At 38.1% G+C, this 57,671-nt stretch carries 55 protein-coding genes, 1 pseudogene and 1 riboswitch (2 of these 57 only partly in view); of the genes and pseudogenes, 15 read left to right on the top strand and 41 right to left on the bottom strand.

Annotated elements, in window-relative coordinates:
- The 14 genes from MHH44_RS08340 to MHH44_RS08275 all read right to left on the bottom strand — a co-directional run.
- Positions 1-443, bottom strand: partial view of a cobyrinate a,c-diamide synthase gene (locus MHH44_RS08340; protein WP_340798274.1) — the 5' portion only. The gene continues 916 nt to the left of window position 1, outside the view; the window shows 443 of its 1,359 coding nt (coding positions 1-443); the start codon lies at positions 441-443; the stop codon falls past the left edge of the window.
- Positions 440-1,579, bottom strand: a complete 1,140-nt coding sequence (locus tag MHH44_RS08335; protein WP_014824146.1) for a cobalt-precorrin 5A hydrolase — start codon at positions 1,577-1,579, stop codon at positions 440-442. Before MHH44_RS08335 ends, MHH44_RS08340 begins: the two co-directional genes overlap by 4 nt.
- On the bottom strand, positions 1,572-2,354 hold the full coding sequence (gene cobM, locus MHH44_RS08330; RefSeq protein ID WP_065217085.1) for a precorrin-4 C(11)-methyltransferase: 783 nt from the start codon (positions 2,352-2,354) through the stop codon (positions 1,572-1,574). Before cobM ends, MHH44_RS08335 begins: the two co-directional genes overlap by 8 nt.
- Positions 2,354-3,058: a precorrin-2 C(20)-methyltransferase gene (gene cobI, locus MHH44_RS08325; protein WP_008406578.1), complete on the bottom strand. Its 705-nt coding sequence runs from the start codon at positions 3,056-3,058 to the stop codon at positions 2,354-2,356. Before cobI ends, cobM begins: the two co-directional genes overlap by 1 nt.
- Positions 3,055-4,251, bottom strand: coding sequence for a precorrin-6y C5,15-methyltransferase (decarboxylating) subunit CbiE (gene cbiE / locus MHH44_RS08320; RefSeq protein ID WP_340799496.1), 1,197 nt, complete (start codon positions 4,249-4,251; stop codon positions 3,055-3,057). Before cbiE ends, cobI begins: the two co-directional genes overlap by 4 nt.
- The gene (locus MHH44_RS08315) at positions 4,226-5,362 is read right to left on the bottom strand and encodes a cobalt-precorrin-5B (C(1))-methyltransferase (protein WP_340799495.1); all 1,137 of its coding nucleotides are present in this window, start codon (positions 5,360-5,362) and stop codon (positions 4,226-4,228) included. Before MHH44_RS08315 ends, cbiE begins: the two co-directional genes overlap by 26 nt.
- The gene (locus MHH44_RS08310; RefSeq protein WP_340798273.1) at positions 5,337-6,011 is read right to left on the bottom strand and encodes a precorrin-8X methylmutase; all 675 of its coding nucleotides are present in this window, start codon (positions 6,009-6,011) and stop codon (positions 5,337-5,339) included. Before MHH44_RS08310 ends, MHH44_RS08315 begins: the two co-directional genes overlap by 26 nt.
- A 2-nt stretch (positions 6,012-6,013) precedes the next feature.
- A complete protein-coding gene (gene cobK, locus MHH44_RS08305; RefSeq protein WP_340799494.1) occupies positions 6,014-6,772 on the bottom strand; it encodes a precorrin-6A reductase in 759 nt (252 codons plus the stop codon).
- 8 nt (positions 6,773-6,780) lie between these two features.
- Positions 6,781-8,442, bottom strand: coding sequence for a precorrin-3B C(17)-methyltransferase (cobJ, locus tag MHH44_RS08300; protein ID WP_340798272.1), 1,662 nt, complete (start codon positions 8,440-8,442; stop codon positions 6,781-6,783).
- Positions 8,443-8,670: 228 nt separating this feature from the next.
- Positions 8,671-8,857: riboswitch (cobalamin riboswitch) on the bottom strand.
- 167 nt (positions 8,858-9,024) lie between these two features.
- Positions 9,025-9,912, bottom strand: a complete 888-nt coding sequence (locus MHH44_RS08295; RefSeq protein ID WP_340798271.1) for a S16 family serine protease — start codon at positions 9,910-9,912, stop codon at positions 9,025-9,027.
- Between the two features lie 15 nt (positions 9,913-9,927).
- Positions 9,928-10,731: a DUF2785 domain-containing protein gene (locus MHH44_RS08290; protein WP_340798270.1), complete on the bottom strand. Its 804-nt coding sequence runs from the start codon at positions 10,729-10,731 to the stop codon at positions 9,928-9,930.
- A 3-nt stretch (positions 10,732-10,734) separates the two neighbouring features.
- Entirely contained in the window at positions 10,735-11,139 is a 405-nt protein-coding gene (locus MHH44_RS08285; RefSeq protein WP_014824155.1) for an acyl-CoA thioesterase, read from the bottom strand.
- 14 nt (positions 11,140-11,153) lie between these two features.
- Complete coding sequence (locus MHH44_RS08280; protein WP_340798269.1) at positions 11,154-11,957, bottom strand: GNAT family N-acetyltransferase; 804 nt, start codon at positions 11,955-11,957, stop codon at positions 11,154-11,156.
- Positions 11,958-11,969: 12 nt separating this feature from the next.
- Complete coding sequence (locus tag MHH44_RS08275; protein ID WP_340798268.1) at positions 11,970-12,737, bottom strand: class I SAM-dependent methyltransferase; 768 nt, start codon at positions 12,735-12,737, stop codon at positions 11,970-11,972.
- A gap of 265 nt (positions 12,738-13,002) precedes the next feature.
- Here MHH44_RS08275 and MHH44_RS08270 point away from each other — a divergent pair, with 265 nt between their 5' ends.
- Positions 13,003-13,215 (top strand): alpha/beta-type small acid-soluble spore protein, encoded by a 213-nt coding sequence (locus MHH44_RS08270; protein WP_008406565.1) that lies wholly within the window; start codon positions 13,003-13,005, stop codon positions 13,213-13,215.
- 191 nt (positions 13,216-13,406) lie between these two features.
- Positions 13,407-14,714 carry a serine hydrolase gene (locus tag MHH44_RS08265; protein ID WP_340798267.1) on the top strand — a complete coding sequence of 436 codons (1,308 nt, stop codon included), beginning with the start codon at positions 13,407-13,409 and terminating at the stop codon, positions 14,712-14,714.
- 496 nt (positions 14,715-15,210) lie between these two features.
- Here MHH44_RS08265 and MHH44_RS08260 read toward each other — a convergent pair whose 3' ends face one another.
- The 3 genes from MHH44_RS08260 to MHH44_RS08250 all read right to left on the bottom strand — a co-directional run bounded on the left by MHH44_RS08260 (position 15,211) and on the right by MHH44_RS08250 (position 16,579).
- Positions 15,211-15,420: a DUF3658 domain-containing protein gene (locus MHH44_RS08260; RefSeq protein WP_340799493.1), complete on the bottom strand. Its 210-nt coding sequence runs from the start codon at positions 15,418-15,420 to the stop codon at positions 15,211-15,213.
- Between the two features lie 35 nt (positions 15,421-15,455).
- Positions 15,456-16,199, bottom strand: a complete 744-nt coding sequence (locus MHH44_RS08255) for a DUF1835 domain-containing protein (RefSeq protein WP_340798266.1) — start codon at positions 16,197-16,199, stop codon at positions 15,456-15,458.
- Positions 16,200-16,378: 179 nt separating this feature from the next.
- Positions 16,379-16,579, bottom strand: coding sequence for a cold-shock protein (locus MHH44_RS08250; RefSeq protein WP_008406560.1), 201 nt, complete (start codon positions 16,577-16,579; stop codon positions 16,379-16,381).
- Positions 16,580-16,915: 336 nt separating this feature from the next.
- Between MHH44_RS08250 and MHH44_RS08245 the strand changes: the two genes are divergently transcribed.
- On the top strand, positions 16,916-17,479 hold the full coding sequence (locus MHH44_RS08245) for a DUF4256 domain-containing protein (RefSeq protein ID WP_339264289.1): 564 nt from the start codon (positions 16,916-16,918) through the stop codon (positions 17,477-17,479).
- 329 nt (positions 17,480-17,808) lie between these two features.
- Positions 17,809-18,672: a helix-turn-helix domain-containing protein gene (locus MHH44_RS08240; protein ID WP_014824159.1), complete on the top strand. Its 864-nt coding sequence runs from the start codon at positions 17,809-17,811 to the stop codon at positions 18,670-18,672.
- Positions 18,673-18,719: 47 nt separating this feature from the next.
- Here MHH44_RS08240 and MHH44_RS08235 read toward each other — a convergent pair whose 3' ends face one another.
- Positions 18,720-19,319, bottom strand: a complete 600-nt coding sequence (locus MHH44_RS08235) for a DedA family protein (RefSeq protein WP_041865894.1) — start codon at positions 19,317-19,319, stop codon at positions 18,720-18,722.
- Positions 19,320-19,685: 366 nt separating this feature from the next.
- Positions 19,686-20,030 (bottom strand): annotated as a pseudogene (locus MHH44_RS08230) (LysE family transporter); the annotation flags it as partial.
- A 438-nt stretch (positions 20,031-20,468) separates the two neighbouring features.
- Between MHH44_RS08230 and abc-f the strand changes: the two are divergent.
- The 3 genes from abc-f to MHH44_RS08215 all read left to right on the top strand — a co-directional run bounded on the left by abc-f (position 20,469) and on the right by MHH44_RS08215 (position 24,232).
- Entirely contained in the window at positions 20,469-21,917 is a 1,449-nt protein-coding gene (gene abc-f, locus MHH44_RS08225) for a ribosomal protection-like ABC-F family protein (protein WP_340798265.1), read from the top strand.
- 124 nt (positions 21,918-22,041) lie between these two features.
- Positions 22,042-23,088, top strand: a complete 1,047-nt coding sequence (locus MHH44_RS08220) for an LLM class flavin-dependent oxidoreductase (RefSeq protein WP_340798264.1) — start codon at positions 22,042-22,044, stop codon at positions 23,086-23,088.
- A 205-nt stretch (positions 23,089-23,293) separates the two neighbouring features.
- Positions 23,294-24,232 carry a bile acid:sodium symporter family protein gene (locus MHH44_RS08215; protein ID WP_340798263.1) on the top strand — a complete coding sequence of 313 codons (939 nt, stop codon included), beginning with the start codon at positions 23,294-23,296 and terminating at the stop codon, positions 24,230-24,232.
- Between the two features lie 76 nt (positions 24,233-24,308).
- Here MHH44_RS08215 and MHH44_RS08210 read toward each other — a convergent pair whose 3' ends face one another.
- The 3 genes from MHH44_RS08210 to MHH44_RS08200 form a co-directional block, all read right to left on the bottom strand.
- A complete protein-coding gene (locus MHH44_RS08210) occupies positions 24,309-24,818 on the bottom strand; it encodes a GNAT family N-acetyltransferase (RefSeq protein ID WP_340798262.1) in 510 nt (169 codons plus the stop codon).
- Positions 24,818-25,363 carry a GNAT family N-acetyltransferase gene (locus MHH44_RS08205; RefSeq protein ID WP_340798261.1) on the bottom strand — a complete coding sequence of 182 codons (546 nt, stop codon included), beginning with the start codon at positions 25,361-25,363 and terminating at the stop codon, positions 24,818-24,820. The genes MHH44_RS08210 and MHH44_RS08205 overlap by 1 nt, the downstream gene beginning before the upstream one ends.
- A gap of 287 nt (positions 25,364-25,650) precedes the next feature.
- Complete coding sequence (locus MHH44_RS08200; RefSeq protein WP_340798260.1) at positions 25,651-27,879, bottom strand: S-layer homology domain-containing protein; 2,229 nt, start codon at positions 27,877-27,879, stop codon at positions 25,651-25,653.
- Positions 27,880-28,191: 312 nt separating this feature from the next.
- Between MHH44_RS08200 and MHH44_RS08195 the strand changes: the two genes are divergently transcribed.
- Positions 28,192-29,546 (top strand): IS3 family transposase gene (locus tag MHH44_RS08195; protein ID WP_221712469.1). Its coding sequence is split into 2 segments (ribosomal slippage): positions 28,192-28,645 and positions 28,645-29,546, totalling 1,356 coding nucleotides; the frame shifts between segments, so codons are not numbered across the junction.
- A gap of 71 nt (positions 29,547-29,617) precedes the next feature.
- On the opposite strand, the gene MHH44_RS08190 is transcribed toward MHH44_RS08195, so the two are convergent.
- From MHH44_RS08190 to MHH44_RS08175, 4 genes are read right to left on the bottom strand one after another with little or no spacing between them, the layout of a single operon-like run.
- Positions 29,618-30,301, bottom strand: a complete 684-nt coding sequence (locus MHH44_RS08190) for an ABC transporter permease (RefSeq protein ID WP_340798259.1) — start codon at positions 30,299-30,301, stop codon at positions 29,618-29,620.
- Positions 30,298-31,197, bottom strand: coding sequence for an osmoprotectant ABC transporter substrate-binding protein (locus tag MHH44_RS08185; RefSeq protein WP_340798258.1), 900 nt, complete (start codon positions 31,195-31,197; stop codon positions 30,298-30,300). The genes MHH44_RS08190 and MHH44_RS08185 overlap by 4 nt, the downstream gene beginning before the upstream one ends.
- Entirely contained in the window at positions 31,194-31,841 is a 648-nt protein-coding gene (locus tag MHH44_RS08180; protein ID WP_065217112.1) for an ABC transporter permease, read from the bottom strand. Before MHH44_RS08180 ends, MHH44_RS08185 begins: the two co-directional genes overlap by 4 nt.
- Positions 31,838-32,977, bottom strand: coding sequence for a betaine/proline/choline family ABC transporter ATP-binding protein (locus MHH44_RS08175; RefSeq protein ID WP_008406525.1), 1,140 nt, complete (start codon positions 32,975-32,977; stop codon positions 31,838-31,840). The genes MHH44_RS08180 and MHH44_RS08175 overlap by 4 nt, the downstream gene beginning before the upstream one ends.
- Before the next feature lie 423 nt (positions 32,978-33,400).
- Between MHH44_RS08175 and MHH44_RS08170 the strand changes: the two genes are divergently transcribed.
- The 5 genes from MHH44_RS08170 to MHH44_RS08150 are packed head-to-tail and all read left to right on the top strand — an operon-like array spanning position 33,401 to position 38,206.
- Positions 33,401-34,174: an ABC transporter ATP-binding protein gene (locus MHH44_RS08170; RefSeq protein ID WP_008406524.1), complete on the top strand. Its 774-nt coding sequence runs from the start codon at positions 33,401-33,403 to the stop codon at positions 34,172-34,174.
- A gap of 15 nt (positions 34,175-34,189) precedes the next feature.
- Entirely contained in the window at positions 34,190-35,182 is a 993-nt protein-coding gene (locus tag MHH44_RS08165; RefSeq protein ID WP_340798257.1) for an aliphatic sulfonate ABC transporter substrate-binding protein, read from the top strand.
- A gap of 19 nt (positions 35,183-35,201) precedes the next feature.
- Positions 35,202-36,023, top strand: a complete 822-nt coding sequence (locus tag MHH44_RS08160) for an ABC transporter permease (RefSeq protein WP_008406522.1) — start codon at positions 35,202-35,204, stop codon at positions 36,021-36,023.
- Entirely contained in the window at positions 36,024-36,836 is an 813-nt protein-coding gene (locus MHH44_RS08155) for an ABC transporter permease (RefSeq protein ID WP_014824172.1), read from the top strand.
- Positions 36,837-36,850: 14 nt separating this feature from the next.
- Positions 36,851-38,206, top strand: a complete 1,356-nt coding sequence (locus MHH44_RS08150; RefSeq protein WP_340798256.1) for an LLM class flavin-dependent oxidoreductase — start codon at positions 36,851-36,853, stop codon at positions 38,204-38,206.
- 571 nt (positions 38,207-38,777) lie between these two features.
- Here the strand turns inward: MHH44_RS08150 and MHH44_RS08145 are convergent.
- From MHH44_RS08145 to MHH44_RS08135, 3 genes are all read right to left on the bottom strand, one after another.
- A complete protein-coding gene (locus tag MHH44_RS08145; RefSeq protein ID WP_340798255.1) occupies positions 38,778-40,205 on the bottom strand; it encodes an aldehyde dehydrogenase family protein in 1,428 nt (475 codons plus the stop codon).
- Positions 40,206-40,338: 133 nt separating this feature from the next.
- Entirely contained in the window at positions 40,339-42,177 is a 1,839-nt protein-coding gene (locus MHH44_RS08140; RefSeq protein ID WP_340798254.1) for a hypothetical protein, read from the bottom strand.
- Between the two features lie 166 nt (positions 42,178-42,343).
- Positions 42,344-43,321, bottom strand: a complete 978-nt coding sequence (locus MHH44_RS08135) for an NADPH:quinone reductase (protein ID WP_339264269.1) — start codon at positions 43,319-43,321, stop codon at positions 42,344-42,346.
- Positions 43,322-43,506: 185 nt separating this feature from the next.
- On the opposite strand from MHH44_RS08135, the gene MHH44_RS08130 reads away from it, so the two are divergent.
- Positions 43,507-45,321 carry a serine hydrolase domain-containing protein gene (locus MHH44_RS08130; protein ID WP_340798253.1) on the top strand — a complete coding sequence of 605 codons (1,815 nt, stop codon included), beginning with the start codon at positions 43,507-43,509 and terminating at the stop codon, positions 45,319-45,321.
- Between the two features lie 131 nt (positions 45,322-45,452).
- Here the strand turns inward: MHH44_RS08130 and MHH44_RS08125 are convergent, their stop codons facing one another.
- From MHH44_RS08125 to MHH44_RS08085, 9 genes are all read right to left on the bottom strand, one after another.
- Positions 45,453-46,235, bottom strand: coding sequence for an enoyl-CoA hydratase/isomerase family protein (locus MHH44_RS08125; RefSeq protein ID WP_340798252.1), 783 nt, complete (start codon positions 46,233-46,235; stop codon positions 45,453-45,455).
- Positions 46,236-46,317: 82 nt separating this feature from the next.
- Positions 46,318-47,871, bottom strand: a complete 1,554-nt coding sequence (locus tag MHH44_RS08120; protein WP_340798251.1) for a class I adenylate-forming enzyme family protein — start codon at positions 47,869-47,871, stop codon at positions 46,318-46,320.
- A 190-nt stretch (positions 47,872-48,061) separates the two neighbouring features.
- Positions 48,062-49,306, bottom strand: coding sequence for a DUF4153 domain-containing protein (locus tag MHH44_RS08115; protein ID WP_340798250.1), 1,245 nt, complete (start codon positions 49,304-49,306; stop codon positions 48,062-48,064).
- 32 nt (positions 49,307-49,338) lie between these two features.
- Positions 49,339-49,554: a helix-turn-helix domain-containing protein gene (locus MHH44_RS08110; RefSeq protein WP_339264265.1), complete on the bottom strand. Its 216-nt coding sequence runs from the start codon at positions 49,552-49,554 to the stop codon at positions 49,339-49,341.
- Positions 49,555-49,565: 11 nt separating this feature from the next.
- Complete coding sequence (locus tag MHH44_RS08105; RefSeq protein WP_340798249.1) at positions 49,566-50,048, bottom strand: DUF2975 domain-containing protein; 483 nt, start codon at positions 50,046-50,048, stop codon at positions 49,566-49,568.
- 221 nt (positions 50,049-50,269) lie between these two features.
- Positions 50,270-52,084, bottom strand: a complete 1,815-nt coding sequence (locus tag MHH44_RS08100) for a hypothetical protein (RefSeq protein ID WP_340798248.1) — start codon at positions 52,082-52,084, stop codon at positions 50,270-50,272.
- Positions 52,085-52,717: 633 nt separating this feature from the next.
- The gene (locus tag MHH44_RS08095; RefSeq protein WP_008408944.1) at positions 52,718-52,903 is read right to left on the bottom strand and encodes a hypothetical protein; all 186 of its coding nucleotides are present in this window, start codon (positions 52,901-52,903) and stop codon (positions 52,718-52,720) included.
- 14 nt (positions 52,904-52,917) lie between these two features.
- Positions 52,918-53,085: a YvrJ family protein gene (locus MHH44_RS08090; protein WP_008408942.1), complete on the bottom strand. Its 168-nt coding sequence runs from the start codon at positions 53,083-53,085 to the stop codon at positions 52,918-52,920.
- Positions 53,078-53,629 carry a sigma factor-like helix-turn-helix DNA-binding protein gene (locus MHH44_RS08085; RefSeq protein WP_340798247.1) on the bottom strand — a complete coding sequence of 184 codons (552 nt, stop codon included), beginning with the start codon at positions 53,627-53,629 and terminating at the stop codon, positions 53,078-53,080. Before MHH44_RS08085 ends, MHH44_RS08090 begins: the two co-directional genes overlap by 8 nt.
- Before the next feature lie 443 nt (positions 53,630-54,072).
- Between MHH44_RS08085 and MHH44_RS08080 the strand changes: the two genes are divergently transcribed.
- Entirely contained in the window at positions 54,073-54,939 is an 867-nt protein-coding gene (locus MHH44_RS08080; protein ID WP_065217123.1) for a transcriptional regulator, read from the top strand.
- Between the two features lie 134 nt (positions 54,940-55,073).
- Here MHH44_RS08080 and MHH44_RS08075 read toward each other — a convergent pair whose 3' ends face one another.
- The 3 genes from MHH44_RS08075 to MHH44_RS08065 all read right to left on the bottom strand — a co-directional run.
- Positions 55,074-56,060 (bottom strand): GGDEF domain-containing protein, encoded by a 987-nt coding sequence (locus tag MHH44_RS08075; RefSeq protein ID WP_340798246.1) that lies wholly within the window; start codon positions 56,058-56,060, stop codon positions 55,074-55,076.
- Between the two features lie 178 nt (positions 56,061-56,238).
- Positions 56,239-56,904 (bottom strand): metal-dependent hydrolase, encoded by a 666-nt coding sequence (locus tag MHH44_RS08070; RefSeq protein WP_340798245.1) that lies wholly within the window; start codon positions 56,902-56,904, stop codon positions 56,239-56,241.
- Positions 56,905-57,083: 179 nt separating this feature from the next.
- A protein-coding gene (locus MHH44_RS08065) for an MDR family MFS transporter (RefSeq protein ID WP_339264260.1) crosses the window boundary here: on the bottom strand, positions 57,084-57,671 show its 3' portion. Its footprint extends 585 nt past the window's final position; only the last 588 of its 1,173 coding nucleotides appear in the window; its start codon lies beyond the right edge, outside the window; its stop codon occupies positions 57,084-57,086.

Raw genomic sequence — 57,671 nt, 5'->3', positions numbered from 1 at the left:
ATAACCCCCACAATATTGGCGTTCTTGTCCAACTGCTGGAATCCTTTTACTATAGCAGCGACGCTTCGGGCCATACTTGCTGCGTTAACAATTAAAATTACCGGACTGTCTGTAATTTCACTAATATGTGCCGCCGATCCTTCATTCGATAATGGCGACTTCCCGTCATAAAATCCCATGACACCTTCAATAATAGACACATCTGAATCAATGCTGTTTCTCGCAACAATTGTGCGTACGACATCTTCCGTCATCATGAAACTGTCAATATTGCGTGAAGACCTTTTCGTTACCGCTGTATGATACGTCGGATCGATATAATCCGGACCGCATTTAAATCCTTGAACGGTTAAGCCGCGCTTCATCAGTGCACGCATAATGCCAATTGTAAATGTTGTTTTTCCTACGCCACTGCCTGTTCCGGCTAATACGAAACGATTCATTCGATTTCCTCCTCATCAAATGTAATCCGGGCAATGGAAATGGTTGCATTGCCGCTTTTCTTTTTTTCCAACAGCCAGTCTGTCGCATTGGCACACCGTAATGCAGCAGGTTCACTGACACCGTATGCCCCTGTAAATTTAAAAACAGTTTCCGATGGATTTTGCAGCGGCATTTCATTTAACTGTGCCGGTGTATACGTTATAAACTGCCAGTTGTTTCTAGCCGTTACTTGCAGGAAACCTTGTTCATCTTTTTTCAAATCGATTGTGGCGATTGCTTTGACGCTTTTTTTGCTCAGCTTTAGTTCTGCAAGCGTTTCATCAATTAGTTGTTCAATTTCTTCTGCAGATGTTCCGCGATTACAGCCCATTCCTAAAACAATTGATTTCGGTCGATAAATTACACCGTTTTCAAGTAATATTTCTTCCTCTTTTTCGATAATCCGATCAGTAATGAGCAATGTGGCATGGGGTTTTGCAGCGATTGCTTCCCCTGTTGTCCGGTAAATTTTCAAAGTATCAGGCATCGGTGTTTCATGCAGCCACCATTTTTTTTCACCGGTTTCCTGAACAATCGCAACCTGTTCCTCATTCACTACTGAAGCACTGACAGGCGTTAATTTCTCTTCACTGTCCCAAACCCATCCATACCGTGCACCAAATAAATCAACTGCGATTGTTTTTTGAACATCGGATGCTGTAGTTACAATCGGAGTCGCATCGATTGCTTGTGCAAACTCATTTGTCAGGGCATTCGCACCACCGATATGTCCGGATAAAACACTTACGACATATTGTCCTTTATCATCAACAACAAGAACACCCGGATCTTTCTTTTTATCTACTAAAATGGGGGCAATCATCCGAACGACTGCACCAAGGGAAATAATCAATATCATCGACTTATATGCTTTAAATAATGCGGGTAGCAGCAGGCGCACCGTCCCGTCAAATAATTGAATATTTTTTTCAGCCTCATCGCCCTGCTCAAATTTCTTCATATAATATACATCGACATACGGAAACTTCTCCGCATACTTTCGCGCATTCGCCACACCGTGCTTTGTAATGGCTACAAGTGCATAAGGTTTTGTCACACGAACTTCCGGTATTTCCCCTTCACGTAAATTAATCATCGACTTTCACACCTTTACGAAAACCATGTGTAAATGTAGCATCATACAATTTTGAACGGTAATCTTTTTCATGAATGTTCGGATCAAGTGCCCAGCCGGCTAAAATCATCGCATGTTTGCGAATGCCATTTGTCCGCATCGCTTCATCCAGTTCAGCAATTGTCGTGCGAACGATTTTTTGATCTGGCCATGAAGCCCGCTGAATAACGGCAACCGGTGTATCGTCCGACCAGCCTGCAGCCTGTAGTTCTTTTGTAATCTTTTTCGTTAATGTGGCACTTAAAAACATTGCAATTGTGCAATGATGGCTTGCCAATGCTTGCAGTTTTTCACGCTCAGGTACCGGTGTACGTCCTTCTGCTCGTGTTAAGATCAACGTTTGCGTTAAATCAGGAACCGTTAGTTCTGCCCCTACGGCTGCAGCGGCAGCAAATACGGAACTCACACCTGGAATAACGTCATAGCCAATATTATGTTTTTTCAACAATGCCACTTGTTCCATTGTTGCCCCGTACATGGCCGGGTCACCCGTATGTAAACGCACAACCATTTTCCCTGCATTGACACGTTCAACGATGCAATCAACCATCTCCTGTAAATGCATGCCTGCTGTACGAATTACTTCTGCATCCTCTCGGGCTTCGGCAACTAGAGTTTCACTAACTAACGAATCTGTATACATGACAACATCCGCCTGTTGAAGAAGTTTAAGGCCTTTTACGGTAATTAAATCCGGGTCGCCGGGGCCAGCACCTATAATCCAAATTTTCTTCATTATTTTCGCACCACCATACATGATAAATAATTGAGCTCAGCTCCACGCAATTCATTCGTTTTCCAAATAATTTCTTCATCTGAAGTTACTTTTGTCACAACAAACGTTTTTTCAAGTAAGTTCATTTCCTCAAGCAAATCCAGCATGACATCTAATACTTTCGCTACTTTAATAAACACTATCCCGTCATGGGTCTCAATAACACGACGCATCTCTGCCATATCCGAAGTCGCCGGAATCATTGCTACATGATCATCGCCGTCTGCCAATGGGATTCCTAAACGATTGGCAGTTCCATTAAATGAAGATATCCCTGCAATCGATTTCATTGGAACGTCGGGATGCATTTCCTTCATTAATTTCATCAAGTGTATATATGTACTAAAAAGCATCGGATCGCCTTCTGTTACAAATGCGACATCTCGGCCTTCTTTCAAATGTGCATAGATTTTCTCTGCGGATTTTGACCATGCTTCCTGCAACGTCTCCTCGTCCTTCGTCATCGGAAATACAAGCCCCAGCATTTCTTTTTCCGCTGGATTAACGTACACATCGATTATTCGTTGGGCATACGATTTACTGCCGCGCAATTTTTGTGGATACGCAATGACTGGGCATTCTTTCAACATTCTAAACGCTTTTACTGTAATAAGTTCCGGATCACCTGGTCCAACACCTAATCCGATTAATGTACCGATTGTCATAATTCCAACCCTTTCTGTGCTGTTACGATAAAAATTGGATTTAACGGTTCAAAACGCGTTAAATTTAAAATTGGCTTACTTTTTGAGATTTGTGCCTGCAGTACAGAAACATCACAATTGAACTTTTTAAAATGCCCCATAGCTTCTGCTAAGTTCTCAATTGTTGCGATGTTCATAACAATGCGGCCATTTGGCTTTAATCGATTCACACATAGTTGCAGCAACTGCTCCATATTACCGCCGTTGCCACCGATGAAAATGGCGTCCGGATCAGGAAATTCTTCTAATCTTTCCGGTGCTTTTCCTAAAACAGCTGTAAAATCGGTACGATGAATATGCTGGTTTTGAAGACAGTTTTCTAAATCGGCTTCATTTTTTTCTATCGCAAATACTTGACCTTCGCGCGCAATTTTGGACATCTCAATGGCAACTGAGCCTGTGCATGTCCCAATGTCCCATGCGATACTCGTTTCTTTTAATTGCAGCGCTTGTAAACAAAGAACTCGGATCTCCTTTTTTGTGATGAGCCCTTTATCAGGTTTCCGCTGAATAAACTTGTCATCATCAATACCGATTGACGTACGCTCAACAGCTTCACGTTGCTTTAAAATAACGACATTCAATGGTGAAAACTCGGCCTTCTCCATTTCATCCAAAGAAAGATGACGACATCGTTCTGCCTTACCTTCCAAGTTTTCTGCTACAAACGCATCGTATTCGGTCATGCCGAACGCATTTAAATAGCGGGCAAGTGCATTCGGTGAATTTTCTTCATCGGTCAATATCGCTATTTTTTTCCGGCCATCGATCTTTTGGGCAAGTCCTTTCATTGACCGGCCATGAACACTCGTTAAATAGGCATCCTGCCAGCTTTCCTGCATTCTTGTAAATGCTAATTGAACAGAGCTGGCATAAGGGTAAATTTCTAACGGGAGCTTCTTCGCCAAAACACCGCCTAGTCCATAAAATAGCGGGTCACCCGATACTAGAATAACGATGTTTCTTTTTTCTCTTTGCAGCTTTTCCACTAATTGTGGTAGTCCACCTTTTATAATGATCTTTTCGCCAGTGTAATCCGGGAAAAAGTCTAGATGACGCTCACCACCAACTAGTACTTCACTTGATTCAATCCAAGCGATATATTGAGGGAGTAAACTTGCTGGTCCGTTATCCCCGATACCAATCATTTTCATCCAATTGTTCAATATTCTCAGCCTTTCCTAGCATGTCCCCGTTCATTGCATACAGCGATGTGGAAACACGTAATTTCGCTTTCATATGATCCAGTGCAAAGTAACAGCAGTTTTTACAAAGCGCTTCAAAAAATTGGTCATTCCCCTGCATGATTTCTCCTACTTGTGATGCCGTATTCGCATGTAATATTTGCTCGATTATTTCTGGATCGGCTCCGGCTTTTTTCGCGATTTCAGCCAAAAATGGGAAACTGATCGGCGCACTTTTTGAATGCACCATCATGACACCCTGTGCTACCTTAGAAAATTTCCCCATCATTCCGACAAGCGATACTTGGGGAATCTCTTTACGGGCGATATGCTTTAACGTAAAACCGACGAAATCCCCCATCTCTATAAATGCTTCTTCCGGTAAATGCGGATATTGCTTCATCGCATATTTTTCACTGCGTCCGCCGGTTGTAATGACAAGATGGTCACAGCCTGCTTCTTTCGCAACACTGATCGCTTGCACGATACTCGCCATATAGGCCGAACTTGAAAAGGGTACGACTGTTCCGCGCGTACCTAATATGGAAATGCCGCCCAGTATTCCAAGCCTTGCATTTAATGTTTTCTTCGCGATTTCCTCACCGTCCGGAACGGAAATGATCACTTCGATTCCTTTGTCAATTTGGAAAAGTTGAATCGCCTCTTCGACGACACCATGAAGCATTTTTCTCGGAACAGGGTTAATTGCCGCCTCTCCGACAGGCACGGGCAGTCCTGCTTTTGTCACACGACCGACACCGATTCCACCGTCTAGATGGACACCGCTTTTTTCTACAAAACGAACAGTGCTTTGAATGCGTGCTTTATGTGTTGCATCCGGATCATCCCCGGCATCTTTAATCGTTTCACACATCACTTCATTGTCCTTTACTGCAAAAGATGCCACCGTAAATGTGGCATCCTTTCCAACAGGTAAATGAATCGTTACATGTTCAGGAACTTCTCCGGTCACAAGTGCGTACAAGGCAGCCTTTGTCATCGCAGTTGCACAAGCTCCAGTTGTATAGCCGTGACGCATTTCCGACGGATCTTTTTTATTTCGCTTCTTTTGCTCGTTCATCTGCCATGATTGAGATGGCATTTAATGCTGCGACGGTTACAGTACTGCCACCTTTTCTTCCTACATTCGTAATAAACGGAATTCCTTCTAAAATCGCTAATTCCGCTTTAGATTCTGCTGCCGAAACGAACCCAACAGGCATCCCAATAATTAAGTCCGGCTTTGCAAGACCTTCTTTAATCAGACGAATTAGTTCAAGTAATGCTGTTGGGGCATTCCCGATCGCATAAATTCCGCCTTCTTGTAGTTGCGTCGCCTTCTGCATCGAAATAATGGCACGAGTTGTTCCCAGTTTTTTTGCTTCGATTGATACATCTTTATCTGCAATATAACAATGTAAATCCCCACCATGTTTTTGGAATCGTTTACGCCCTGATCCACTTTCAATCATCTGAACATCGGCAACAACATGACGTCCAGCTAAAATTGACTGAATGCCCGCTTCAATCGCATCATCCGTAAAAATCATGCTGCGGCCCAGTTCGAAGTCTGCTGAAGCATGGATAACGCGGCGAACAACAAGCCATTGTTCGTCTGTAAAAGAATGTTCGCCCATTTCTTCTTTAATCATCGCAAAACTATAGTCATAAATTTTGTCCGGGTCTACTGTTAGTGGTACAAAGTCTGTATTAAAATTCATATTTGCCATTGTTATCTGCCTCCTAATTTTTCAAACACTTTCTCGAATGAAGTGCATAAGTTTTCATATTGTATTTTTGGTCTTTTAATTAAGATGACGGGAATACCAATTTCAAGAGCCGCATCCATCTTCTCGTCTACTGAACCGACTTTCCCGCTTTCCTTTGTAATAATAAGTGTTGTGCTGAATTGTTCGTAAAGCGCTTTATTCAGTTCTTTTGAAAACGGGCCTTGGATTGCGATAATATCGCGCTGCTTCACCCCAAGGTCATCGCATTTCTCCATATTCTCTTTATTTGGCAGCATCCGGCATACAAGACGAATATTTTCGTTATGTAATAATTGTTCCGTAAAAACGGCAAGCGTTTTACTGCCTGTCGTCAGCATAATTGTTCCTGAATGTGCGGATGCAGCAATTGCAGCTTCTGTATACGTTTCCACTTCCGTAACAAGCGGATGTACATAACTTTGCTGCGGACGTTCATATCGAATATAGGGAATACCCGTTAAATTTGCAGCGGCCATCGCTGTTTTGGAAGCCTCTTCCGCATATGGATGACTGGCATCGATAACCGTTGTTACCCGCCGTTTTTCAATTAGTTCCTTCATTTGCTGTTCTGTTAAACGACCGACATGGTACGGAACATTCGCTTCCTGTAGACTCGCTGCAGCAGATTCCGTAACGACAGTCGCCACCAATTCTTGTCCCGCTTGCATTAATTGAACAGCCAGCTCTCTTGCATCACTTGTTCCAGCTAAAAATAAAATCATCATTTCACCTAATCTCCACAAGGGGCCTCTTCCACTTTAATTTTGCATGACATATCAACATAATTGAAATTCAGGATTTTTTTTACACGTTTAAAATATTTGAAAAAACGTTCATTCGGATGTGCATTTTCTTTATAGTCCGCAACGATTTCTGTTAGTAAAGGAATCAATTTTTCGGGATCGATCCCTTCAAGGACAGGTTGTGCTGCATGTGCTGTTCGTCCAACTGGTTTGGAACCGATAAACAAATCAAACTTTTTCTTGCGGTAAACAATGCCGATATCATCAAAAACCGCGCGATAACATGCCATTCCGCAACCGTTAAAACCGACATGTAGTTCTTTCGGCATTTTAATGCCACCAAGTGTTTCCATAATCTCTTCAGCATATGGAATGGATTCGGCTTTTTCGCCGTAACAGAAATCACACGCCTTGACGATTACTACGTCGCCGACAGGTTGAACAAGTAAACCCGTTTTTTCTACCGTTTCTACGATTCTTTTAGGTGAATCAGTTGGTACCTTCAACACGAGACGGTGATCAGGCGTATACTCCATCGTACCCCGTTCTCCTACAACCTCTGCCAATGTAATCATTTGTGCAGGTGTAATCATTTTATTGGCAACACCTGGTGATACAGCAAACTCAAATATGGATTCCACTTCTTGCTGCACTAAAAACGGATTTTCTTCAACTTTTACTGCTGATGTTTCTTTATGTACGAGCGCTAATGCTTCATTTGCAAGCTGTAATGCGGTTGTTTTACTGGCTGCTGGTTCAACTATTTTTTTCTCTATAGCTTCAATTTTTTCATACCCGGTCTTTGCTTCACCCGTTTCCTGATCCAACGCCCAAGGTTCCGCTTCTTTTTTCAAACGTTGATGCGGTTTTAATAGTTGCTTTTCTTCTCTTAACGTATATTTACGCTGATAACCACGTGGTGTAATGATTTTATTATCGTAGTAAAATGTTGAGGAATTCCCCACGACGACCGTTGTCAGCATTCCGATATCATGTTCGAGCATTTCTTCTAGTGTTGTTAACACAATGTCCTGCGTATCCCGATAGGCAGCTTTTACTAATCCGACAGGTGTATCAGGTGAACGATACTTAAGCAATATTCGTTGCGCTTCCACAATTTGCCTTGTCCGTCTGCCGGATTTAGGATTGTAAAACGCAACGACAAAGTCTGCCATTGCCGCTGCCTCAATCCGTTTCTCGATGACCGTCCATGGTGTTAAATGGTCACTTAAACTAATTGTGCAGGAATCATGCATAACAGGAGCGCCAAGTAAACTTGCACAGGAGTTAATCGCTGATATACCCGGAACGACTTCTACTTCAATCCCTTCTTTTGCAGTCCATCCCTTTTCGATTAATACTTCATATACGAGGCCCGCCATTCCGTAAACACCTGCATCACCACTGGAAATAACAGCAACTATATGGCCGGCTTCAGCCTGTTTTACAGCTTCTTGCGCACGTGAAACTTCTTCAGTCATTCCCGTACTGACAATGGTTTTCGCCGTCACTAAGTGCTCAATCAGTTCAACATACGTTTTGTAGCCCATAATGTGATCACTTTGCTGTAGTGCATCGACTGCACGTTTTGTTATATGTTCCCGATCTCCAGGTCCGAACCCTACAACAAAGATCTTTCCTTTTTGCATGTAAACACCCTCCCTAGTAGAAAAATACATCTCGCACCAAATAGGACGTGATGATAATTTTTCTTATGTGGATTTCATCAAAAACTAGTATTGCTTATCCACTAAGAAATAAAAAAAGCCCGCACCTCTCGTTAGAAAGAGGTACGGGCATGTGAAATTAATACTAAAAAAGTATAGAAAAACACAAAAACAATTACTTGTTTCGCCTATACTTCTCCCTCCGAAAAGTAAGTATCGTTTAAATAAGCAGGTTTCCTGGCTTAAGCTTCCTTTTACTTTCACATCTTCCCATCTTTACGACAGTGATTCATTGTGATTTCATCAGCTATTACAGTAGCGGGGGCTGCATTAGTCTTTCACTAATTTCCCTTTTACCTTACAAAATTCTGTAAGCACTTATTTAAATTGCAAATTATTAAATTATTATAAAAATAACATAGTCTATTAAAAAATGATAGAACAATTATTATGATATCTGTTTTTTTCAGTGAAGATAAAGCATTGTTCCTTCATTATTTCGGTCCTTTGCACATTAATTTCCTATCCTAATTAACAAAGGTTGTTTATTTTCTGGTTTTCATTTTATTTATTTAATGACCCTGTTTCATTTAGTTTTTTTATATCAGTTACAGCATTTTCTATAGATGCCACAGCGATAATTTCTATATTAAGCTGCTCATCTTTTTTCACTTTCCTTGCCTCTTCTGCATTCTCATCAGGCAAAAAAATATAAGAAAAACCGCTTTGTTCGGCAATCAAAGTTTTCGCTTTTATTGAACCGATCTCCCTCACATTTCCTTTGCTATCAATCGCTCCTGTTACGGCAATCGGAATATTATTGTTAACGTCACCATTTTCGATAAGAGCGCTTAATACAGTGGCAAGTCCTGCACTATCACCTTCTATATCTTCTCTTTCTAAAAATTGATTAATAGCAAAAGCGTTTTCTGGTAAATAAGCAAGGACATTTTCCTTCATCGTCTCAAAATGTTTCTCCATAGGACGTACATAACTTAGTAATTCTTCGTTTTTCGAACGGTACCGGATTTTATTCGTGACAACTTCCGAATCCAAAACTTCTTTATAAGTTGAAGATTCCATAGTATGAATTAAGTAGTTCAAGTCCGTTATATATGGGATCTCAATTACTTCCACTGCCAGTACATTGATTCCTGAGTCTTCCACTATTTCAAAAGGCTCGTTATATGACATAAGAAAATAAGTATATTTTTCATAATCAATCAGTCGGCTTTCAAAGACAACTAATAGGGCTAGTATATAAAAAATCCCTAAAAAAGCTGCTTTCAACTTCTTCTGGTTCCGGTAAACAAAGAATCCGAAAATTGAAATACCCAGGCCCACTATAATAAAAATAATAAATTGATAACCGTTAATCTTATCAAAATAATATGCGAGTAAGCCTGTTATGTATAAAATGAATGGCAGTATCATTAAAAAAATACGTCTCAATTTTTCAACTCCTTACTAAACAAAAGTTGGATTTCCAAAAATAATCCAATCGGCTGTTTTTGTACATTTGGTTGATTTTAATAAATGTCTTAATAATGCTGCCTCAAATTTTTTCACATTCCATTCATACCGGTATTTCTTATGCCAATCCTCTACTTCTATGTAATGCAATCCTTTTAGCCACGTTAACAATTGCTCATCCGTCAGTCCCTTATCCAGTAATGCATCAATGACCGGTAACATGCGTACTTCTTCCTCATCGATTAAAGCATATTCAGTATGAAGACAGCTTTTTAAACTTTGTAATGCGCTACATAATAATTTGGAATCCTTCATCAACGGATGTCTAATTGCTTCTGTTAATAAATCACTTCCATGTGCAACCGCATGTGCCCAGCCCTTTGTATTGACGAATCCTCGGTAATCCTTCTCAAGAAATAAATAATGAATACTACGGTGAATAGCCTCAACAACAAGTTCTTCAGGCAAACTTCTATTTTCACGATCTTTCCCTAAAATAAGGGTGATAACGAGTGCCGAAAACGATCTTGTAAATACATCATCAGAAGGATTGCTCTGTGTAATATTTAAATAAAGGTGCTCATCATCCGAACATGTTTTTAATATTAAAACTAATTGTTCTTCAGTAAATTGCTCATTCAGAATTAATTCGCAAAATCCCCGATAAATTAAGTTATCTCGTAAATAGCCATCCGTATTTCCAATATTTTTTAGCATGAACTGGATTAATTCGTTAAAATCAATTGAATCCAGATTAATCGACTTTTTTACAATTCCTTCTAATTGTTCTTTCATCATATTTTATTGCTCCATTTCAAAAAGCTTCTTTAATGGATCAGGAATTTTCGCAACTCTTTTCTTTTCTAAATTGAAAAAGCATCCTGATTGTTTTCCGATGCAATGGATATGCTTTTCCGTTGTAATTTCCAGTTCCATTTCCCAACTAGATTGCCCGATTTTCACCATCCAGCACCGACCGACTGGCTGATCGAAAATTGTTAAAGGGGCTTTATATTCGATCTCTGTTTTCATCAAGATCGGGGATATTTGCACAGCCATCATCTCCGCTAATGGATAATGCTCATTTAAAAATGCCATACGTAAATCCTCAAACCAGCGTACATACACAATATTACTTACAATGCCCATCGCATCGATATCATAGGCGTTAATCTGAATCGGTTGTTCAGCCAATAATGTTTTCATAATATTTGTCTCCCTTAATTTCTCTCTTCATAACGAACCATTGACCAAAAGCCGATATCCTCAAATCCAATCCGTTTATAAATGCGTCCGGCAGCCGGATTATCATAAAACAGACAGATTGATTTTCCTTCAGCGAGCAGGTCACGGCAAAGTTTTAACATACAATGTGTCGCATATCCTTTTTTCCCGTATCCCGGTCTCGTTCCGACGCCTACAATCATCGCGGATTGAGAATTTTCCGCTGTTGTTGATGCTGAAGAGACCATCACACCCTGTTCGTCACGAATAATATAAGTACGCCCCGTTTTAAATTTTTCCGCGCGCTCTCTTCCTTCAACACTAAAGGTACCCGTTGAAAATTCCGGAATCGATCTGAGCATGTCAATATTTTCTTCGTATTCACTTGGCTGTAAATATGTCACATTTGAAAAATCCAAATCAGATGTGGGAACGGTCAATTCTGTACATTTTGCATAATACGTTTCGCTGTCCCGACGAATACCGCGGTCAATCCATTTCTTTAATGGAGCGACTAAATGCTGAAGCCCTGATAGTTCTATCCGACCTCGATTTTCGTTAATGATTTTGGCAAATCCCTCGGTATCATAATTTCCTTCACTATACGGGATATAGTTTTGATCATAGCGCAGTAAAATCGCTTTTAGCTGATCACCTTCAAATTGCCCCCATAAATCCTGGATATCCGATTCCATCCCATACGCTTCAATATCACCGATGATAAATAAATTTTCTGCCGGCTTTTTATGTACAAGTGCCAATGTAGTTTCAAGGTCTTCGTTTGTTAACTTTCGAATCATTATAGTTGCCTCCTATATATTACGTTTACGAGCTTTTACGATAAAGGTTGTTGGAAAGTGGCTTGCTTTATGTAGAGAATAATACTTTTCGGAATACGGAATTTCTTCACCTTTTGCATGGACCGGAATATCACTTTCAATAATTTTTACAAGTTCAAAGCCTGCTTTTAAAAGTGCATTTATAAATGTCGCCATTTTATATTTCGGTATTTGCATTGGCGCATCTTCCCCTTTAAATGTCGTTGTTTCGATATATCCTTCACGCTGGTAGGAATCCGTTAAACTAAACTGATGATCACGGCATTTGATTTGATTATAGAAAGGGTGTTCCCAGCTGAAAATAAATTCGCCTCCTTCTTTTAAGTAGCTGTAAACTAACTTAAACGTTGCCGGAAGATCACTTGACCAGCCAATCGCATAAATGGAATACACTAAATCAAAATAATTTTTCGGCAGACCGATTTCTTCTTCCATTGGAGCCGTAAATAAGCTTGCCTCAATGCCGTATAACGTTTTCTGTGCCAGGTCCATTTGGGCACTCGAAAAATCAACACCCCAAAGCTCATTTGCTCCATTGTTATTCATATATAAAAGAGAATGCCCGCTCCCAAATCCAACTTCCAGCACTGTTTTCCCGGCCACATTTCCGAGTAAATTCAGTTCCTCCTCTGTTTGCGCTAAAGGTCCATAGCTTGGCAACGCATCTCCTCCAGCAAAATGCTTCGCTACAATATCCCAGCTTTTTTTATTGTTTTCGATAATTGTATTCAAAAAAGTCATTCCTTTCTGTAACGATGATGGATCTATACTGTATGTCCCAATTAAACCACTTTATTCCATATGTTACAATCCGATAATTTTTCTAATTTGTTTTAGTTGCGGTGCGAGCTATCCTGTGTGATTTAGTGTTTATCGATGATAATTGGTTATTATAAAAACACCATATTATAAAAACGTTACCAATTGAACTGTAAATTACCTATTTCTGATGTGGTATGAAACTTTCTTACCTGTGCATTCTATTGTCATAAGGAGGCGATAACAGATGGCAAACAACAACAGCTCAAACAAATTACGTGTACCTGGTGCACAACAAGCAGTTGACCAAATGAAGTACGAAATTGCACAAGAGTTTGGTGTTCAATTAGGACCAGACGCATCAGCACGTGCTAACGGCTCTGTAGGTGGCGAAATTACGAAACGCCTAGTACAAATGGCAGAGCAACAATTACGCGGCAATTCAAACAACCAACAATAATTAACGAGAAGGAAGCGCTACAAATTTGTAGCGTTTTCTTTTCATTTTGGCTTTTCAAGGAGATTACATACATAGACAAACCAAAATTAAATGAAACTTTTACTGCTTCCCTCCGTAAATAACAGTAATAACAATTTATGGAATTACCCACTTTGCTTTAGGGATTGGATAAGAAGGAGGAAAGGTCATATATGAATATTTATGGTTGGATTGGTTTGCTCGGTATTATTTTCTTTACTTTAATTCCCTTTTTGAATAAGGCGCAAAGAACTCGTGAAGAATTTCAGAAAGCCATTGTAACGATTGGAATTATATCCGGAATTATTATTGCCGTTTTAGTTTTCAATATAAATTTCCTCATTGCTTTCCTATTTGGTGTTCTGGCTATGATTTTGTTTGATCGTAAAACCTATACAAAAAAGAGGTTAACGATTTATGGGGTCACTACTTTAATTGCAGGAATTGCAGCATATGCTCTACTTCGGGACAATCCCAATTATGTTATTCAACATTTAAAGGAAAATCCGGAATCCAGCTCCTTTTATTTTGCTGAAAACGGCGAACCTGTCATTACTTACCAGTCAACTGTTAGACGGCCATTAGCAAGTACAGTAAAAATCCTTATTGCAGTTGAATATGCCATGCAGGTCGAAGAAAATAAAATTCAAAAAGACCAGTCAATACCTTTGGGCGACTTGAACCGTTTTTATTGGAAAAATACTGATGGGGGCGGTCATGAAGCATGGTTAGAAGCTGTGAAACAAGATCGAGGCATCCAAAATAATGAAGTCACTTTGCATGATGTTGCAAAAGGAATGATTACGTATAGCTCAAATGCCAATACAGACTATTTAATTAATCTGCTCGGTATTGATGCGATAAATCAGCGTAAAACAGTGTTAGGCTTAACACAGCATGAAGACATTTATCCAATTGGCAGTGCGCTCCTCATTCCTGATTCTATCCAAAAAGATGGGATGTCCGAAAAAGAATTAATCAAGGCGCTCCAAAAGTTATCAATGGACGACTATCGTAAGTTAGCTCAATCGATAAGCCTGCAAATGAAAACAGGAGAAATTAATGCAAGTGAGACTACATTTGACTCATCCCCTGCCGTACAAAGAGTTTGGTCAGATCGGTTAATTGGCGCTTCTGCAAATGATTACGGGAAACTGCTCGCCCTTATTTCCAATGACGAGCTGCCATCAAATGCAGCTGAAACAATCCGGGATCTACTGGAATGGCCGATGCAATTAAATGAAGAAAATTATAGGAAATATACACATATTGGCTCAAAGGGCGGCTCTACACTGTTCGTCTTAAACAACGCGATGTATGTTGAAAACCTTAAGGGTGATCAGTACGAATTTGTTATTTTACTTAATAACCTGAAATTTCATGAGCATTTCCTGTTGAGAAACAATCGAAATTCATTTGAAAGAAAGCTTTTGAACGATGCAGGTTTTCGCGATGAGGTACGTGAGGCGCTTTTAAACTAAGTTTGGTTTGATTTTATAAATACCGCAACAATCTATAAAGATGCTTTGCCTGATTTGGCTAAGCATCTTTTTCAATCGATTAATCCTCTGATTCTTTATCCACTTTCCGTATACAGCTCTTTATACATAATGACTATCAGGACATACATAAACAATGGAATAAGATAATCCGTATTATTGATTGCGTGATTTAATGAGCTATTATCTGCAAGAATACTTATCACTATTGCGATTAGACTAACGACACTAAAAATGATAAATAACATCTTATTTCTCGAAATGTTATCCTTTTTTATTTCAAATAATAAGCAGACAAGTGCAAAGAAAATTAACACCAATCTCGTCATAAATAATTGTTCAAATCCCCAATAAAAGGTCGCCATTATAAAGATAAGTGCGGCTACATTCAAGATGATCGGTATATTGATTTTTTCATATTCCCCCCTGCTCTTATTCTGGTCGTTTTGTAATGTTGCTAAATTTACATATAGTACCTTTACCGAATTTTTATACTATAGTAACGCATTGCCTTTGGTACACCTTCCAAGTCAAATACACCATTGACAATTAAACGTCTGACACGATATTCAAAAAAATGGTCACCAATATATTGATCTAAATGACCCATTACTTCTCCGATAATTCTGGCTGATTTTATAAAGTCCTTATTCTGTTTATTTTGATGAAGTTTCTTCACTGTATTGATAATGTAAGCATCATAAAAATTTTCAGGAACACTTTTTATCTTTTGATTTTCCCAGATGTTTTACGTTCCGCATGCGTCAATAGATGACCCTTTTTCTCGTTTTCGTAAATTTCCATTAATTGATCTGATGACAGTTCCCCCATATTTAACGGAGTAAAATCGATATCGGGTCTATCAAAATAAGTTTTATATGCTTCATTAGTATGAATAATATGGATATCGTTTGCCTTCTCTTTTAATAAATAAAGTACAAACCGTAAACCCGTTTGTTCATGTGCATTTTCCCCCGCCCAAATAATAATTGGGTGATCATTTGGCGTTTGTTGGAGGTCTACAATCGTTTGTTTAAAATGTTCTTCGTGATGATAGAGGTCCTCATCATCAATAATGATATGATTTCTAAACCATTTAGATCGATTCGAAATACCTTGTAAGTTATGTAAGTTCCAAATGGGACCAATAGAAAACAAATCGGAAAACGTAATAATCCTTTCCTGATGACTTAGCCCTAACTTTTTTAAAGCAAATTTCAGGCTGCCTGATGGCGAATCTCCAAAGACAATATGTGTTGCTTGATATTGTACAGGCTCAACGTTTGCTTGATTCTTTTTGTACTCCAACAGGTTGTTATATGTATTTTTAATATCTAAAAAGAATTGCTCCTCTGAATAACCATTTCTTTCTTCGACTACTTGCATCCGTAAAAAGATTTGCATTAATAAAGCTTTCCGTTCTTTGCCTTCTAATTGATCAATAACAGCGTTCAATTCATTAAACAAATGAATACCCCCTTTCCACAAATTTTACCATTAAATCCTCTTTTAGTATAACTTTCCTAACAAAATGGTCCCGCTCACCTGTAAACTATATTTCTTTCTCCTCCAGCAGCTTTTTAATTTTAGACATAAAAAAACTGCACCCCATATTTGGGATGCAGTTTATCGTTACAGCTTTAAAATTAAAGTTTTACGATGTTTGTAGCTTGTGGGCCACGTTGACCGTCTTCGATTTCAAATTCAACTTTTTGACCTTCGTCTAAAGATTTGAAACCTTCGCCTTGGATTGCTGAGAAGTGAGCGAATACGTCGTTTCCGCCTTCAACTTCGATGAAACCAAAACCTTTTTCTGCGTTAAACCATTTTACTGTACCTTGTGTCATTTAAATGACCTCCATTTAATTAAATTTAATAAGATCACAATTCTCATAAAGAAAAAATTCACATATTACAAAAAGTACTAAATAAAACACGAATACATTTTGTAATAGGTGAATTTATTGTTGTCTTGTAACATTTCTTATTAACCATAGTATATAACAAACAAAACCATTTGTCTATTCTTATTATTTTATTTCATTCGAGTGCAAGTATAATCATGATGCAAACTAAGTTTTGAATAGATTTATCTTATTTCGAAAGTTAATCATTACTAGACTTTATTCTCTAGCTTACAGTATCATTAATGGCATCAACTACTTATCGAGGTGTTCTCTATTATGACAGCTAAAAAAGTATTAACAAACGAACAACAAGAACAACTTCTTACAACATTGAAAGCACGCTTTTTACAGCATATGGAACGTCATCCGAATATCGATTGGGAAAATGTGCAGACAAAGCTCGAAGCAAATCCTGTAAAACTGTGGTCGCTTCATGAAATGGAACGTACTGAAGGAGAACCTGATGTCGTTGCATATAATCATGAAATGGACACATACACATTTATGGACTGTTCACCTGAAAGCCCTAAAGGACGCAGAAGTATTTGTTATGACCAGGAAGCACTGGATGCGCGAAAGAAAAACAAACCTGAAGACAGTGCGATGAATATGGCGGCTTCTATGGGAATTGAACTTTTAACAGAAGTCGAATACCGCTCGTTGCAGCAACTTGGGAAATTTGATTTAAAAACGTCCAGCTGGGTTTTAACACCACCCGATATCCGCAAACTTGGCGGTGCAATTTTCTGTGACCGTCGATATGAGACGGTTTTCATGTATCATAATGGTGCAGACTCTTACTATGGTGCTCGAGGATTTCGAGGTTCGCTTACTGTTTAATTTAATGATCTCAATTTAAAACAAGCCGTTGTCACATTTTTTGACAACGGCTTGTTTCTATTTTAAGCAACTCTGGACAATAAATCGAATGACCCAGCCCGGGATATGAAAATAATATAAATTCAGATTTACCCTTAACTCCTTTTTATTCCAAAACTAATTAATATATGATCCTTTAAATCCTTACTTATCCTCCACCAGTTCCAATAATCCACAGTTCTAAAGTAGTGATTAATAAATCTACCATTTCGTCCCCTCCTTTGTATTAATTTTACAAATTATCAGACAAAAAGTGTATAATATGCCTAAAAGAATAATTAGGTGATGAAATGAATAATTACGGGCAAGTTGTAAAAGACATACGGGTTGGTAAAGGCTATTCACAACAATATGTCAGCGAGAAAATATGCTCACAGGGCAACTACTCAAAATTTGAAAAAGGGGAAAACAGAGAAATTAAATATTCTATTTTAAAGGAATTTTTGGGTCGGCTCGAAATGTCTTACGAAGAGTTTGAATACATAAGCAATAACTACGAAATGCATGAGCGCCAAAGAATTATGAAGAGGTTTTACAATCAAACGTACAATTCCGAAAATGCACTGCTTCAAATGATTGAAGAATGTGCTGCTTATTTACGGCAAAATCCGAACGACAATTTAATCATCAATATTCAAACCGTAATGGAGGGGATGCTCATTTTGGCCAGATCCAGCGATTTTGTAATGGCTTCTAAAACTTTATCTCCCATTTGGAAAGATCTTTCTCAACGAAATACATTGTACTTAGCTGATATTTATTTGCTGAATGCTATTTTATTTGTGTTTCCGATTCCTACTGCAACGGAAATAAAAGAATTTGCTTTTCGTCATATCGACAAGTACAATGGCTTTCAAAATATAAATAAATTAAAAATTAATTTTCTGATCAATCTGTCGCTTATTAATATTAAAGGAAAAGACTTTGAAACCGCACTTCATCTGTTAAATGATGCAATCAGTGCATGTAAATCGGAGCAGCTTTTTATCAACCTGTCGATCTGTTATGTGAGAAAAGGCGTTTGCCTCAATAATTTAAACGGAGCGGATGAAGGTTTTATCAATAAGGGCTTAACATTACTTCAACATTTAGAACAGGAAGAACTAGTTAAAATGTTGGAGAAGGAAATTAAAAATAATTTAATCGTTAAATAATGTAAAGATAATTATAAAAGGGCAGCCAATGTCGGCTGCCCTTTAGTTTATTTTTTTTTAGGTAAGTTCATTTTACGCTCTAATAATTTTATGCGGTATTTATAAATCGCATAAATTACTGCTAGAACAATGATGATGATAACAAACGGCTGCAAGTATTGTTTAAACAGATCTCCTGCCTGTTCCCAGTTCTCCCCTAGCTTAATGCCTAAATATACATAAAGCGCGGTAATTGGGAACATCGCTAAAAATGTGTAAATTGTAAACTTCCATACATTCATTTTAGTCATCCCGCATGGAACCGAAATTGCCGTACGGACGATTGGCATAAAGCGTCCGAAAAATGCGACACCCGCGCCATATTTAGCGAAAAACTTGTCCGATGCATTCACTTGCTTTTCATTGATCAAGAAGAACTTCCCGTATTTCAAAACGATTGGTCGACCACCATAACGCCCGACTGCATATAATGTCAACGGACCAATCGTTCCGCCTACCGTTCCTGCAAGCACCATTAACCAATAGCTATATTCCCCTTGAGCAATCCAAAAGCCAGCCATCGGTAATATAATTTCTGCTGGAATAAACTCAAAGCAGAGCGCCAACAGTACACCAAAATAGCCAAACCCTTTAAAAAACTCAATCATTGATAGAATGATTGTATCTAACAACAAAAACAACTCCAATCATTTGCATTATCCCAAAGTTAAAATCATCATTTTCTGATTTCAACTCCATAGTCCACTTCCACATTCACTTAGCATACAAAAACTTTAATCGATTCACAATAGAAATTGTGAAAACATGCCGTTATTCTGTATGCTCTTCTTTAGAATAGAACGTCGTCTCCTCACAAATGTTGCCTCATCCGCAAAACTTTTAATTTTATAGCAGTGTATGTCTATGAAAAAAGCGATATGTCAGTACAATTGTGACTTCCCCTCTCCAACTAACTCCACATATAAAAACGAACAGACGAAACCAGTTATGCTTTGGAATCGTCTGTCTCTTAGTTAAATTAATGCTTTTAAATCATGAATAAACTCATAGATAAAGTAACAGCCAAATCCGAATAATAATATACCCGCGATGATGGAAGTCCATTTAATCATTGTACGATTCATAACTTTTCTAGAAAGTGAAACAATTGTTAAAAGTCCAATATCATGCAGTAAAATCCCCGATAAAATACCAAGCGCAACAATTAAAAATTGATGGGTACCTTTTCCTGAATAAGAGTCGGCCAAAACTACTCCAAATACAGAAATCCAGAAAACAAGATTTCCTGGAGAAACAGCAACCAATAAACCATTGCGGTAAGTTGACAAAAAGGATTTATTGGCTTTCTCACCAACTAACGTCCGTTTTATAAATATAATTATATTTGAATATTTATAAATTTTCAATTACTCCCCTAATTAATTATTAATTCCAGGATTGACTTATTTCAGGAAAACTATTATGATGTCATTAATTTATGAGAAGGAGGGATTTTTCTATGTTTTTACTTCGTTTACGCTAAGCTGGCAATAAAAAAGCAAACCCATTTGAGATGGGCTTTTTGTCATGCTTGTAAACGATGAAACCATAGAGATTCCTCTTTAAACGGGAGACTTCTATATTTTTTCGGCGCAGGCATACATATGTCTGCTTTTTTATTGCGTTTTAGACTCACGTATAAAATGGAGGGCTAAAACAATGCAGATGCTTCTATTCTTTTAATACGGGCGGATTACACAAACCGCTCGTATCGATAAGCTATCGGTACGAAATTCTATATTTCGGAGGTAGCAATAATGGAAAACTTAAGCTTTGAACTGAAAAATATACACGTACAATTTTTAGATAAGGATATACTCACAATCCCGCAGCTGGCTATTTATCAATTTGACCGCATCGGTATTGTCGGTAAAAACGGCGCCGGTAAAAGTACTTTATTAAAAATATTAACCGGTCAACTCGTGCCGCAGCAAGGAAATGTAAGTTCACATGTTGATTATTATTATTTTGAACAAACATCCCCTGCTTTCACCCAACACAATATTGACATCGCCCTTCTTCATAAATTAAAGGCAGTCGATCCACATAGCGGTGGTGAACTGACGAGGCTGAAGTTATCACAGGCATTCAGTCATTACTATGAGGCATTGATTTTCGATGAGCCGACAACGCACTTAGATCAAGAAGGCATCCGATTTTTGCAAGATCAACTACGCGATTATTACGGAGCTGTCGTCTTAGTCAGCCATGATCGGAACCTGCTGGATAGCGTCGTCACGACAATCTGGGAAGTAAATGATGGCCAAGTTTCGGTTTATAGCGGAAATTATTCCGATTATTCCGCGCAAAAGGAACGGGAAAAACACGAGCAAGCTGCTGCCCATGAAAAATACGTTCGCGAAAAGGCCCACTTGGAAAAGGCAGTTGCCGAAAAAATGAAAAAGGCCGAAAAAATTACCGAGGCAAAGAAGCTTTCAAAAAAAGAAACGAAGGCGAAAGCGAATCGAATGTTTGAAACAAAATCCAAAGGAACAAGCCAAAAAGCGGCTTATCGCTCGGCAAAGGCGATGGAAAAACGAATCGAACAGCTTCCTTTTGTCGAGAAAGTTAAAGAAGATGTTCCCCTTCATTTCAAACAATCGAAAGCATTGGAACTTCATAATAAAGTGCCGATCATGATGCAAGATTTCACTTTGTCGATCCGTGAGAAAATACTGATTGATCAATGTCAGCTTCAAGTTCGTTTACAGGATAAAATCGCTCTAACCGGTCCGAACGGCAGTGGGAAATCAACGTTGCTGCAGGCGATGATCGAAAAGCATCCCCATATCGATCTCTCACCGAAAGTCAAAATCGGCCATTTTTCTCAGCTTGCATATCAAAACTTGCCGGATGAGACGGTTTGGAGTTTTATAAAAACACGAAGCGAATATAGCGACGCATTTATTCGTACTGTTTTACATCAGATGCAGTTTGACCAGAGTGATTTACAAAAACGAATTACTGTTTTAAGCGGAGGCGAACGCATTCGTTTACTTTTAAGTGAGCTGTTTTTAGGTCAATATAATATTCTCCTCCTCGATGAACCGACCAACTTCCTTGATATGGCGACAAAAGAGGCATTGGTAAACTTTATCCGAGCATATGACGGCACTATTCTTTTTGTCTCCCATGATGACTACTTTGTGAAAAAAGTAGCTACAAGAATTATAGAGATAAAAGATAGGGCCTTAATTGAAATCTGACTTTACTTGTAATGTTTCGAATTGAACAATCCTTTCATTTCCAATCGATGTGCACTAAAATGATTTCATATGGTAATCATAGTAAGAAAAGGTAACGAGCTATTTATTATTTGGAGGTCATCACATGGAAATAGGTATTTCAACATTTGCAGAAACAACACCGGACGCTTTAACAGGCAAAACAGTAAGTCATGCCGAACGACTGCGCCAAATCGTCGAAGAAATTAAGCTGGCGGATGCGGTAGGACTGGATGTGTATGGTGTCGGGGAACATCACCGGGAGGACTATGCCGCATCAGTTCCTTCTGTTGTACTCGCTGCAGCTGCAATGCAAACAAAACAAATTCGACTGACGAGCGCTGTAACGGTACTCTCGTCGGATGATCCGGTACGTGTGTTCCAGCAATTCGCAACACTTGACGGACTATCGAACGGCCGTGCCGAAATTATGGCTGGACGCGGTTCATTCATTGAGTCGTTCCCCTTGTTCGGCAACGATTTGAACGACTATGATGCGCTTTTTGAAGAAAAACTCGATCTATTATTAAATCTTCAGGAAAATGAGATTGTGTCATCAACCGGCCAATTCCGTCCATCTATTCCGGGACGTGGCATCTACCCGCGCCCAGTACAGGAAAAATTACCGATTTGGGTAGCGAGCGGCGGAACACCACAATCCGCAATTCGAGCCGCTACATTGGGCTTGCCGCTAACATTGGCGATTATTGGTGGGAGTCCCCTGTATTTCGCGCGCATCGTTCAACTGTATTATGAAGTGGCGAAAAAAGCAGGCCATGACATTTCGAAGCTGCGTGTAGCTTCCCATTCGCATGGTTTTATTGCGGATACAACAGAACTTGCTGTTGAGCAGTTTTTCCCGTCCACAGCAGCAGCGATGACGAAACTTGGCCGTGAGCGTGGATGGGCTCCTTATACACGTGAAGCATTTGCTGATGCTCGCAGCTTGGAAGGCGCTCTTTATGTAGGAGATGTTGACATGGTTGCAAAGAAAATCATCTACCTTTACGAACATGTCGGCATTTCAAGATTTTTCCTGCACGTGCCAGTCGGTTCCATGCCGCATGACCAAGTAATGCATGCCATCGAACTTTTAGGCACAAAAGTTGCGCCAATCGTACGTGAGGAAGTCGCACGATTGAAAAATAGGTAAGAATGTTAGTTAATGGGCTGTGCAGAAAAATACTGCACAGCCCATTTTTTTATGAAGTTTGCGTTTACCCCTTTTTATACAAAGCTTTCTGACTATATTAACTAGAATAATAACTAAATCGCTTAAAATTCTGAATATTATTGCAATTGTAAATTTGATATATTACAATGACATGAATTCAATAGAAAGCTGAGGTTACATCATCATGGGAGTTTTACAGAAGATAGGTAAGTTTGCAGGAAATACATTTGCGATTTGGGTACTCGTTGCAGCTGGTTTAGCGATTTGGCTGCCTGAATATTTCACTTGGATTGGTAGTTACATCACCATATTATTAGGGATTGTCATGTTTGGTATGGGGATGACATTGAAACTAGATGATTTTAAATTGATTCTTCAACATCCGAAAGGCGTGATTATCGGGATTGTTTCCCAATTTGTGGTTATGCCGCTATTGGCATTCGCGTTAGCAAAAATTTTCAATTTACCACCTGAAATTGCAGTTGGTGTTATTTTAGTAGGTTGTTGTCCAGGAGGTACTTCATCAAATGTTATGACTTACCTGGCAAAAGGAAATACAGCATTATCTGTTACGATTACATCATGTACGACATTATTGGCACCGTTTGTGACACCTGCGCTGATCTACTTATTAGCAAGCGAATGGTTACCGGTTTCATTTATGGCCATGTTTATGTCGGTAATCAAAGTTGTATTAATTCCAATTGTTTTAGGAATCGTTGCTCAGTTCTTATTTAGACCAATTGTGGAGAAAAGCATCGATATACTTCCAACTGTATCCGTTATTGCGATTGTCATGATCGTTGCAGCCGTAGTAAGCGGAAGCCGGGATAAAATTTTAGAAACAGGATTAATCATTTTTGCCATTGTAATTTTACATAATGGGTTAGGGTACTTAATAGGGTTCTTAGTAGCGAAATTATTCAAATTGCAATACGATGATCAAAAAGCGATTTCGATTGAAGTTGGGATGCAAAATTCGGGATTAGGTGCCCAATTAGCTATGGCACACTTCGATCCCGTATCAGCGGTTCCGAGTGCAATCTTCAGTTTCTGGCACAATATTTCCGGACCGATCCTTGCTACGTATTGGGGTTCAAGAGCGAATAAGAAGGTCAAATAGATATTACACAAAAAGTGGTACGAAGTTGTTGATTCGTACCACTTTTTATTTCGATATATGTATGTATTAGAGAGCTTTATTCATTCAATTCTAACTTATATTGTACTAACTTAACTTCTTTACCTATATATAATTCAGTTCCTTCACGGCTTTCTTCAGTAAATCCAACCTTCTCCATCATTTTTCTGGAACGATGATTTGTTTCATAGGTTTTTCCGTAAAATGTAGTGACTCCGAATTGTTCATTCGCATAATTCAGCAATTTTTTAATCATCTGAGTACCAATACCATTATTCCAAAGATTACTATCTCCAATAGCAATACCTATTTCTGCACTATTATTTTTAAATTCTGCTAAATCGGCATAACCGATAAGTCTATTTTTATATTCAATTCCAAGACGGATCATATCTTTTTGTTGATTGGTTACACAACGTTCCCACCATTTAAATAATTCCAGATGATCTCTATTTTTCTGCCATCCATTTGCTTCACAAAAACGATCATCCCTACTCCAATCAACGACAGCATTAAAATCTTCTAATTTTAACTTTCTTAAGTAAATTTCATTTCGATTAATATCCATTATTCATCTCCATTATTTTGCCGATTACACTTCGATAGCATAATTACATCGAAAGCCTCGTTATTTTGGTACATATACTTTCTTAAAATTCCTTCCTTTTCAAAACCCTGTTTCATCAATAATTGACTGGAGCCTATATTTTCCACAAAAACGATGGCACCGATTCGTGTTAACTCCATCTCCTGGAATCCATGGTCAACGATTTTAGCTACTGCTTCCGATGCATAACCATTCCGCCAAAAGTCTGGATAAATTTCATACCCTACTTCTGCACGCCGATGCGTTTTTGACCATGAGTTAAAGCCAATTGTACCGATTAAACCCGGAACGCCCTTCTTTTCAATTCCCCAGCGCATCCCTTTTTCAGATTGAAAATTAATAGTAAATGCCTCGATTAACTTCTCTGCCTGCTCTATTTTTTTAAATGTGTTCAATCCATAATATTTTGTTACCACTTCGTTTGAAAAAATCGAATAAATATCTTCCGCATCGGAAGGAAGAATTTCTCTTAACACGAGTCGTTTAGTTTCTAATTTTGGAAACATAGTACTGCTCCTTTCGTAACACTATAATTTTAAGCAGTTTGCATGAATTGCCCCATTAATCTGACTTTCGAATTGACAGTTCCACCAAGGTATTTTCTGACTTCCTCATTTGTATAGAGTGCTTTTATGTATATGTATTTTTGCAAAGGTTGTATCGTACACCTGTCTCAAGTATCTTCTTTTCTTTTACCTAAGTAATGATCTCTATATTTAAATATGAAAACCCTTGCCGTTTAAATGGCAAGGGATATTTCATTTAATCAATGTGTTCAATACAAAACCTGCCATTAATAATTTTCAATCTGATATTCATTCATTTTATGAGCTAAACGAATCGTCACTTGAGCTAATTGTGCATACGTGACTTCACTAGTTGGTTTTAGCTGATTATTTTCGGCTTCAAGTAATCCCATTGCATATGCTAATGCCACGTGACCACGTACTTTCTTATCCACTAGTGCGGCATCACTGTAATTCAATTCATATATATCGCTAAGTTGTGCAGGTTTGTTTAACTTCAGTGTACCAATTACCCATTTTGCCAGCTCTTGATTTGTAAGGGCTGTTTTAGGATTGAATGTTTTAGTAGTTGCATCTAGCATACCCATTTTTAAGGCACGTGTGACAAATGCATATATAGCATCATCTGGCGTAATATCCGTAAATGATTCATCCGCCATTTCAAACTCATCGAAGTTAGAGCTGTAATACATGTAAGTCACTGATTTCAATAAAACTTTTAACGCTTCCTCTTTCGTAATCGGAGCATCCGGGTTAAAGTTATCATTTACTTCTAAAATACCTGCATGAATTAAATAATTTAATTCTTCAGCGGCTTTTGGATGCTCGATTTTAGGCTTGTCCGAACTGGCCATTCCATAAACATCTAACCATTCTCCTGTTTTGGCATCAATGGCAGCAGACGATCCTTCTTTGAAGACTGGTTGATACGCTAAGCTATAATGCTGTTCATTACCCACTTTTGGATGATTCACATATTGCAGCTTCAGTTTCAACTCGTCTTTCAACATTTTTGTTGCTTCCTGTTCTGATATAATATCAGTTGCTGCCGGCCACTCCAATTCGCCATAATCGCTTACATACAAGCTTACTAAATCACCTGTTTTAGCATCGACATTTACGGAGATATTGTCTCCAGCTACCGTTAAACCGTTCACGATACGCGGGAACGTAAAGTAATAACTGTCATTATAACTCTCATGGAAGCCCTCATTCACCGGTATTGCATACTTATGAGCAGATGAAGGTACCCAATCTTTTACATGGGCAATCGCTTTATCCAATGCCTGTTTTTGTGATAATTTTACTTCTGTATCGTTTTCATCCTCTTCTACCTCGAGGTTACTTTTAATATCACTATAATGAATAAATTCCCCTGTTGCTTTATCAATTGTTAGTACAGTTCCTGTCCCACCATTACGATAGTTATACATATATTGAATGTTGAAGACTTCCTTACCAGTTTCCGTTGTTGTTTCATCAACTGCTCCAATTTCTAGTTGAACACCTTTAATATCTGTTGCCAGCAATTTTTCTGCCATTGCTCGCGCCTGCTCTGCTGTCAAGTTCGGCTGTTTTGCCGCTAATGGCGCCGAAACAATTGGTGTAAGTGATTTAGCTGATAAAGTTGAAGAGAGCCCGTCCATAGTTAACCAATCTCCTGTTTGCGCATGGACACCTGAAATAACTTGGCTATTCGGTTCATAAACAAGCTTTACTTTATGATCCCCTGTTGTGTAATCCGGAACTATTGAATATGACAACTGTGCTTTTAAAGCATCTTGCAAGCGGTCGGCAATAGATGATTCATTTTGTTTTTTAGATGGATCATCATACGTAAAATTATTTTTTGGAGGTGTTGTTCTATAAAATGATGATACTGTGCCATCCCCTAACACACGGATATTAATCGTTTGATCTGAAATAGGAATACCCGAATTTTTCTTTTCATACATAAATGAGTATTCAACAGGCTGTGTTAAAATTGAGGGTGAGTAAAAATCGTGTGCGTTTGGCACAAGCTCATACCCCTCGCCTTTATTGAACCTTTCCATAAATTTATCCGCTACTTTTTGTGCTTCTTCTTTTGAATATTTTGCCGGGAACAATATATCCTTTGTGTTTACTGGTTGATAATAGAATTGTTCTAACTCCAACGTTTCTCCAGCAAAAATAAAGCTTCCATGAACATATTGGTTATCAATTCGCTTAGAGAAATAAAGTTCGTAGCTTACCTTCGTGTCTGTTGGACGTGAATAGCCTGTCCCCGTTTGGAAATCTTTTTCGGTTACATTTTTGAACTCATTCGGAAATAATTCCCGGAAACGCTTCATTAAATCCTCTTTTGTTACCGTTGTATTCGTTTGTGCCACTTGAATCGGCAATGACTCCATTCGCTCATTCCCTACTGTTGAAGCACTTGCAATTGGTGCTAATAACCCAACAGACAGCGCTGTTGCGGTTAACATTGCACCCGCCTTTTTAAAAGTTACCACTCTTCATCCCCCTATCTCTTTTTCGTAAAACATATGTTTACACTTACATTATACGAAATGAACACACAAAAAGTTTCATATTTGTTATATTTTTACATAATTCTATAAGACGTTAAGGCCAATAAGCCATATATCTAACCTTTTTATTAATAACATAAAAAATCAAGTCCTCCTCTTCCCTCTTTTTTAGAAATATTACCATTTGTTGTAACAATTATCGCAAAATATTCCCAAAAGAATAAAAAACCCCTATTTTGATGAACTGCACCCCAATTGTTAGACACATCTAACAATTGGAGGTGCAGTTTTTCTATGGCTAAATTTAGTCCTGAGGAAAAGCTCGAGGCAGTGAATCGAGCTTTGAAAGGTAATGAGAGTTATCTTTCAATCGCAAAGTCGATAGGTACGGATAATAAATCAATTCATATATGGGTCAAACAATATGAACATAATGGTGCAGACGCCTTTATAAAACGATATACAAATTACTCAGCGCAGTTTAAACTAGACGTACTAAATTATATGATTGAATACGGTACGTCCTTAAATGAAACAGCGGCTATCTTTGGTATAGCAGCACCATCATCCATACTTCAATGGCGAAAACAGTTTGAAACTAAAGGATTCGATGCCCTTCAATCAAAGAAAAAGGGGCGTACATCCATGAAAAAAGAAACGAACAAACATTCAAAACTAACACCAGTAGAAGGCTCACCTGAAGCGCTTCAAGCGGAAATCAATCGTCTACGTATGGAAAATGAGTATTTAAAAAAGTTGAACGCCTTAGTTCAAACCAAGGAAAAATCACCAAAGAAGACAAAGTAAAAGTCGTCTATGAATTAAGGCATAAATACTCGGTGAAAGCGCTTGTGGCATTCGCAGGCATTCCACGTAGTACGTACTATGATTTAGTGAAGAAGATGGATCGCCAAGATACAGATGCCGAGTTAAAGGCCGAAATTCAAGAAATTTATAACGAACACGAAGGTCGTTATGGTTATCGACGTATTCGTGATGAGCTAGCAAATCGTGGGCAAAAAGTGAATCATAAAAAGGTTCAACGTATCATGAAAGAATTAGGTTTAAAGTGCTTAGTGCGTATGAAGAAATACAAATCATATAAAGGTACAGTCGGTAAGATTGCGCCTAATATATTGGATCGGAACTTTATAGCAGAAGGACCGAATGAAAAATGGGTTACAGATATTACGGAGTTTAAGCTGTTTGATCAAAAGCTCTATTTATCGCCTGTTTTAGACTTATTTAATGGCGAAATTATTACGTACACAATTGGTCATAGACCAACATATTCGCTTGTATCAGAAATGTTGGATAAGGCACTAGAGAGGTTGCCAGAGGAACATCAATTACTGATGCATTCAGATCAAGGTTGGCATTACCAAATGAACCAATATCGCCACGTTCTTGAATCAAGAGGTATTGTGCAAAGTATGTCACGTAAGGGAAACTGTTATGACAACTCTGTCATGGAGAATTTCTTCGGTATCATGAAGTCAGAATTCCTCTACTTAAAGGAATTTGAAAGTGTCGAACATTTTAAAATGGAACTTGAAAAATATATAACGTATTACAACACAAAACGTTTAAAGGCAAAATTAAAACTGAGTCCGGTAGAATACCGAACTCAGTTTACCCAAGCAGCCTAAACGAAATAACCGTGTCTAACTTATAGGGGTCACTTCATGAAAAATAGGAGTTTTTAAAAATTTTTATTATTCTAAGCTTCGACTTTTAATTTTTTTTGTTTGGTTGGATCAAGTCGTTTCTCCAGCCATAACAGTAGTACATCTGCCAAAATTGCCATTAATGCGGTTGGAAGTGCTCCCGCTAAAATAATAGCAGTACCACTCGTAGCATTTGTTCCGCGAATGATTATATCACCAAGACCGCCAGCCCCAATAAACGCACCAATAGCGACAATACCGATTGCCACGACAAGGGCAATGCGAATACCAGTTATAATAACAGAGAGGCTTAAAGGCAGCTCCACCATATACAGAATTTGTAGCTTGTTCATTCCCATACCGCGCCCTGCATCAGTTAAGCTACGATCAATATTCCGAATACCGACAAATGTATTTTTAACAATCGGCAAAAGAGAATAAAAGAATACGGTCACAATAACCGTCGTTTTTCCAAGACCTAAAACGAGCATAATGATTGCCATTAATGCGAGCGCTGGGATCGTTTGAATAATATTGGCGAGTGTAATGACAGGACCTGAAAACTTCGGAAATTTCGAGATCCAAATCCCTATTGGTATACCTACAATAGAAGCGAGTAAAACACCATACACAGATAACTGAAAATGGGCAAAAAATTGTGAAAATACATAAGAACCATTTTCCCTCATATAAAAGAAAAATTGTTCAACTACCGATAGCTGTGTCATATCCGTCATGGTGTATCATCTCCTGAAAAGTATTCATTTTCTTTTAAAAATTCCTCAGCAACAACGGCCGGTTCAATTAAGTTATTGTCAGCCAGAAAATTTAGCCGTTGCATTTCTTCTGTAGAAATTTTTCCGACCAGTCGCTGAAGTGCCTGTTTCACTTCCGGATTTTTCTCCAGTAGTTCCGTGTCTGCAAATGGGGACGCATCATACGGCGGGAAAAATTGCAGATCATCTTCTAAAACGACTAAATCATAAGAAGCGATACGTCCATCGGTTGTATAGCCCAGCACAACATCTACTTCGTTTTGTGAAACAGCATTATAAACAAGCCCGATTTGCATCGGGAAAACTCGGCCGAAATCAAACCCGTAAGTTTCTACGAAGCCTTCATAACCATCACCTTCACGGTTCATCCATGATGTATCAACACCCACTTGTAAATCAGGAGCTATGTCCTTCAAATCACTTATCGTCTCTAATCCATATTTTTTGGCTGTTTCCTGTGTCACCATAAAAGCGTACGTATTATTAAAACCGTATGAATCGAAAAACGTCATTTGAAACTCATCCTGAAATAATCGTTGAACCGCTGCCAAAGCTTTTTGCGGATCGCTTATCGGATCTTGGTTTAGCGTCCCTGTTAAATCCGTCCCGGTATAGCGCACAGCTGAAAGATTTGCATCGCCATTCAGCATCGCCTGATGAAGTACAACGGATGACCCCAAATTATTTATTAGTTCCACTTCTTCGTCGGTGTAATATTCAAGCATTCCTTTCACAATATAAGCGATAATCTGACTCTCGGTTGTTACAGCTGAACCAATACGGATTTTATCATTCGCTTCATTGCTACAAGCGCTTAGTAAAGTTGCAACCAGTAATACTACTAGCAATTTTTTCATGATGTTCGACCTCCTTGCATACGAAGCCCTTTTGGAATCATGAAGCGTTCAAAACGGCTTAACAGAAAGTCCACGAGCAGGGCTAAGGCAGTTACTAATAATGCCCCTCCTACAATGAGCTCTGTTTTATATAAATTTAGTCCATTAAAAATAAAATCTCCTAATCCGCCAGCACCAATATATGATGCCAATGTTGCCCATGAAATAACATATACTGCAGATAATCGGATGCCCGACATAATAATTGGCATGGCAAGCGGTAATTCAACCATTCGCATCGATTGCAACGGGGTCATGCCCATTGCTGTACCTGCCGCTTTAATATTTTGATTAACAGATTGCATCCCAATAAACGTATTGTTCAATATTGGCAGTAAAGAATAGATGCATAACGCAAAAATTGCCGGTACTTTGCCGACACCTAAAAAAGGAATCATAATCGCTAACAGAGCAAGGGACGGTACTGTTTGCAGGACACTTGTAACTGTAAGAACGATTTTTGCGACTGTCTTCGTTTTCGACAACAATATGCCTAAAGGAACGGCAATGATCACTCCTAATAATAGAGCGCTAAAAGATATGTAGAAGTGCTCCCATGTTTTAAGTAAAATATCGGCACTATTTTCCGTGAAAAAGCTCATCATACATCCATCAGCTCCTGTTCCTCTTCTCCCCAAATCGTATCGTAAACAATATCTACGATGTTCGCTCGAGTAATGAGGCCCATGAGATGTTGCTGATCATCAACAACCGGAATATTGTTCAAATTAAGATTTAAAATACGACGAACCGTATCCTGAAGTTTGGAACCCGTCTTCATGAAAATGACATCCCGATTATAAACTTCTGAAACACTTTTTTTCGTGCGCGCATTCCCTGTTAAACTTTCGACTGTTAAAAAACCGAGTAATCGATTTTGTCCATCTGTAACAAACAACGTATCCACTCGTGATTTAACCATTAAGCGGATTGCCTCATCCAAGCTGCGTTCAACGGTAATTGATACTGGTTTAATCATTACTTCGTCCACCGTTTTTATATTTGGTTTTTGCTGGATTAAACGATGGGAACCGATGAATTCTTTTACAAAGTCATTTGCGGGACTCGCTAAAATATTGTCAGGGGTATCAAACTGCACAAGTTTCCCTTCATGCATGATAGCGATGCGATCAGCAAGCTTAATCGCCTCATCCATATCATGCGTAACAAAAATAATCGTTTTATCAAGCGTCTTTTGAAGCTCTTTAATTAAATCTTGTAATGTATCGCGGGTAATCGGATCAAGTGCACCGAACGGCTCGTCCATTAGGATAATGTCCTGCTCAGCTGCAAGAGCACGAATTACACCGATACGCTGCTGCTGCCCGCCCGAAAGCTGGGATGGATAATAGTCTAAATACGCTTCCGGTAAATTGACTAACGATAAAAGGTATTTGGCCGTTTCATCGCGTTTTTCTTTCGACCATTGAAGTAGCCGCGGGACAAGCGTAATATTTTCACGGATTGTCATATGCGGCATTAAACCAATTTGTTGAATGACATAGCCGATACTTCTCCTAAGAGTGACTGGATTCAGCTTCGTGATTTCTTTTCCGTTTATTGAAATCATTCCGCTTGTAGGCTCTACCATGCGATTTAGCATACGAAGGGCTGTCGTTTTACCACTCCCGCTTGTACCAATAAATGCGATAAACTCTCCTTTTTTAATATCAAGTGTTAAGTTATCAACGGCCACTTTCCCGCCACGGTATACCTTCCGTAAGTTTTCGATATGTAACATACAGCTCATTCCTTCTTCTTATGTATTGTTGTATTTCTCAGTTTATTTGAGGAATACTTCCATTCCTTACCCTTTATTTCAAAAAACGTAACAAGAATGACATTATTTTTTCAATATTGCATTATTATTTATTTAATTGTAATAATGGGACTGTTTATTAATTGAAAATGCTTGAAAACATTAAAAGCATTATGAAAAAACAGATATTATATAAATTAATTGCTTTTAAAATAAGTATTTAAATTCTTTTATCCAATGGGTAAAAGAATTATTTTCGAAATTGTTTGACAATGAAGCTGACATTATTTATTATGTATATAAGTTTACTAGGTATTGAAGCTGACTAGATAACTAGAGGCACATAATGGGGTATTTATACGCCAATTATGTGCCTCTTTTTTATTGACAAGGAGGAAAATATTGATGGAACATGCGTTAACTATTCAATCGTTAAACAAAATTTTCTCAACGCAAACCGAAGAAGTAATTGCATTAAAAGATGTGAATCTGCAAATTGAGCAAGGTGAATTCATAACAGTTATTGGACCAAGCGGATGTGGCAAAAGTACCTTGCTTAAAATAATCGCAGGTCTAGATACGACTTATGAAGGCATAGTTGAACTGGACAGACATCCTATTAAAGGACCCAGTCTGGAGAAAGGATTTATTTTTCAGGAGCCGCGCCTATTTCCATGGCTAACGGTCGAGAAAAATATCGCCGGTGATCAGTCCCTTAAAAATCCTTCTGTTCGTAAAAAGGTAGATGAACTGATCCAGCTTGTGAAACTAGAAGGATTTGAAACTGCCTATCCGAAACAGCTTTCAGGCGGCATGGCACAGCGTGTGTCCATTGCACGTGCACTGTTAAGAAATCCAAAGGTGTTGCTGCTGGATGAACCGTTTGGTGCGCTTGATGCTTTCACACGTTCGCATATGCAGGAAGTATTGCTCGATATTTGGACGAAAAACAAAACAACGATGATTTTTGTAACACATGATTTGGATGAAGCTGTTTTCCTTGGACAACGGGTTGTCATTATGAATCCGCGACCAGGACATATTAAAGCGGTGTTGCCTATTGAACTTACATTCCCGAGAAAACGGTCTTCGCTGTCTTTCCAGGAAATGCGTCGCAAAGTACTGAATGAATTTGAAAGAGTTGAAGATGAGTCCTACACAGTTGGTGCAGGTATATAAAAGGAGCGAAATTATATGAGAAAACAGTTATACACATTTTTATTATTAGCTTTAACTTTCCTGTTGGCAGCGTGTGCAAGTGAAGAAACAAAATCCTCCAAAACATCCTCAAATAGTAATGATCTAGTCGTTCGAATCGGGATCCAAGGGAGTGGCGGCTTGTTCGGTAAAGCTAAGGAAGATCGATTATTTGAAGAGGCTTTTGAATCACATGGGGCAAAGGTGGAATGGGTGGAATTCCAAAGCGGCCCTCCGATGACTGAAGCAATTGCCTCGAACAAATTGGATATTGCAGGACTTGGCAACATGCCTGTTATTACAGCACAAGCTGCCAATATCCCTTTTAAGATTATTTCTCAAACATTGGAAGGCAAGAAAAACGTAGGTGTTATTGTCCAGTCATCCAGCGGCATTACTACTTTGGAAGAGCTGAAAGGAAAAAAAATAGCTGTCGGTAAAGGAACAAATGCCTATGATTTTATTTTGCGAAGCTTTGATAAATTAAACATCAATCCAGATGAAGTGGAACTGATTAACTTAAATCCCGATGAAGCACAGGCTGCCTTCGATTCAGGGGGTGTCGATGCCTGGGCGATTTGGGAGCCTTACTTAACAATTAATACGCTGTCTGAAAAAGGAACAATTATTGCAGACGGAGAATCAGTCGGTCTTCTCTCCCCTTCATATACGATTGCACGGTCAAAATTTACTGAAGAACACCCCGAACTTGTTGTGACGTATTTAAAAACATTAAATGAGCTTTTGGCATGGGAAACTGCAAACGAAACCGAAGCCGTGGAGCGTTATGCGAAAGAACGTAATCTACCAGTTGCGTTAATGGAGCAAACAAGACAACGCTCAAAAAGCATAAATATTTTAGTAGAGGATGCAATTATTCAGGAACACCAAAAAACGGCAGATTTTCAATATAAACAGGGGACAATTCGTCAAAAAATCGATGTTTCCGAAGTATTCGACAATCGCTTTTATAAGGAAGCCGTTAAATAATTTTTGAGGAGGCGTTGTCATGGTCACACTTAATAAAACTCTACCCAAAGACAGGAAAAAGATCGCATTTTCAGCAAAGAGCAGGCAGCTACTACTGGGTGCGCTCCTTCCTGTAAGTTTACTGTTTCTTTGGGAATGGGCTGGCCGAAGTGGATATTTAAATCCGCTTCTACTCCCTGCCCCTTCAGCTATTTGGAATGAATTCATTTTTTTACTGCAGCAACAGCATTTGCTCGGACATTTGCAAGTATCGGTTTTACGTGCACTGGCCGGTCTGGCTATTGGCGGGTCTCTTGGTTTGGTGCTGGGCCTGATTATTGGATTTTCCTATAAAAGCCAACGTGCATTTGACCCAACAATTCAAATGATTCGCATGCTTCCCCATCTAGCAATTGCCCCACTATTCATCTTATGGTTCGGGTTTGGGGAAACATCGAAACTATTGTTAATTGCAAAAGGCGCTTTTTTCCCTCTGTATATTAATACATTTTTAGGAATTCGTTCAGCAGACAGTAAGTTATTCGAAGTAGCACGAGTTTTGCAGTTTAATAAAATGCAGCTTGTTTTAAAACTAATTATCCCGTCCGCGCTTCCCCATATTTTACTAGGACTACGCCTGTCTGTTGGGGTTTCATGGCTAGGGTTGGTAGTCGCTGAAATGATGGGCTCAACAGAGGGAATTGGATTCTTAATAAATGATGCGCGTTCTATGTCCATTATAACGACAGTATTTGTAGGAATTATCATCTTTGCATTACTCGGAAAGTTATCGGATTTTCTTGTGCTCACAGTGGAGAAAAAATTATTAAACTGGCAGAGCACTTTTAAAGGAGGGAAATAAATGACGCTAGTCTCAAAGGAAACGCTGGAAGTAAAACGTAGATGGCCATTGCAGAAAGTTCAGCACATCATTTATCCGCTTTATTTTCCTGTTTCAATCTTAGTGCTTTGGCAATTGGCAGGTACATTTGGTCTCGTAGAAGAACATATTTTACCGACACCACTTAAAATTGCATCGACATTTTGGATTTTATTGGCCAATGGGGAATTGCCTGTTCATTTTCTTGCTAGTGGGCAGCGTGTAATTTTCGGCTTTCTGTTAGGTGCCCTTACCGCGATCATTTTAGGTATTGCGACCGGCTTCAGTAAAATTGCACAGCAATTGATAGACCCGTCCCTTCAAATGTTACGGACTGTGCCGCTATTATCGCTCATACCCCTTTTTATCCTATGGTTTGGCGTGGGTGAGTTTGGCAAAGTGCTGATGATCGCACTTGGCGCATTTTTCCCGGTTTACGTCAATATTTTTCTTGGCATTCGTCTTGTTGACCAAAAACTCTATGAAGTGACCGGTATTTTACAATATTCTTTTAAGGAAAAATTAACAAAGCTTATTTTTCCTTCAGCAATGCCCAACCTTTTACTTGGTCTTCGTCTGGCAATGGGGACGTCTTGGCTTGTGCTCGTTGTCAGCGAAATGATGGGCGCAAGTGCTGGAATTGGCTATATGATTCAGGATGCCCGTGCTTATTCGCAAACAGATATTGTGTTTGTCGGGCTCATTTTATTTATTATTCTTGGTAAATTCACGGATTCGCTCGTCGGTTCAATTGAAAAACGCGCCTTAAAATGGCGTGACACATACAAAGGTTAAGGGGGAATTTTAATATGAGTAAAAGAGAAGGAAAATTAAGTTTAGGTGCGTTTATTTATTACAGTGGTCATCATAGTGAAAGTTGGCGTCATCCATCCGGATCAGGCCACAACCCTTTTGATATCGATTACTTCATAGAAGTCGCAAAAACTGCCGAGCGCGGTAAATTCGATATGATGTTTCTGGCGGATTACCTACACGTTTCAGGTGCTGAGCAGACGGCATCCGGTATGCTTGATCCTGTTACCCTATTATCAGCAATAGCCGTTCATACAAAAAAATTAGGACTAACAGCAACTAGTTCTACAACATACAACGAACCGTTTCATTTAGCAAGACGCTATGCAACACTAGACCATATTAGTCACGGGCGGGCTGCATGGAATATTGTAACATCACAGCATGACACCGAAGCACAGAATTTTGGTAAAGAAAAGCATCCTGAGCATGGGCTACGCTACAAGATGGCTGAAGAATATGTAGATCTGGCACGTAATCTATGGGATAGCTGGGATGACAATGCGCTCATTAATGACAAGGAAAATCGTAAATTTATAAAGCCAGGTTCCGTAAAGGAAATTAATTATAAAGGCGAATGGTATGCATCGCGTGGTCCTTTAAATGTACCCCGTCCACCGCAAGGCTATCCGGTACTCGTTGTAGCAGGCGGTTCGGAAGCCGGTATTGCCTTCGCGGCAAAAACCGGTGAAGTGGTCTTTACTGCAAGTCAATCACTGGAAAATTCAAAAGCATTTTATAAGAAGCTCCAGGCGAAATTGGCTGAAGAAAACCGTGATCCACGCAGCATCAAGATCATGCCTGGTATTTCACCAATTATTGCCGAAACAGAAGAAGCTGCTTGGGCAAAATATGAAGAGCTCAATCAATTAATTTCGGATGATGAAGCTTTGAAAACCGTTTCCGCTTTTTTAGGTATTGATTTATCCGACTATCCGGCAACTGGTCCCCTTCCTGAGCTGCCGGACTTAGCTGCACAATCAAATGCGATGAAGAGCCGCATCCAGTTATTTATAGACTCCGCACGTGAAGCGAATCTTTCCATTGCCCAACTTGGCCGCAAAATGCACGGAGCGCGAGGCCATCTGGAATTTATCGGCACACCTGCACAGCTGGCAGATTTACTGGAGCTTTGGTTTAATGAATATGCTTGCGATGGGTTTAATATTATGCCACCTGTTCTTCCGGATCACCTAACCACTTTTGTGGATTTAGTAATTCCCGAGCTGCAAAAACGCGGTCTTTTCCGTAAAGAGTACGAAGGTGATACGCTGCGCGAGCATCTAGGTTTGGTCCGGCCGGAGAGAAACCATTTTAAAAAGAATAAGGAACAGGTGAGTTTACAGATTTAATAATAGCTATAAATTTTCAAAAAAACTCTCCCAATTCTCATGATTAATTTCTATAAAAATTTTCTCAGCAATCTCCTGTGAGTTCATTCTCTCCGGGGGATTTTTATTAAACTCAGAATCTTAGGGGAATAAATATTGGCGTAGTCATTAAGTTTATATTTCAGGAAAAACCTAATTTACGTTTGAAATTAAGCAAAGGAAATTGAGGCAATCATTGTAGGGACAAGAGAAACGTGCAGATATTGCCCGCGCAATAATTTTCTAAATTTTCAGTTACTTGTGGATAACTTGAATATTAGTTGATTCTTTTCGGGGGTGTCAGGTACCGCTTTTCTAATAAACTCTTAAATCTTCTAATATATTTTTATATGTTCTAATAAAATCCCGAAGTTCTAATATATTTCATGTTTCTTCTAATAAGAGGGGCAACTTTTCAAATATCCCACTGAGATTTTCAAATAACCAATACACTTCTTCTAATAAACTCTCCAACTGTTCTAATAAAATCCTAACGTTTCTCCAAAGCACAAAAAAAGCTGCCCAAGTCACTGATACTTGGACAGCTTCACGATTATAACGGCATTCCCATAATCGCTTTTGGCTCAAGAAATTCCTCGATTCCATAATCGCCCCATTCACGGCCAATACCAGAATGTTTGAATCCGCCAAATGGTGCCGATCGATCCGTTTCACTATTATTTATACGGATTTGTCCCGCTCGGATTGATAAAGCGACTTTCTTCAGTTTTTCTTTATCATTTCCGAATACATAACCGGCAAGACCATAAATCGTATCGTTGGCAATATCAATTGCTTCGTCTAAATCTTTATAAGTGATAACCGACATAACCGGACCAAAAATTTCCTCTTGTGCAATTGTCATATCATTTTTCACATTTGTGAAAACGGTTATTTGGGAGAAGAATCCTTTATCAATTCCATCGGGTCTGCCAGGGCCGCCGATTACAATTTTTGCACCTTCTTCTTCACCTTTTTTAATATAGGACTGAACCGTTTCCCATTGGTCTTTTGAAACTTGCGGACCCATAAATGTGTTTTTGTCCTGCGGATCGCCAACTGGGAATTCTGTTACTAATTCTTTCATTGCCTCTATGAACTTATCATGCATTTCTTCCGGTACAATCATGCGTGTAGCAGCAGAACATACTTGCCCAGTATTCATAGCAATTTGAGCCAATGCCGTTTTTGCTGCTTCTTTTACATCCGCATCTTCTAAAATAACGAAAGGCGATTTGCCTCCAAGTTCCAAGGAGATATTTTTAATACCTTCTGCAGCATTTTTCATTAAACCGCTGCCTACTTCTCCAGATCCTGTAAACGATACAATATCGACATCCGGATGAGAACTGATTGCCTCACCAACTGTTGAACCCAAACCATTGACAAGATTAAATACGCCTTTTGGAACACCGGCTTTATCCAAAATTTCCGCCAGAATTACTGCTGCAAAAGGTGTTTGGGAAGCGGGTTTCACAACCATCGTACAACCTGCTGCCAATGCACTGGCAAGCTTAGTGGAAATCTGATTTGTAGGGAAATTCCACGGTGTGATCAGACCTGCTACACCAATCGGTTCTTTTTGAATATAGGATTTCTCTCGTTCTTCCGTAAACTTAAAGGTTTTTAACTGTTCTGCCGCCTGTTTAAAGTGTGAAAGCCCCATCTTATAGTGGATTTCCTCCGACTTTGTAATAGGCGCACCTAGTTCAGCGGTCATTATATTTACTAAATCGTCTTTACGTTTTTCATATTCCTCAGCAATTGCCTCTAAAAGCTTTATACGGTCGTCCACTGACATTTTAGAAAATGCCGGGAACGCCTCCTTTGCTGCCTGGACCGCTCGATTCACATCTTCTTCAGTTCCGCTGCTAATCTTACCAACTACTTCTTCTGTCGCCGGATTAATAACTTCAATAGTATCTGTTCCAGTAGAATTAACCCATTCCCCATTGATGTACTGTTTTGTATGATTTAGCATAATCAAACTCCTTTATAAATCGACTTATAAAAAATATTCCCTTTGTGCTTGTCTGTAAACATTTGAAATTCACCTTAGAACACAAAAAAATTCGAAGCCTGTAATAGCACTTCGAATTTTTAAAAAGCGTTATCTATTCATTTATTGAAAGCAATTGCTTAGCGATTTCTTTCACATCCGCATCTTTGGATTCTTTTGCATAACGTCCAACAAGCTGTTCGATTTCCGTACCTCGCCAATACGCACGATCGAATGAGTGCAATGTCAGAATCGCCATGTACTGCAGATGGTCGTCAGTAGTTTTTAGCGCTTGCCCAATGAAATTCAGACCAACACCATTATACTGATCCAATTCTTCAATAAGAGATAAAACAACAACTTTCTGATCGTTCGTCAGTTCATTGAAATCTCCAAATGACTCCGTAATTCCTATTAGCCGTTCGATAATTTTCGGATCTTTTACAGCAAATAATGAATAATAATATTGTACGTTTTCCGGATTATTCTTTAATTTCTGAAATACGATGTCAGTAATATCCGCTTTATAAAATTGGGCTACTGCTAACGCCTCATCTTCATCGTCTTGGTCATTTTGCAGAATTTCCATCGCTTGCTGCAGCCATATAGGATTCCGGGAAATTTCTTCAATATTTTCTTCAACCGCGCGCTTTTCATGCGGTTTCCAGTTAGAAGAAAAGCGGTCTTCCCATGTTTCCTCATCATATTGCAAGTATTCATGAATTTGTGTCAAAATGTAAAACTGGTTGAAGGTACGGCAATGTGTTTTCGCATGGTGCGTATAGCGCATCAGAACTTGACCCGCGTATTCATACTCGTCCAATCTTTGGTACGCCCCTTCATATAGAAGAGCTAATATTATCGCCCCAGCACCGTCAAATATTTTCCCGGAAATAATTTTTTCATGCAGTTCAATATCAAGTTTACCTTTTTCAGCACACATTAATGCTGAGGCATTTCCCGGTACGGTATTTTTTAGACCTTCCAGTAATATCCACTGGCGAATTTCTTCATTTGAAGCATCCAGGAAATTCAATGCTTCGAGTTTACCCCAGTCCGAAACATTTTTCGCAATATACCACACCGTCTCATTACTGTTTGTTGTACCATTAGTCAATGCATATAACGCAACGCCGGTGAATTCTTCATGCAATGCAATCACTTTCAAGCGTTGCTTATACTCTTCACATTTCACAGTACCCAGAACAAGCAGTGCAAATTTAACGACTTCACGATGTGCCGCATGTTCCAGAAGCCAAATTGCCTCTTCTTTCACACGATTTTCATCCTTTTCCTCTTCATAAAACAGTTCCAGAAATTCATGGAAGTAGCTGATAACCTTTTCATCTTTAATTTTTTCGTAAGTTGCTTTCCGTGTCTGATCGTTCGGATTCACGGCCTGTTCCAAAAATAACTTTATCAGCTTTTTAGTATAAAATGGCGTTACGGCTTCCTGATGAAGCTGGTCTGCAAACCCCGGTGCAAATTTCGGATGATGTTCATCATATAAAAACTCGTCATCCGGCAAATCTTTTGTTATAAGCTGCTGGTTCTGTTGAAATTGTTCTTCTAAAAAAGGAACAATGTACTCCTTATTTGTCCAAGGTAAAAAATGAAGTTTCAAAGCCTCATGCATCAGCTGTTTTCCATCCACTTTTACTGTTACATTCAATTTAACAAAACCGCCTATTTTCACATATACTTTATGTGTTTTACCGCTGTTTGATTGGAATGTTCCTTTCAGCGTTGAAAATGGTACAATATGCGACCAGATTGATTTCCGTACATTCTTTGCAATAATTTGTCCATCTACTTTTAATATTTCTTCCATCATGCCATTCATTACTTCTATTTGATGACCTTCAAAATCGAGGACCCAATGCTTTTCCACTTCTTTCGCAACATCGCTTTTGACATTGCGCATTTCCCGTTTAAATTCTTCTTTAAATCCCATTTTTTTGCTACCTTTTCCTCTCGTTCTATACAACTATCATAACAATCTTTGATAACTTTTTGTTAAATAGTTGTAAACTAACAAAATAGTAACATAAGTATTCAAATTATTTATGAGTATTGTTAGATAAAAAAAGGACTAGTATATTTACTAGTCCAAAAATCTATTATTGAGTTATTACAACTACTTTCCCGTTATGTTCACCCTTGATTACGGCATCAAATGCCTTGCCAGCCTGTTCTAACGGATAACTGTAACCAACAACAGGTTTGAGCTGTTCTGATTCAAGAAGCTTTGCCACACCATGAATCAGTTCCTGATGTTCTTCTGCAGACACATTAAACAGCACCATGCCCCGTACATCACAATCTTTTTGCATAATTAGACGAGGATTAATCTCGATTTCTCCACGGTTTCCGACAATAACGATTACGCCGTGCTTAGCAATCATCTGCAAATCGGTCTGCAGATTTTCGTTAGCCAGAAATTCAATAATAACATCTGGGCCTTTGCCGTCATTGGCTTCCAAAACTGCATTCATTGTTTCTTCTTTAATATGATCCAGCACGACATCCGCGCCGGCTTCTTTTACAAGCTGTTTCCCGGAATCACGGCTTGCTGTTCCAATCACTTTTGCACCTAAAGCTTTTGCGATTTGAACAGCCTGCAAACCTACAGCGCCACTAGCTCCGTGAATGAAAACCGTTTGCCCTGACTGCACGTTTGCTCTTCCAACTACTGCTCTGTATGCAGTCAATGCCGGAACTCCTAATGCTGCTCCTTGTTCAAACGAAATATGCTGAGGAATCGGATGAACAAAGCGGCATTCACAAACAATCTGTTGTGCGAATGTACCGGTCGCCTTACCATTCGGCAAGCTCGCGATAAATACTCGGTCCCCTACTTTTACGTTTGTCACTTGCTCGCCGATCTTTTCCACAATTCCAGCACCGTCTAGGCCTGGCGTATACGGAAGATTCGGTTTTATCGCATATGTACCTGTAGAAGTATAAACATCACTTGGATTCACGCCTGCTGCATAAAGGTTTATCAGTACTTCATTTTCAGCTGGCGTATGCAATTCTGCCTGCTCTACTACTAAATTTTCTGAAGTACCAAATTGATTGATTCGTATCGTTTTCACTTACTTCACCCCATTATCTATTTTGTATTAAGAATATTAGAAAAATTATCATTTGTATACAGATAGCTTCGCTTAAAAACATATGTAAATTATTTAAAATTGTAATATTTCAATTATTTAGTATGTATTGATATAAGAGGAGGAGAGAAATAATAAGAAAAATAATTTTATTGGTAGTTGTACTGGTGCTAAGTTTTGTACCAGTTGTTTCTGCAAAAGAACTTATGTCTACACCTTCAGGGATTGCTTATACCGATCTAAAGGACCGTGTGAATGAATATGCTTCGAAATACATCGGGACTTCTACAGCTGGAGCCAATGTACTGATTATAAAGGACGGAGAAATTTTCTTGAATACGTCGTATGGCTTTGCTGATGTTGAAAATCAGGTAAAAGTCACAACTGATACTGTATTTGAATGGGGCTCCGTTACGAAGCTTCTTGTGTGGACCAGTGTGATGCAGCTTGTAGAGCAAGGGAAATTGAAATTAGATGAAGATATTCGTACGTATTTACCGGAAGGATTTTTGACAAAAATACGGCATGATGCTCCGATTACAATGTTGAACCTTATGCACCATAATGCTGGCTGGGAAGAAAAATTTACAGATCTTTTCTATATGTCAGCAAACGAAATAAAGCCTTTGGAAGAAATGCTTCATATTACTGAGCCTTATCAAGTGCACGAACCAGGAAGTGTAGTCGCCTATTCAAACTATGGTGTAGCACTCGCAGGCTTTATTGTGGAACAGCTTACAGAACAGCCCTTTTATGATTATGTGAACGAGCATATATTTTCTGTATTAGGTATGAAGGACACAACGATTCATCCGACACAGGAAGATAACGACAATGTAAAAATAAAAAGAGATGACATTTATGGATATATTGTGAGCAGCAACGATGAATTTACTATTTCTAAAAATGAACGAATCTTTATCGGTTTATATCCCGCCGGAAGTGCAATTGGTACAATCGAGGATGCAGCTAAATTCATGTTGGCTCTTATGCCGGCAGACGGCGAGAACAGCCCATTGTTTCACAATAATCGTACATTAGATGAAATGCTGACGACAAGTGATGTTTATGACGATGGCGTACCACGTAATGCACATGGTTTTTGGAAAGGGCTATATACAGTTGAAGTGTTTGAACATGCAGGAAATACAGATAGTTTTTCAAGCAATTTTACCTTTTCAAAAGATAAAAATTTGGGCGTAATTGTTTTTACTAATCAGGCGGGTGAAGCAGGACTGAGTTACGGTTTGCCAATCCTTGTGTACGGGGAGTATTCTGCTGATGTTGGCAAGCAAACAATGCCAAATGCGCATGAGCTTGATGGAAGTTACTTTATGGCAAGGCAACCTTATAAAGGTTTCACTAAACTGTACAGCGCCCTTAGTATTGGTCATTTTGAAGCGACAGAAACAAACAGAGTGAATGCTTTTGGGATGGAGATTGAACAAATCGCGCCTTATCTTTATAGATCTTTAGATGATTACCGTATATATTTTCATGTTACGCTGAATGGTGGTAGCGTGGAAAAGATTTCAATGCCGACAAGTGATTTTTTGCCTGTCTCTCAAAATATGAAAATCATTAATATTTTTAGTATCATAGCGGCAGCTTTTAGTGGTTTGTATACGCTCATAGTTTTAGTGATTTTGTTTATCAAAAAAATCATCAATCGAAAAAAAGCAGTCAGAGGGACAGTTATAGATAAATGGGAATTGCTTTTACTTTCCACGAATATTATACCTTTTATAAATATCATAATTTTAGCATATAGAACTTTGAATTATGTTTCTTACTCAGCCTTAAAAATTCATTTTTGGCTGAATTTCGCATATATCGCCTTCGTAGCCATTTGTCTAGTAACGCTATTTTTAAACTGGAGAAAAATAAAGCCTGCAGGTGGGATAAAAATTCGCTATGTATGTTCATATATGTCAGCACTATTACTCGTCGTACTCATTCTTTGCTGGGAGCTCTATTATTAATTAATCCTTTTGCATTTGCACTTGCGTTTCAAGCTTTCATAATTATTTTATTTCATTATGTACCTGGTGCAGAAAAAAATTAGGATTGTCAATGCACCCGGTACATTCTTCATGAAATCAATTTTTTCGATCTATGATTTATTAAAAACAGGTTTTCGTTTTTCAAAGAAGGCTTCGACACCCTCTTTAAAATTTGCCGACTCAAAACACATTGCTTGTGCAAATCCTTCTAGCTCCATAGATTGGGACAGATCATCAAGAACACTTCTATTTACTAATTTCTTCATTAATCCTAGAGCCATTTGTGGACCTTCTGTAAGCTGTTCCGCTAATTTGTAAACTTCATTTGTCAACGACTCGTCTCCAACTACTCGATTAACAATCCCAAGATCTAAAGCCTGCTCGCTTGATACTTTGTCTCCCAAAAACATCATTTCAAGTGCCCGATGTCTTCCAATGAGTCTAGGTAAAAAGTAGATTGCACCTAAATCAGGAATTAACCCAACTTTTGAAAAGCTTTGAATGAATACAGCAGATTGATTTGCAATGATCATATCGCAAGCTAATGCCAGACTTACCCCTGCTCCAGCTGCCGCTCCGTTTACTGCAGCGATAACAGGTTTCTCAAGATTTACAATGGAAGAAATCATCTCATGTCCCGATTGCAGTCTCTTCCGTTCGTTTGCCCCATCAACCTCTTTTGACGCACTTAAATCCCCGCCCGCCGAAAACGTATTTCCTTCACCTGTTAAAACAATTACTTTCACATCATCATTGTTTTTAACTTCAGTAAAGAAATCTCTTAATTCTTCCCGCATTGGAAGGTCTAGCGCATTTCTCACTTGAGGGCGATTTAATTTAACGGTACAAACACCATTTTCTGCAGTTGTCACTTGTATCCTTTTGTTAAGCAAGCCGCTTCTGCCTCCTTCATTATTTCCCGGAAAATTATGACTATTCCGAAAATTAAAACCTGGATTCTGTACATTCTTGTAGTTATAATTGGTACGCTCCCTTACGTAAAACCGTTTTAAGTACCTTTCCTGTTGCATTTCTAGGCAAAGATTCTATAAATTCAATTGCCCGGGGTTTTTTATACGAGGCAATGCTATTTTGACAATATTGAATTACCTGTTCCTCAGTCATCTGTTTACCAGGCTTTAAGACAATAAATGCTTTGACAGCCTCACCCCATTGAGGATCGGGAATACCCACTACGGCAGCTTCCAAAATATCCGGATGAGCATATAAAACATCTTCCAATTCTTTCGGATAAATGTTTTCACCACCACTAATAATCATATCCTTTTTCCGGTCTACTACATAAATGAATCCTTCTTCATCCATTCGAACTAAATCGCCGCTATGAAACCATCCCCCTTTAAATGCTTCTTTTGTGGCCTCCTTATTTTTATAATATTCCTTCATTGTAATGGGTCCCTGGTACACAATTTCTCCCACTTCTCCAATAGGCACATCATTCATTTCTTCATCCACGATTCTTACTCTTACATTTATAGAAGGTTTTCCAACTGATTCAGTCTTCCTTAGTGCATCTTCACCCGCTAAATATGTTGTGGAGGGACTCATTTCTGTCTGCCCAAATGCTTCTAAAATACTTGCATTTTTAAATACTTGCAAAATCTTCTTCTTTATTTCAATTGGACAGATTGCTCCTCCTAAAGCGCAGTTTGTCATCGAACTTAAATCATATTCTAATAAGTTTGGCACTTGAAACAGAAAATTCCACATCGCAGGAACCATAAACATTGTTTCAATTTTTTCATCCTGAATCGTTTTTAGAACAATATCCGGCTGGAACTCACGATTCAAAATAATTGTGCCTTCTATTAGACAATTTTGTAAAAGAGAGGATAGAGCTGCAACATGGAAAAGAGGAGGAATAATCAGTTGCTTTGCTCCCTTTCTAGGTGGAGAATGATAGAGTTTATTCATCGCATTCATATAATAATTTTTATGGGTTAACACTGCGCCCTTTGGTTTACCTGTTGTTCCTGATGTATAAATAATTGCATGTGCATGTTCGTCAGTGAAATTTACTTCCTCGTAGTCAGCAGGTGTACTATATATTGCCTCATATGAAATCATATTTGTTTGAAGTTCGGAATCCCCGCATTTAATTGGGACAATGAGTTTAACTTGAGGCAAGTTAATCGAGCGAATGCTTTCGATAAATTCTTCTTCAATAAATAAGATAGTTACATCGGATTGGTTAACGATATATTCAATCTCCTTAGAAACTAAACGGAAATTGATCGGGACAAAAACGCCACCACATAAAGAGACACCAAAATATAGTTCGACAAAGGGCAGTCCATTTTTCAGCAAACATCCAACTTTATCATTTACACCAATCCCTTGCGCTTGAAGCCATCCCGCTAAATGAATCGAACGCGTCAAAAGTTCCCGATAGGTTATTCGACGATCTCCATAAATAAACGCATCCCTTTCAGGAACATTATGTGCAGCATATTTAAGCGCTTCCCCTATCAACAGTTGTTGGGACATCGATAATACTTTTTGTTCCATCTCCATCACCTTTCTTTCTAAAATTATTATTAAGTTGTTATTATTAATAAATATTCAATCGCTGATATTTTTAGAATGACTATTCTCTTTATAGAATGTCCACTCTATTTGTAAAGTCCATAGAAAAATAAAACGACCCTTGCTCAAAAAAGCAGAGGTCGTTTATATTTTGCTTGTAATTGCTATATGACTAATTAAAAATCACCGGAAAAGTAAATATAACGAAAACTGCCCATATTCCGTATACCGGCAAATATTTCGCCACGGCATTTTGGATAGCAATCGGTCCGGATTTGTTTTGTAGAAAACGCATATAGGAAATCATAATCCATAGCAGATTTGCACAGATCAGTATATTTACACCTAAAACGGCGAGCCTATTAGGGGTAATACCATAAGAAGTAATCCTGAACATAATCGCTGATAATGCAACACTGTCAATGATGAGCGCAACAACGATTAATGCCATATTGACATAGTCAAAGATGCTCTTTTTACCATCCGGTTCTTTCTCGGTAATGGAGAATATTGTAACAGCAAGGACGCCAAGTAGTATTCCGTTGAAGGCAATCAGAAAGTCGCGGTCCAAAAACGGATTTTTTCCGACTGATATGACTGTTACGAGATATACGAGCAAAGTGATTAAAACTAAAGGGCTAAAAATTTTCGCTATAAATGGTGTAACATTTTTAGCAAGCTTTAAATTCATTGAAACGAGGTGCACACCTACTATTGCAAGTGCCGCTGCACCAAATAACACGACATTACTAAAATAGAAGTCCCCGATATCCAAGCCAATAAAGCTAAACAACTGCATCGTTAATAATGCAAGAACCATCCCACTTACTGCCATGCTGGCATAGAGAATACCATATTCTATATTAAATTTAATATATGCTAATCTTGTACTGCTTTGTAAATAATCATTTCCTGTATATGCAAGCCCTAACAATACCCATAAGAATATGGGGAAATGTAAATAAGCTAAAATAATGCTATCACTGTTGAAATCTAAGGGCAGCAAATTCAAATATACTCCCGAAACTAGAAATAAGGCTATTAAAGAATAAATAATACTTCTTTTAGGAGTATGCTTGTAAACAAAATAGGCGGCAATAAAGGGAATAATACCAAATGCCAAATTAATGGGAGCAATTGTTTCCTGTTCGATAAAATGGAATATGATTCTCGTACTTACCCCTGCCATAATCGCTAGTATGCCCATGAAAATAAATCCATTTTCAAGCATCGACGACTTCTTTTCCTTTTCGCTGAAATTCAGTCTTTCATACCAAACACTCAGAATTGGAGAATCAGGATTTTGTTCCCATGCTTGTTTGAATGACCTGGTAAAAGCGTTCGGGTCTTTTCTATACATTCTCTCGAGTACATCGGGTTTAGTACTATTTTCAATAACCAAATTACTACTCTCCATTGAATTCCCTCCCTTTATTTCCGCTGTAATAGTTAACAGTCTTCATCACTTTTGTACTCTAAAATATCACCAGGCTGGCATTCTAACGCCTTACAAATGGCTTCTAAAGTTGTTAACCGGATTGCTTTTGCCTTCCCATTTTTTAATATAGAAAGGTTCGCCATCGTGATCCCCACCTTTTCCGAAAGTTCTGTTACGCTCATTTTCCTTTTTGCTAACATCACATCAATATTGATTATAATTGCCATTGCTATTCACCTCAGACCGTTAAATCGTTTTCAGATTTAAAATTAATTGCTTCTTGTAAAAGTTTTTGAAGAACAGCTGCAAAGACTGCAATTACCAATGAAGCAAAAGGAACAATCAATCCGACAAAGATAACTCCCGGTGCGTCGTCCAATTCCGCAAAGACATAAAAAAGCGGTAAAACTAGCACATGCAAAACACTGATTGTTATCGCACAGTATTTTATTTTCATTAGAGGTTTCACAGCTAAATTGGAGAACGCTTTATTATTATCGATATAGCGTAAAAGTTGGAAAGCCTGATACAAAGCAAAGAAAAAAGGAATCGCCGAAGCATCGAAAGCAATGTAAACAAAATACTTTATGAAAGCAAAATCCGGAAGCATTTCAGCTGCAACATTTGCCAGCTCAGGAACTAAAAAGATACATAGCGCCAAAACTGGAATTCCTAAAAAAATAACAGCAACTTTTAAAAACAACGTAGTTACTTTTTCCATAAAAACGCACCTCACTTATATATTTTCACTTTTGATCTTAATACATTATTTATCGATAATCAATAAATTTATATCAAATTTCGTTATTTATTTATTGCATATTAGTGTTCCACTTTAAATAAATTGCTTTCCTAACAAATAAAAAGCTTGGAAAAACCTTATTAATTAAGGCTTTCCAAGCTTTTACTAGCTGTTATTTAATTATTTTCACTTTGTCTCTCTTATTTTAGGAAGCTTAAAAAGTTAGAGAATGATGCTACAAGATCTTGATAATAACCAACCACTTTATCTTTTAATGCGATTTTATCAGCTTGATTTTGTTCCTTTTCAGAATCTACACTAATTTCTTCCGTTTCTGTTGGTACGGGTTCTTGTACTGGTTCTGAAACAGTGTTATCCCCTTCTTCAGTTACCTGCTCTGGAGTTTCTACAGTAGAAGGTAGCTCTTCAATATCTACATTTACTGGAGTTTCCAACGTTTCTTCAGTTTCAGTTGGTAGAACTGTATCATCAACCGGAAGATTTTGTGCCGTATCTTCCTCTACATCTGTTGGAACCGTTTCAACAACATCAGTATCAGCCTCAGTTGTTTCATCAATTACTGGAACATTTTCAGGTTCTTCATTAGATTGTTCAGAATCAATATTACTTAAATATTGTTCAATATGAGTTTGATAGTAGTTAATTAGGCTTTGATAGCTATTATCGATAAACTGATAAGATCCTTCTATCCATGAAGTAACGTCACCTTCTGATGTTCCATCTTCTTCCTGGTTCTCTTCAGTTACTGGTGCTGTCGGTTCCTCAGTTACCTCTTCTTCTTCTGCTTGGTCCTCTTCAGTTACCGGTGCTGCCGGTTCTTCCGTTGCACCTTCTTCTGCTTGATCTTCTTCAGTTACTGGTGCTGCCGGTTCCTCAGTTACCTCTTCTTCTGCTTGATCTTCTTCAGTTACCGGTGCTGCCGGTTCTTCCGTTGCACCTTCTTCTGCTTGATCTTCTTCAGTTACCGGTGCTGTCGGTTCTTCTGGTGCACCTTCTTCTGCTTGGTCTTCTTCAGTTACTGGTGCTGTCGGTTCCTCCGTTGCACCTTCTTCTGCTTGGTCCTCTTCAGTTACCGGTGCTGCCGGTTCCTCCGTTGCACCTTCTTCTGTTTGGTCCTCTTCAGTTACTGGTGCTGTCGGTTCTTCCGTTGCACCTTCTTCTGCTTGGTCCTCTTCAGTTACCGGTGCTGCCGGTTCCTCAGTTACCTCTTCTTCTGCTTGCTCTTCTTCAGTTACAGGTGCTGCAGGTTCTTCCGTTGCACCTTCTTCTGCTTGATCTTCTTCAGTTACCGGTGCTGTCGGTTCTTCCGTTGCACCTTCTTCTGTTTGGTCTTCTTCAGTTACTGGTGCTGTCGGTTCCTCAATTACCTCTTCTTCTGCTTGGTCTTCTTCAGTTACCGGTGCTGCCGGTTCCTCAGTTACCTCTTCTTCTGCTTGATCTTCTTCAGTTACTGGTGCTGCCGGTTCTTCAGTTGCACCTTCTTCTGCTTGATTTTCTTCAGTTACCGGTGCTGCCGGTTCCTCATTTACCTCTTCTTCTGCTTGATCTTCTTCAGTTTCACCCTCTTCTACTGGGTCATCATCAGACTCTGGTGCTGGTTCCTCATTTACACCTTCTTCTACTTGATCCTCTTCAGTCGCCGGTGTTTCTGGCACTTCTGCTACACCATCTTCAACAACCTCATCTGTTGTTTCATCTATATTATCTAATTCATCCGTAGTTTCGGTTTTTTGTTGGGCTACTTGGCTAACAAGCTTCCCTTTTTCAGGAGAACCTGGCAGGCTCTTTGCAAATTCAGACACTTTCTGTCCATGATTTTTTGCGTGTTCAATAATTTCCGGATTAACATCCTTTGCATCTAGCTCTGCTGCAGAAATAGGTGCACCAGCCGCTAAAAATGATGCAGCTATAAATGATGTTGACATCACTAGTGGCGCTACTTTCTTAGAAAAATTTTTATTCGCTGTTTTAGAGTCCATTTGTTTTTTATTCATTACTTGATCGCTCCTAATTCGTATTTTGTACTGATAGGATGGATTTTTCATTACTCCCGGTATTGATCGTTTCACCTCTGATTGAACCGAGTAAAATGATTCCTCAATTTTTTTGGCAGCACCATCTACTGCCTGTTAAGAATATACCAAAATTATATTACAATATTGTTTAACTCAGATTAAAAGAGCTGATGACTCCATTACGAATTTTTCGAATTTTGCAACATACGAAATAAAAAAGACAGCCAAAATCGTTCCCTTAAAATAGAATGATTACGCTTTCATACTTGCTCTGTATGTTATTTCATGTAATTTCCTTTAGTGTATAACTAGGTTAAATTATTTTACATATATCTCATGTCAGTAAAAATTATCTAAATAAAAAAGACATTTTTCTCCCTATTATTACTGTTTCCAAAACTTATTAATATGGAAAACCCCCAAATAATGCAGTTTATACAGTAAAACACCTTATGTATCACTTTTAACACCTTTGAAATATCAGGCGAGTTTCTTGGATTATTTTTTATATAACTTCCATGCGAAAGGCAAATATCAATTAAAAAGGCATTTTAATAATCCAAAGATGCAACGAACTCCTTAGATATCAAAATGCCTCACCAACTATTCTATTCATTTAAACAATCCTTTTGGTTGTACAAAAACCGTATTTTTTAAAGTTTTAATGGTAACTTCATAAAGGTGCTGCTTAAGGTCATCCCGATTTTCCATTCTAGTTTGCAGTGAAGAATATGAAATGACAGGTTCCATTCTTTTTATTACTTGAATAATTTCATTTGGATCTAACTGCTCGACCATAGTTAACCTCCCCTCTATTTTTTACTCCTATCATGGGTTGACTTCGTGAGGTCGTTCGATAATAAGTCAATCGAATTTCGCAATGAATCAATTTTGCCTTCGAATCTCATTAATAAATAAATCGCAATGGTAATAGGAAACCCGAAATTCCCTAATATTTGAAACAGCTGTCCTTCAATCATCCCCCTCCCTCCCTTCTCTTAAAATATTAATTGATTTATGAATCATCTTAGAAATAGCTTGTTGTGATACATTGTAAATCTTCGCAATTTCCTTCTCAGTTAACTCGTTTACATACCGATAATACAAAACCTGTTTTTGCTTAGCATTTAAACGTTTTAATAAGGTTATTAACAGTTCATCACTCAACAAGCTCTCTAAGTCATTCTCAAAAATGTTTTCGAATTGTATAAAAGATTTTTCATCTTGAACTGTGTCTACCATTGCCAGGCCTTCATTTATTGGAGCATCCAAATTCAATTCATACTTCTTATTGTGCTCTCTTAACTTTGAATCAAATTTTCTGGATTCATAAATAATTGCTTTTTTGATATAGGCGATACGTATGATCTGTCTTTCAAAATATTTAAATTGTTCATTTAAAGAATCCGCATTAGTATTTGTCGGTTCCTGTAAGTATGCATTATACAGTTTGTTATATTTTTCAATCTCTAAAAACCGTTTAAACACATTACTATTCACGACATCAGGATTTAAAATTTTCATTCCTCAAACCCCTTATCTTTTTATTCTTAAAACATGAACTTCCGTTCGTTTTTAATTAAAAAAGACCGAATAGAACGTTTACCTTCTTATTATATATAGGGGAAATTCCAAAGAATAATACAACCAAAAATTTAGTTATAGGGATATTAAAAATATCCCTATTGATGTAATTTTCCAACCTTGATGGTACACTAGATAATACAAGATGAGCACCAGCAGTAATAGTTGTGAATCTTACTACTTGATACTGGTGCCATCCCGTTATCACACACCAAATGCTACTGTAAAAAAGTCTTATTAACCTCCCCCAATTCCTACTAACCACAAATCTAGAGCGATAATAATTATATCAATCATGTTCTCACCCCCCCTTTTTACTTATTTTACATAATTTACACTTTCCCGGCTTATAATATTAGTAAAAGAATATTTGGGAGGATATTATGAATAATTATGGAGAAACTATAAAAAAAATCAGAGTTGGCAAAGGATTTTCGCAAAAATATGTATCAAACAATATCTGTACTCAAGGTAATTTCTCCAAATTTGAACTAGGAGAAAATAAAGATATAAAACACTCTACCTTAAGTGAATTTCTAGTACGTATAGAAACTTCCTATGAAGAATTTAGATATATCGATAATGGATATACCATGCCTTTAAGAGATGAAATTATTAATAATTTTTATAATCAAACCTATAATAATTCAGAAAAATTATTGCAATTACAGCAAAGTTGTATTTCATTCTTAAAAGAATTTCCAGAGGATAAACTAATTAATAAAATAAACATTATTATAAAAAGTCTAGCTATATTAGCCAATACTAACGATATTCATTACGCAAAATTACTTGCTGAGCCCATTTGGGAAGAACTATCTCGTAGAGACAATTTGTATTTATCCGATATCTTTTTACTAAATTCTATACTATATATTTTTCCAATTGAAACTGCTGTGGAAATGAAAACATTTGCTTTTCGGCACATTGAAAAGTACAAAAATTTCCAGAATATAAATCGGATAAAAATAAATTTCTTAATTAATCTATCGCTGCTATATTTAAAAAATAGCGATTATAATATGGCTTTAAAGCAATTAGAAAACTCAATCGAACTGTGTAAAATAGAAAAACATTTTATTAATTTATCAATCTGTTATATACGTAAGGGTATTTGTTTGAACAATATGGGCAAATGCGGATTATATTGGAGTCATAAAGGGATGAACATGTTGGAAGTTTTAGATCAGTTCGATTTACTATCTATATTAAAAACAGAAGTCGAAAAATACTCAAATTATATTGTTTAAAACGAGGAATTAAACATCTACCTTGCCCCTGGAAAGCTTCCTCCTGCTACGAACTAGTCACAAAAAAGCCGTTCAAATTTGAACGGCTTTTGATTTTGAGGCGGTTTTTATCCTAGCCTCTACTATATTTTTTATTAGTTGATCGTACTGCCTGGTAAATCTTTCAATTCTTTCTCTTTATACATTGCTCGATCCGCCTCTTTAATCATCTCATCTAAATTAGCATTTAAAACTTCCGTTGTGTAGTGCCATCCAATACTTGCCGAAACATTAATTATATGTTGATTTAAAATCATTGGTTTCTCTAGTGCAGATTGGATTCTATCTGCAATCTTTTCTACTATAGACTGATCGATATTAGACGTTAGAACGATAAATTCATCTCCACCTAATCGGCAAAGTAAATCCGTATCTCTCAATACACCATCTATCCTTAAAACAATAATTTGCAATAACTGATCCCCAACTTCATGGCCATATGTATCATTTACGTTTTTAAAGCCATTCATATCAAGGAACAATAATGCAATTGAGTCGACATTCTCATGCTTCATCACATCAAACTTTTCCTTAAGCAATAAACGGTTTGCTGCTCCGGTTAAAGGATCATGATAGGCTAAGTCCTGTAACTTGTCATTGGCCGCTCTAACTTTAAGAATGAATGTAATATGCAAAACCGTAATAAAAATTCCAAACAGTACTAAATATATAAAGTCTTCCTTGATGACGTTCGGGAAGATTTCATCGTGAAGGTAAAAAAACGAATAGAATGTAAGAATAATCGAAGCGATCCCTGACATCAAAACGGCTTTTATCTGTTGATAAATGGCACTAAGCGGAAGAGCGAGCCACATGAAGAGATAATTTACTAAATACGGAGAATCGTTAAGCAGATAATAAAAATAAATATACATACTACCGACCATCACATACATTGTAAATTTGGCATTTACTTTCTTTAGAATCAACAATATCATGATGAGCCCAAATACCCCAAAAAAGATTGCTGGAGGAAATATGCTCTCTATTCCTTCCATGACAATATTAAATATTATTTGTGTAAAGTAAAAAATACTTATTAAAAGAAGTAATAAAGAATTTCTACGATGCATTTCAATCATAATTCACCTTCCTCTAACATCCATATTGGGCTAAAATTATTGATATATTTCTAAATTATAATCCCTTAATTTATTATAGCTTATGCATAATACGATGTTATTTCAATAATAATTAACTAAAAATAAAAGATCTCCCTACAGTTCATTAAAACAACTGATGAAAGACCTTTCCTAAAATCTATATTCGTATTTTAAATACTTTATTCGTAATAGGAGCGATGAATTTAACCCCTTTTTTCGTCATCATATCACCTAAAATATGAGATAAATAAGCCATCGTTGAGATAATCGCTAAATTTTCCGCGCCTGTACTCACTTCCAGCAGATGGGACATATATGCCCAAAAGACCACCGCCCAAATCGTATGGGTAAATCCTCGATGCGGAAACCATCCAGCTGCCCCAATGTATACAGCAAACAGTACGAGCCACCACATCTCATCGGTAATCGCATAATACAGAAGGAATAAACTCAAAATAGTCATTAAAATATTTTTAAGCGTTTCCTGACTTCTCATGGATAAGGCAATGATGATGGCGCCCAATGCTAAAAACAGCAGTTTATTTTGTTGTGTAAACCATTCACCATCCAATAAAGGCAGAAAGTTTAAATAAGCTGCCAAGGACAGAACCATTATCACACCGCCGACCAATTGTCCGCCTTTTTTTATTTGTTTCGCCGTTTTCGTTACATGTTTATTCAACAGATTGTTTCCGTCTAAATCCGGAGCCAGTGAAGCTACAGCAGATACAGCTAAGACGATCGGAATCATTTCAGATGCTTGGCTGACAGATGCTACTGCCCCGATTCCTAACCCAATCGTTAAATGTGTTCGACCTTTCATGTTGCCACCTCTTTGTTGTAAAGTCTTATAGCGGATGTTACCGCGAACTCGTTATGTATTCAAAGAGTTCATTGTACTTAACAGAGTTCTATTTATCAAGTTTTTTCATTAGAGGAACCTGCTTCACTTTATGAGCTGCTGTTTTGTTTTATTACATAGCGCCGCCAGTTTTACAGATTTTAAGCCAGCCTTTGCGCGCGGTTATATATATAAATACTGCAAAGCATGATTAATGAAATAATTGCAAACATATAATCTATATAAGCTGTTAATAGCCAGCCACCAATAATCGGCCCGATAAATCCGCCTATATTTTTAAACTGAGACGCACCAAGATATGTCCCCTTTTGATCCTCAGGCGCAATTTCCTCAATAACGGCATTCATCATCGGGAAACAGAAAATCTCACCGACCGAAAATACTATCATACTCGCAATGAACATCCAAGAACTGCCGGAAACGCCAAACAGAAATAATCCGACCGCAAAAATGACGACGCCAATTTTCAGTGAACTATAAATTGAAATTTTTTCGCTTAATACTGTTAATGGCAGCTGAAATGCCAGCACTGTAATGGAGTTTGCGACAATCACATAGGAAAAGAGCTTCACCCCATCTTCCACATTCATATTAATGAATTGCGGCAGTGTCGAGTCGAACTGGGAATAACCAACTGTAATCAAAATTCCTCCTGCGATAAACAGCAACAGCTTTTGATCTTGGATAACTGCACGTAATATCGTTCGGATTTGTTGGTTTGAACCGAG

Origin of the sequence: Solibacillus sp. FSL K6-1126 (genome assembly GCF_038003445.1) — a bacterium.
In the GTDB taxonomy this organism is placed as follows: domain Bacteria; phylum Bacillota; class Bacilli; order Bacillales_A; family Planococcaceae; genus Solibacillus; species Solibacillus silvestris.
Note: the sequence above shows the minus strand (reverse complement) of the source record. Positions and strands in the feature narration are given on the sequence as shown.

Coding starts and splice junctions, on each gene's coding strand:
- MHH44_RS08335 (WP_014824146.1), bottom strand. CDS start 1,579: ATGATTAATTTACGTGAAGGGGAAATACCGGAAGTTCGTGTGACAAAA.
- cobM (WP_065217085.1), bottom strand. CDS start 2,354: ATGAAGAAAATTTGGATTATAGGTGCTGGCCCCGGCGACCCGGATTTA.
- cobI (WP_008406578.1), bottom strand. CDS start 3,058: ATGACAATCGGTACATTAATCGGATTAGGTGTTGGACCAGGTGATCCG.
- cbiE (WP_340799496.1), bottom strand. CDS start 4,251: ATGAAAATGATTGGTATCGGGGATAACGGACCAGCAAGTTTACTCCCT.
- MHH44_RS08315 (WP_340799495.1), bottom strand. CDS start 5,362: ATGAACGAGCAAAAGAAGCGAAATAAAAAAGATCCGTCGGAAATGCGT.
- MHH44_RS08310 (WP_340798273.1), bottom strand. CDS start 6,011: ATGGCAAATATGAATTTTAATACAGACTTTGTACCACTAACAGTAGAC.
- cobK (WP_340799494.1), bottom strand. CDS start 6,772: ATGATTTTATTTTTAGCTGGAACAAGTGATGCAAGAGAGCTGGCTGTT.
- cobJ (WP_340798272.1), bottom strand. CDS start 8,442: ATGCAAAAAGGAAAGATCTTTGTTGTAGGGTTCGGACCTGGAGATCGG.
- MHH44_RS08290 (WP_340798270.1), bottom strand. CDS start 10,731: ATGATGAAAGAACAATTAGAAGGAATTGTAAAAAAGTCGATTAATCTG.
- MHH44_RS08285 (WP_014824155.1), bottom strand. CDS start 11,139: ATGAAAACATTATTGGCTGAACAACCGATTCAGATTAACGCCTATGAT.
- MHH44_RS08280 (WP_340798269.1), bottom strand. CDS start 11,957: ATGATTCGAAAGTTAACAAACGAAGACCTTGAAACTACATTGGCACTT.
- MHH44_RS08275 (WP_340798268.1), bottom strand. CDS start 12,737: ATGACTTTTTTGAATACAATTATCGAAAACAATAAAAAAAGCTGGGAT.
- MHH44_RS08270 (WP_008406565.1), top strand. CDS start 13,003: ATGGCAAACAACAACAGCTCAAACAAATTACGTGTACCTGGTGCACAA.
- MHH44_RS08265 (WP_340798267.1), top strand. CDS start 13,407: ATGAATATTTATGGTTGGATTGGTTTGCTCGGTATTATTTTCTTTACT.
- MHH44_RS08250 (WP_008406560.1), bottom strand. CDS start 16,579: ATGACACAAGGTACAGTAAAATGGTTTAACGCAGAAAAAGGTTTTGGT.
- MHH44_RS08245 (WP_339264289.1), top strand. CDS start 16,916: ATGACAGCTAAAAAAGTATTAACAAACGAACAACAAGAACAACTTCTT.
- MHH44_RS08240 (WP_014824159.1), top strand. CDS start 17,809: ATGAATAATTACGGGCAAGTTGTAAAAGACATACGGGTTGGTAAAGGC.
- MHH44_RS08235 (WP_041865894.1), bottom strand. CDS start 19,319: ATGATTGAGTTTTTTAAAGGGTTTGGCTATTTTGGTGTACTGTTGGCG.
- abc-f (WP_340798265.1), top strand. CDS start 20,469: ATGGAAAACTTAAGCTTTGAACTGAAAAATATACACGTACAATTTTTA.
- MHH44_RS08220 (WP_340798264.1), top strand. CDS start 22,042: ATGGAAATAGGTATTTCAACATTTGCAGAAACAACACCGGACGCTTTA.
- MHH44_RS08215 (WP_340798263.1), top strand. CDS start 23,294: ATGGGAGTTTTACAGAAGATAGGTAAGTTTGCAGGAAATACATTTGCG.
- MHH44_RS08210 (WP_340798262.1), bottom strand. CDS start 24,818: ATGGATATTAATCGAAATGAAATTTACTTAAGAAAGTTAAAATTAGAA.
- MHH44_RS08205 (WP_340798261.1), bottom strand. CDS start 25,363: ATGTTTCCAAAATTAGAAACTAAACGACTCGTGTTAAGAGAAATTCTT.
- MHH44_RS08190 (WP_340798259.1), bottom strand. CDS start 30,301: ATGACGGATATGACACAGCTATCGGTAGTTGAACAATTTTTCTTTTAT.
- MHH44_RS08185 (WP_340798258.1), bottom strand. CDS start 31,197: ATGAAAAAATTGCTAGTAGTATTACTGGTTGCAACTTTACTAAGCGCT.
- MHH44_RS08180 (WP_065217112.1), bottom strand. CDS start 31,841: ATGATGAGCTTTTTCACGGAAAATAGTGCCGATATTTTACTTAAAACA.
- MHH44_RS08175 (WP_008406525.1), bottom strand. CDS start 32,977: ATGTTACATATCGAAAACTTACGGAAGGTATACCGTGGCGGGAAAGTG.
- MHH44_RS08170 (WP_008406524.1), top strand. CDS start 33,401: ATGGAACATGCGTTAACTATTCAATCGTTAAACAAAATTTTCTCAACG.
- MHH44_RS08165 (WP_340798257.1), top strand. CDS start 34,190: ATGAGAAAACAGTTATACACATTTTTATTATTAGCTTTAACTTTCCTG.
- MHH44_RS08160 (WP_008406522.1), top strand. CDS start 35,202: ATGGTCACACTTAATAAAACTCTACCCAAAGACAGGAAAAAGATCGCA.
- MHH44_RS08155 (WP_014824172.1), top strand. CDS start 36,024: ATGACGCTAGTCTCAAAGGAAACGCTGGAAGTAAAACGTAGATGGCCA.
- MHH44_RS08150 (WP_340798256.1), top strand. CDS start 36,851: ATGAGTAAAAGAGAAGGAAAATTAAGTTTAGGTGCGTTTATTTATTAC.
- MHH44_RS08145 (WP_340798255.1), bottom strand. CDS start 40,205: ATGCTAAATCATACAAAACAGTACATCAATGGGGAATGGGTTAATTCT.
- MHH44_RS08140 (WP_340798254.1), bottom strand. CDS start 42,177: ATGGGATTTAAAGAAGAATTTAAACGGGAAATGCGCAATGTCAAAAGC.
- MHH44_RS08120 (WP_340798251.1), bottom strand. CDS start 47,871: ATGGAACAAAAAGTATTATCGATGTCCCAACAACTGTTGATAGGGGAA.
- MHH44_RS08115 (WP_340798250.1), bottom strand. CDS start 49,306: ATGGAGAGTAGTAATTTGGTTATTGAAAATAGTACTAAACCCGATGTA.
- MHH44_RS08110 (WP_339264265.1), bottom strand. CDS start 49,554: ATGGCAATTATAATCAATATTGATGTGATGTTAGCAAAAAGGAAAATG.
- MHH44_RS08105 (WP_340798249.1), bottom strand. CDS start 50,048: ATGGAAAAAGTAACTACGTTGTTTTTAAAAGTTGCTGTTATTTTTTTA.
- MHH44_RS08100 (WP_340798248.1), bottom strand. CDS start 52,084: ATGAATAAAAAACAAATGGACTCTAAAACAGCGAATAAAAATTTTTCT.
- MHH44_RS08095 (WP_008408944.1), bottom strand. CDS start 52,903: ATGGTCGAGCAGTTAGATCCAAATGAAATTATTCAAGTAATAAAAAGA.
- MHH44_RS08090 (WP_008408942.1), bottom strand. CDS start 53,085: ATGATTGAAGGACAGCTGTTTCAAATATTAGGGAATTTCGGGTTTCCT.
- MHH44_RS08085 (WP_340798247.1), bottom strand. CDS start 53,629: ATGAAAATTTTAAATCCTGATGTCGTGAATAGTAATGTGTTTAAACGG.
- MHH44_RS08080 (WP_065217123.1), top strand. CDS start 54,073: ATGAATAATTATGGAGAAACTATAAAAAAAATCAGAGTTGGCAAAGGA.
- MHH44_RS08075 (WP_340798246.1), bottom strand. CDS start 56,060: ATGATTGAAATGCATCGTAGAAATTCTTTATTACTTCTTTTAATAAGT.
- MHH44_RS08070 (WP_340798245.1), bottom strand. CDS start 56,904: ATGAAAGGTCGAACACATTTAACGATTGGGTTAGGAATCGGGGCAGTA.